The sequence below is a fragment of the Paenibacillus sp. FSL R7-0273 genome (assembly GCF_000758625.1).
Classification (GTDB): Bacteria; Bacillota; Bacilli; order Paenibacillales; family Paenibacillaceae; genus Paenibacillus_AQ.
This window is the reverse complement of sequence record NZ_CP009283.1, coordinates 4562430-4619639: the sequence shown is the minus strand read 5'-3', so window position 1 is coordinate 4619639 and position 57210 is coordinate 4562430. Positions and strand designations below refer to the sequence as shown.

Sequence of the window (57210 nt, the reverse complement as noted above, 5' to 3'; positions counted from 1 at the left end):
TCCATATTCACGTAATCTTCCCTTCCAGGCTGAAGTACTGGAGAATCTGAACCTGAACGGCCGCGGCTCAGACCGGGAGACCCGCCACCTGGAGCTGTCGCTTGCCGGCTCCGGCCTGACCTTTGAGCCGGGGGATTCTCTGGGGGTCTATCCGGAGAACCACCCGCAGCTGGTAGCGGATATTATCGCTGCAGCGGGCTGGAATGCCGATGAAACGGTGCCCTTGAATAAGAAGGGCGATGAAGGCACATTGCGCGAAGCGCTGCTGCGCCATTATGAGATTACTGTCCTGACCAAACCGCTGCTTGAACAGGCGGCGAAGCTGTCTGCAGCACCCGGCCTGCAGGCGCTGCTTGCTCCGGAGGCACAGCAGGAGCTGAAATCCTATATTCAGGGCCGCGATCTGCTGGATCTGATTAATGATTTCGGGCCTTGGAATGCAGCGGCCAGCAGCTTTGTAACGATTCTTCGCAAGCTGCCGGCCAGACTCTATTCCATCTCCAGCAGCTACAACGCCAATCCGGAAGAGGTTCACTTTACAGTCCGGGCTGTGCGCTATGAAACGCACGGGCGTGAGCGCTACGGCGTATGCTCGGTGCATTGTGCCGAACGTGTGCAGCCGGGCGACACCTTGCCGGTCTATATCCAGAGTAATCCGAACTTTAAGCTTCCGGTTAACCCGGATGTACCGGTCATTATGATCGGTCCGGGTACGGGTGTTGCCCCGTTCCGCTCCTTCCTTGAGGAACGCGGTGAGCAGGGTGCAGGCGGAAAGACATGGCTGTTCTACGGGGACCGTCATTTCGTAACCGACTTCCTCTACCAGACAGACTGGCAGCGGATGCTTAAGGAAGGCGTGCTGAACAAGCTGGACGTAGCCTTCTCCCGGGATACGGAGGAGAAGGTGTATGTGCAGCACCGCATTCTTGAGCACAGCAAGGAGCTGTACGCCTGGCTGCAGGAAGGTGCCCACGTCTATGTATGCGGCGACGAGAAGCATATGGCGCATGATGTTCATACAGCACTCGTAACCGTTATTCAAGAGGAGGCCGGCCTCAGCCCTGAGGCTGCAGCGGCTTATCTGGAGAATCTGCAGCAGGAACAGCGTTATCAGCGCGATGTATATTAAGGACAGCGGATGGCCCGGAAGGAGAAGATTATAGTGTCAAATAATGAATCAGCGGTGAAGCCGATCGGCGGACCGCCAAGTGATGTTGAACATATTAAGCTGGAAAGCAATTATCTGCGCGGCGCCCTCGAAGCGACGCTGCGCAATCCGGTAACAGGCGGTCTGCCTGAGGACGACAACCGGCTGCTCAAATTCCACGGCAGCTACATGCAGGATGACCGCGATTTGCGCAATGAGCGTGAACGCTCCAAGCTGGAGCCTGCCTTTCAGTTCATGCTGCGCGTAGTTGCTCCGGGGGGCGTAGCCTCGGCGGCGCAATGGCTTGTAATGGATGAGCTGGCCCACAAATACGGAAACGGTACTCTGCGTTTGACGACCAGACAGGCTTTTCAAATGCACGGCGTGCTTAAATGGAATCTCAAAAAAACGATCAGGACCATTAACGATACCCTAATGACCACATTGGCGGCCTGCGGTGACGTCAACCGCAACGTCATGAGCAGCCCGAACCCTTACCAGTCTGAGGTTCATTCCGAGGTCTATGACTGGGCCCGCAAAATCAGCGATCATCTTGCTCCGCGCACTCCGGCCTACCACGAAATCTGGCTGGACGGCGAGAAGGTTGTCGACAGCAAAGCGGATGTAGAGGTCGAACCGATCTACGGTCCGGTATATCTGCCCCGCAAATTCAAGATCGGTCTAGCGGTACCGCCATCCAATGACGTTGATGTATTCTCCCAGGATCTGGGCTTCATCGCTATCCTTGAAGACGGCAGGCTCGCCGGCTTTAATGTATCGGTTGGCGGCGGAATGGGGATGACTCACGGCGATACCAGCACGTATCCGCAGCTCGGACGGGTAATCGGCTTCGTCCGGCCGGATCAGATGATTGATCTCGCTGAGAAGACGGTGACCATCCAGCGGGACTACGGCAACCGTTCGGTCCGCAAGAACGCCCGGTTCAAATATACGATCGACCGCCACGGGCTGGAATGGTTCAAAGGCGAGCTGCAGAAGCGGCTGGGCTGGGAGCTTGAAGCAGCACGGGAATACCATTTTGACCACAACGGTGACCGGTACGGCTGGGTTAAAGGCTATGACGGTAAATGGAACCTGACTCTCTACATCCAGAGCGGACGCATTCAGGACGAGGAAGGGTATCAGCTGATGACCGGACTGCGTGAGATTGCCAAAATCCACACCGGTGATTTCCGGCTTACCCCGAACCAGAATCTGATTATCGGCGGTGTGAGCAGCGCAAAGAAGCGCAAAATCACTGAGCTTGCCAAGCAGTACGGCCTGACTGACGGTGCGCATCATTCTGCTCTGCGGCGCAGCGCCATGTCCTGTGTGGCCCTGCCGACCTGCGGTCTGGCGATGGCGGAGGCTGAGCGCTATCTTCCACAGCTGCTTGATAAGCTGGAGCCGATTATTGATAAGGCCGGCCTCAGGGACGAGGAGATCGTCATCCGGATGACCGGCTGCCCGAACGGGTGCGCCCGCCCGGCGCTCGGCGAGATTTCCTTCATCGGCAAATCTCCCGGTAAATACAACATGTATCTGGGCGCCGGGTTTAGCGGTGACCGGCTGAACAAGCTGTATAAAGAAAACATCGGTGAGCAGGAAATTGTGGAGACACTGGAGCCAATGCTGTACCGCTATGCCAGCGAACGGGTCAGCGGTGAGCATTTCGGGGATTTTGTCATCCGCAGCGGATATGTCTCTGCTGTAACCTCGGGCCTTAACTTCCACGCTTAACCTTATAAAGAACAGGAACCTGTTCTCCTCATCAGGAGAATCAGGTTCTTTTTGTGTCCTTTAACCCTGCCCGGAACGGAAAGCCAGCAAATCTGTATGGTTGTACTATAGCCATCTTCCAAAAGTCACATATAATATAGCAACACAATTGAAAGGGATGATAGCTATGCCAACCTTTGACAACGTCTTGGTTACCGGTAGCCAGACCATACAGCAGGACCTTCAGGTGAACGGAAATGAGACGATAGCCCAGCATCTGAATGTAAATGGCAGCCAGACAATTACGGGAGATCTGCAGGTTAACGGCAACCAGTCTATCGTTAATAGCCTTGTAACAGGCACAGATGTAGATGCCGGGGGCAGCCTCTGGGCAAACTACCGCGTAGGGGCAAGCAACCAGCCGGTGCTGCCCGCCGGAGGCGCAAGCCTGCAGCAGATCAGATTCTATGCAACAGGGGCAGTTTCCCAGCCCGGACTAATGTTAAAGGGCACGGATGGCCTTGATTATGTGCTGTTCATTGATGTCAGCAGCGGTACGCCCAGCCTTGCCATCCAGCTGGCCTAAGTCTTGATATTCCCGGCAGGAAAAGCTCCTGCCTGCTCCAGCGCCTTCCTGACCTCCTCCAGATAACGGAACTGATGCTTCTGGTCAGGCTCAAGAAAAGCCCCCTCGCCCCATTCGTTCCAGGCGTTGATAAACAGGAATTCGCTCTGATACAGATGTTTGGCCCGCTCGATCTGCTTGGCAAGATACCAGCCGAACTTACGCGGGGAGGCACCGATGGCGCTCTGGCCCCGTTCACCCAGACGCGGTGTATTATCCCAGTTGACGTAAGCTCCGGGAAAGATTTGTTCACCGTTTCTGTGATGGGAGCGGTTCAGGATCGACAGCCACGCCTGATCATAATCAAATACCAGATGCTCACGACCATCGATATTCATGTAGTGCCAGAGACGCTGTGTGTCACCATGGGCAAAGGTGTAATGGGGTTCGAACTCCACACTCGCATCGAACCCGTTCTGGCCGGGGATCTCGAAGCCGCCGAGTGTTCTTACAAAGTAGATGCCGTCCAGCCCGTTCTGAAGCGCCAGCTTGTTCCACAGCTTCAGCATCTCTTCACACCGGGGGATGATCCCCGGTCTGTAAAGGATGAACACCGGCTTATTGCCGATCCGGATATAGCGTTCATCCCGGAAAGCGTTCAGCAGCTCATAAAAGTGAATTTCCCAGTCCTCTTCATCACCATAATCCTGCCGGATCAGCAGCTCCTGATCGCCGCCGTCCCATTTGCGTGTCCAGGATTCATTGGCCCAGGACAGGCAGAACGGAAACTGCGGCTCGCCGGAGGTCAGGACCTGTCTGAAGGGACGCTCAAGCAGCGGCTTGCCCTTGAACCAGTAATGATAATAGCAGAACCCGTATATTCCGTAGGCACGTGCAACCTCTGCCTGCCAGTTTCGGGCAGCAGCATCGGTCAGATCATAATAGTACTGCTCAAAAGGCTCTTTGGGCTGCTGGTGGCCAGAATACAGCGGAACCGCCTTCCGGGTGTTGGTCCATTCCGTAAATCCTTCACCCCACCACTGGTCATTCTCGGGGATACGGTGAAATTGCGGCAATAAAAAAGCGATCAGCTTCAACAGATATACCTCCTGCTTCTTCTGCGGCGAAAGTTCCCGGCTGACGTTCAAGCTGCGGGAAGGGGGCTGATTCAGCGGTGGAAAACGGTATAAATCAGCTTGTCGGCCATCTGCAGAAAAGAGTAATCATAAGTGCTTTTCCATAATGCGCGGCTTGCCACCGCTCTTTTGGCATCTACATGACTGGTGTAATGGTGCAGCTTCTCCAGCAGCTCGTCGGCCGTATGAAAGGTGATGATGTCTTCACCCGGATTCATGTGCTGATAAATATTAGGATGTGCCTCGGCCAACTGGAACGCCCCGCAGGCGGCAATGTCGAGTGCCCTGCCAGGCGGACCGCCCCAATGGATAATCAGCTCGGCGCCATTATAATAATCCTGAAGCTCAGCACCCTCCGGCAGCACCTGAAGTCCGGGGTATTCCTCCCAGCCTGTGCCGGCAGCCGCTGTTTTTTTTATATTGAACACATGCTTGATTTTCTCCGCATATTCTTTGCCGGCAGCCCTGGCATCGCCAAGCAGCAACAGGTCTGATCTGTATTCTTCCTTTACCGGTCCCGGAGAGTAGAGACTGCGGTCGGCGGCAAAGGGAAGATAATACACTTGTTTGCAGCCGGAATGCTGGTAAAAGGGAATGTGTAGGGTATTTTGCGTAAATACATAATCGAACAATGCTGCCATTCGTGCTGTGGATTCACTTGTAAACGGGCCGTCGGCCAGCCAGATCGCTTTTTTCGAAGCCGCCTTGCGGATGACCTCGAGATCGCTATCAGAAAAAGGCTCCGCATTCCCTACGACCAGCAGCAGATCAGGATTAAGCTGGTTAAGCGCGGACGAAAAGCTCTGAAAAGCCTTGATGGCGACCAATTCCTTCACCAGCAGCCTGAACTGCTCGGCAATCATTTGTTCTGCCTGCCACAAGGACTCCCCAGTCATAGAGGATACCATGAGTATCCGGATTTGCTTATGTTCCATGATGCCTGATATCTGCGGAAGACTGCCAGGGACTTCAGGTTGCTGGTTGTTCATATCTTTGAGCGCGCGGACTACCGTTTTGGCGATGAGCATTCTGGTTTTGGGATGCAGCCGAACGGTTTTACTGGAGTTTTTAAGCCGGTGCCTGTTCTTCTTAATCATGCAATTCTAACAATCCCTCCTTACCTCCCTACACAGACTTATTTTATGAAAAAAAGGCAAGATTGCTACTAAGCGCAAAATGAATTTGGATTTTCGGCGGTTTTCTTACATAATATATAGAAGCAACAAAAATATTTATAAGAGCCATTATAGTGAGTAATGTGTTCTGTACAGAAGAGGCGAATCAGATGATTATAATGAAATCGATGGAAGAAATCGGAAAAATGCGGGCAGCCGGCAAAATATTGGCCGAATGCCACCGGCAGATTGCCGGAATTATACAGCCGGGTATCACAACCTGGGAGATTGACGAATTTGCCGAGAAATTTATTCTGTCCCAGGGGGCCACTCCGGAGCAAAAGGGCTACCACGGATATCCATACGCAACCTGCGCCTCGGTAAATGATGTCATCTGCCACGGCTTCCCTAAGAAGGAGCCGCTCAAAGAGGGAGATATTGTAACCATTGATATGGTGGTTAACCTGAACGGCTGGCTCGCAGACTCTGCCTGGTCCTACGGAGTAGGCAATATCAGCGAGCAGGCGCAGAAGCTGCTCGATATAACCAAAGAGTCCATGTTCAAAGGCATCGAGCAGGCCGTTGCCGGCAACCGCGTCGGGGATGTTGCCCATGCGATCCAGACCTACGCGGAGTCGAACGGCTTCTCGGTGGTGCGTGATTTCATCGGCCATGGCATCGGCTCGGAGATGCATGAAAAGCCGGATGTCCCTTCCTACGGTCCTGCAGGTAAAGGCCCGCGCCTGAAGGAGGGCATGGTGTTCACGATCGAGCCCATGCTGAATACAGGAAGCTACCGGACAAAGACTGACGCAGACGGTTGGACTGCCCGGACCATAGACGGCGGGCTGTCCGCTCAGTATGAGCATACGCTGGCGATTACGCCGGAAGGAACAATCCTCCTTACTCAGCTGTAAAATAAACCTCTATAAACCCGGCCGGTATCATGCTTGCATGATACCGGCCGGGTTTATTCTGTTTCATGCCATTTCTCCTTATTTGGCTAAATGTGTCGAAATTCACGGTAAACCTGACGCGGGAATGTATATAATGATATGAATTTAATGCCGAATGGAATAGAGGATCACTTCATGGCAACAGACAAGAATTGCAAGAATCAGCTGGAAGCGCCCAGCGCAGCCCAGTGTATGGATCATTACGGCTGTATTTACGAAAACAACCATCTGATTACCCTGATGATTGACCCCGCTGACGGCAGTATCGTGGATGCGAACCGTGCTGCCTGCCAATTTTACGGCTACCGGCTGCGTGATTTCCGCAAGCTCCTGATTTCAGATTTGAGTGCGGAGCCGGATGCCGGAACCTTTCTAGGCAGTGCCCTGCCCGGAGGGGTATACCGGGGAAATCAGGTATTCCTGGCCAGACACCGCCTGGCCTCCGGAAGGCTGACCGATGTAGAGATTCATACCGGAGCTATGAATATTCTTGGCCGCAGCTGTGTGTATACAGTCATCCATGATATCAGTGAACGGATGATCTCAGAGAAGCGGCTGCGGGAGAGTGAGGAGCGATACAGGGATTTGGTTGAGCTGTGTCCCGAGGCGATTCTGGTATACAGCGGCGGGACTATTCTGTTCGCCAACCAGCGGACTGAGAAGCTGTTCGGCCTGCCGAAGGCCGAGCTGCTCGGCAAAGGCATTGATGATTTCTTCATCGAAGAGCCGCTCAGCAGCTCGGAATACAACAAGCTAAAGGCAATGACGGGTATAAAGGACAGCTTCCGGATTGAACAGCGCTATATCCGGCGCAGCGACCGGCGGATCTATGATCTGGATATTTCCGGCGTGCCGATCAGCTACAATGATACCTCGGCGCTGCAGCTGGTGTGCCGCGATATTACGCAGAAGAAAAAGGAGCTGGAACGTGCGATCCGGCTTCAGGAGCAGCGTCACGCCGTCGGGTTTCCCCTGGAAGACAAGGCGGTTCTGGATAAGCTGTATATACCGGCGAATACGCTCAGCGGCGACTTTTTTATTTTTCACCGGATCAATGAAGCTGAAGTGCTCGGTATTATCGGGGATGTGGCGGGCAAAGGCATTTCTGCGGCACTGAGCATTTCCGCCCTGCGAGTTATGTTTATGGACAGTCTGCACAGCGGCCGGGAGCCGGAACGTATTCTGCAGGATCTGAACCGCAAGGCTATAGAGCACATGGGTGAGGATTATATCGCCGGCTGCTGCTTTCATCTTGATTTTGGCAAAGGTGTATTGAAAGCGGCCGGGGCAGGGATCAACGAGTTCATGTACGTGCCTTCCGGGGGAGACGGGATGAAGATCACTGTTAAGGGCACTCCGCTGGGGATGTTCAGCAGCAGTGAATTCGAACAGAAATCGCTGTGCTTTCAGACCGGAGACCGCTTCTGCTTTTATAGTGACGGTATGGAGCTGCTGTTTGACGGAAGCGAGCTCTGCCGGGAATATGGGTACTTGCACGGCAGGCTGACAGGCTCAGTGCTGCAGGATGACTGTACCTGGCTGAATCTGCTTATTACTTGAGCAAGGAAGTGAATTATGGATACTGTACATAAAGAAGTGAGGTTCTGGGGTCTTGGACACCACCTGAATATTATTGAAGGCATCATTGAGGAGCTTGCTCTGGAGCAGTACGCGTTTGATATCCGGCTAATTCTGATGGAGGCAGTCACGAATGCCTATTATCACGGTAATCTGAGTGACTGTACCAAGCCGATCACTATCCGCTATATGCTGGATGGAGACCTGCTTAACCTGCAAATTCAGGATGCCGGGAACGGCGGGCATGAGCTGGTCATCCCGGATAGAATCGGTGATGATGAGCTCCTGGAGGATGGCGGAAGAGGCCTGTATCTGATCCGCTGCTTCTCGGACAGCGCCGAGCTGATCCATAACACAATGTTTATTAACAAAAGCGTGTGCACGCATTGAAACGGCCGCTGTGTGAAGAGTGTCTGTTGTGACTGAAAAGGGGAGAATGTAGTGAAGTTAAGTATCAAAGTAAAAATGAGCATCCTGTTGTTCCTGATCATCAGTATCCCGCTGATTATTTCCGGGGTTGTTTCCTATAATCTGGCTTCAACTGCCCTGCAGACAACGATTGAAGAGGAGCTTAAAGGGACGACAAGCTCAGCCGCCAAGGCGGTTGGAACTGAGCTTACAGCTGCAGGGAATTTCCTGGATGTTGCCAGCCGTAATGATTCACTGGCTGCCTTTGCCGGTAATCCGTCAGGCCAGAATGCAAAACAGGCAGCTTTCTCCTATCTGTCAGGCATTCAGCAGGATAATGCTGTACTGATGGAATCGCTGGTCATTGCAGATGTGAACGGCAAGGTTCTGCTAACGAGCAGCTCACAGACACCGGAGCTGAGTGTGCAGGACCGGGAATATTTTAAGCAGGCACTGGCAGGCGAAAAGGCAGCCAGCGGAGTAATCGTATCCAAGGACAGCAACCAGAACATTGTGGCTGTAGCCCGGCCGCTGCGCCAGAACGGCAATATTACCGGTGTTCTGATCGGGACCGTGCTGTTTGACAAAATAGCCGCACCGGTCGCTGAGACGCGTATCGGGGAGAGCGGGTACGGCTATATGATTGACCGGACCGGCCTGATTGTCTATCATCCTGACACGGACAAGGTGCTTAAGGAGAATCTGGGGGACAACGGTAATAAGGAACTGAATGTGCTTGTGCAGCAGATGAAGGAAGGGGAGACCTCGCACGGCTTTTATACATATGAAGGCGTCTATAAATTTGTCTCCTTTGAGCCGGCGGGCAGCTGGGTGGTGGCTACGACGGCAAATTACGATGAGTATATGAAGCCGGCGTCCGAAATCCGTACAACAACACTGCTGGTAGTAGTATCCTTTATCGTGATCGCACTGCTGCTGGGGTACGCCTTCACCACCCGTAATATCATAACCCCGGTCAAGAAGCTGCAGGCAGCAATGTCGCTGGCAGGGAACGGTGATTTGACCGTACATACCGCTATACATACAAGAGATGAGCTGCAGGCACTCAGCGAATCGTTTAATGTCATGATCGACAAGCAGGAGGCCATTATCAGGAAGGTAAGGCACGGCTCAGAGACGCTGACCTCAATGTCTGAGGAAATGGCGGCATCCTCGGAGGAGATCAGTGCCTCAATTGAAGAGATCAGCTCCAGCACCCAGGAAATTGCTGCAGGGGCGGAGAACAATAACCATTCTGTTGTGAATGCCTCGCAGGTGCTTGTCCAGCTGTCCAGTCTGGTGCAGCTTGCCCAGAGCAAGGCCTCGGCAACAGCCCGGAATGCGGGTGATACGAACGAGGCAGCCCAGGCCGGGAGAACGCGTGTCAACAATACGGTTGAGGCTATGGATACGATCAGCAGCAGTACCCGGGAGACCGGAGAGCAGCTGCTTGCCGTAAGCGAACTGTCGGATAAGGTGTCTACAATTATTGGTACCATTAATGCCATTGCCGGACAGACGAACCTGCTTGCGCTGAATGCGGCGATTGAGGCTGCAAGAGCGGGAGAGCACGGGCGCGGCTTCAATGTGGTGGCAGGTGAAGTCAGAAAGCTGTCAGATGAAACACATCGTCAGGCGGAAGAGATCAGCGGACTGGTCTCCGATATGCTAGGCAGAATCAGCCAGGCTGTGGAGGCGATGAGCGGGGCTTCCGAAGCAGTGGACAGCGGTGTGCAGATCGTCAAGGAGACCGACCATGCCTTTATTCACATTATTGAATCCGTTGAACAGATAACAGAAAGCGTGCAGGAGATTCTCGAGATTACGAGAGATGAGGTAGCCACCTCAGACCAGATTATCAGGCTGATTGATTCCATGGGGACGATATCCGAAATGTCGGTCCAGAGCACGGAGAGCGTGTCCAGCGCAACAGAGGAGCAGGCAGCTACGGTTAATAATTTTGTATCCACAGCCGAAGAGATTAGTGCGATGGCCAATGAGCTGGAGTTCCTGGTAGAAAAATTCATTATAAGGGGTGAGTAGCTTGAAGGAAATTATAATTGAAATGCCGGTGATTTTCTCTGTGGATGAAGCAGGGGCTTTCCGTGAAATGCTCAGGGACTACATTAACAGCGGCGAGAATAGCTTTCTGCTGGATTTCAGCACCTGTACCTTCATTGACAGCACCGGTCTGGGCGTAATTGTCAGCTTGTACAAGAAATGCGTAGAGAACGGGGGCACGATCCGCTTGCGTTCCCTTCATCCGAATGTGCTGAAGATTTTTGAGCTGACCCGGCTGACGAATGTGTTTGAAATAGTGTAACAGCAGGCTCATAAGTGTGCAAAAAAAGAGGGGCAGCCCTGCAGAGCGCCGTTAAGCCGGCCTGCAGGGCTGCCCCTGTTTCATTTTTAGAATTAGTCCGTTATATTCCGGGTGTAATATTCAATAATATCCTTGCGGCGGATAATACCGAGAAAAACGCCGGTGCCATCAACAACCGGAACGAAGTTCTGGTCTGCAGCAAGCGTCAGCATATCCTCCATCTGGGCCTTGATGTAGACACTCTCATTATGCACATGCCGTTGAATGTCGCTGACCTTAACCTCATGCATGCTAGCGAAGCTGAGTCCTGCTGTATTCTTGAGCTTCCACAGCAGATCCCCTTCAGCCAGCGTTCCAACATATTTCCCCTCATGGTCTATAATCGGAATCGCCGAATAATAATGCTGCTCCAGTTGCTCCATAGCTTCGAGCATTGAAAGAGATGAAGTGATATAAGCGACCTGATCCTTGGGCAGCAGAAAAGCAGAGATTTCCATGGCTAGTCTCCTTTACAGTGGAATGAGTGCAGAGCTGTATTTTTATTAAACCACAGATCCCATTGTAAGCGCATTACTAAATCTGCAGCCGCTCGATGTATCAAAAAAAGGATATGTCACTCCGGACAGCGGTCTCCCCCTGCCATACATGGCATATCCTGATATTCGGATTTAATTAAGCAGGCTTATTTGCCTGCGGTTTCAGTGCCTTCTAGGCTAACCTGCCATTCAATACCGAATTTATCCTTCAGGCTCCCGTAACATTTACTCCAGAAGGTCTCCTGCAATTCCATAGTTACGCTTCCGCCCTCCTTCAGCTGATGGAACCAGGATTTCACATCCTCCTCGTTGCGTGTCACCAGCGCCAGGCTGATATTATTGCCTGCAGTAAACGGCATGCCGGGAAATACATCAGAGAACATCACATTGCTGCCGTCAACATCCAGGCGGGCATGCATAACGAGTGCTTTGGCTGCTTCCGGGAGCGGATAGTCCGGATTCGGCGGCGCTTCACCAAAGGTCATAATCTGCGGATTACTGTTTCCGAACACCTTGGCATAGAATTCTACAGCTTCACGGCAGTTTCCATTGAAATTCAAATACACATCAACTGACATTGGCTTCACTCCTTGTAAGTTCATTAGGCAGGCGCTATTTTTTCCACATTGTAGCATGGCCTCGTCCAAAGAAAAATATACTTTTGCAGCTTGCCTTACCAGAGGTGTAACATGAACATAAAGGGGGAGCTGTCAGTGAATGAACAGGAGCAATCCGTACTGCAGACACTTAATATCAACGATTAGTAAACGACCATGTTCCGGCCGGCAAAAGAGGAGAGTGAGAGCATGAACATTTACGGCTGCGATTTCAGCGGTGCCAAAAACCCGGAAGGCAAAATCTTCATTGCCTCCGGCCGGCTGACCGGTAACCGTTTTACGGTTGAACAGGTTTTCAGCTGTGAGGACAGACTTGATCTGTACTATTATATCAGGACAAGCAGAGCACCGTGGGGGATGGATTTTCCTTTTTCGATACCTGAGTATTATCTGGAGCAGCAGTATGCTTCATCCTGGGACACATTCATAGATGGGGCTTACAGCGACACCAGGGACCAGTTCAAGCAGCGGTTTGGCCAGCTTCATAGCGGCAAAAGCAGCCGGGATCTCCGCGTGACAGACATTGCCGTGGACGGCAAAAGTCCGGTATCCTCGACACCGATTGCAATGCACGCCATGGTCTACGGGGCACGCCGGCTGCTGCATAATCTGCAAGGGGATGCGGCGGTTTATCCGTTTCAGCCTTACCGGGAAGGCGTATCCCGGTTATACGAGATCTATCCCGGCCACGGCTGGAAAGCATTGAAGCTCAAAAGCAGCGCCCCTGGTGCTCTCCAGGGCATCACGTTCAGCTTCAAAACGCAGGTGGACAGCGAGTTTGAGATCACGATCAGCCCGGAAGCGGAGGCAGCAGCAGTGGATGTGCGCGGACAAGCCAGCCTTCATGCCAGAGATGCAGTAATGGCCTGTATCCAGATGGCGTACTGTCTCCGTACATATAGGCTGGAGAGCAGCGAACAGCACAAGCCCGGATTCGCCTCAGAAGAAGAATGGAAGAAGCGCATGCTTGAAGGTCTGGTTGTACGGATGCTCCCGTGACAAGCATGGAATTAAGCACCATTGATGATTGCATTCACCCAGGCATAGCAGCGCTCCAGCTGTTCCTCCGAAATAAGGTCAGAGCGGTGCTCGAACATGATTCTGACCTCAGGATTCTCTGTCCGGATGATCCGCAGATAAGCTTCAATTGGTGCCCAGCCCCCGGCCTCATCTAACTCGGGAAGCACCGGGTAGTGGCTGTTCTGAACACTGTCCAGTATCTGTACATTTGACAGGTGAATAAGATAGGCATACTTAGTATAGGTCTGAAGGACTGTCCGGGCGTCAAAGCGGCGGTCCAGCTTGTCCTGCAGAAACAGCCTCGCCGTGTCCTGGCACAGCCTGATGCCCGGGTATTTGAGCAGTAGCTGCTCAAGGAAATCATGCTCATAAGTAAGCCGGCTGATCGCATCGAACTCCAGCACCGGTATGAACTGATATTTACGGCCCTGTACATCAAGCCATTGAAACAGCTGCTCAGTGCGGATAATCAATTCATCGGGTGTAATATCATGCTCATAGATGTATTCACGGCGGTCCCCGAACCGCCAGCCGGTCCAGTCAACCCGTTCATCGAGAATTACCGGCTTGGGATAATGGAACAGTACATATTCAGGCTTGATTGCCGCAAGATAGTCCAGCTCCCCGGTGATATGCGCGAAAGCGTCAGCACGCACCTCATCGTCAGCGGACAGGACAAGCGGGTCCCGCAGCTTCGTGCTGTCTTTCCGGAACGGAAAATGCACACCAATTGCAAAGCCCCTGCTTTTGGCCGCATCTGCAAGGATTGCTCTATCCTCTTCGGAGGCAAACATACAAGCCTCAATGCCGTAGAACCCGCTGCGGAAATCCTTCCTGTATTTCTCTTTATCAAATCCGCCATACTGTCCGATCATGAATTGTCTCAAGAAAAAGCCTCCTGCGAAAGAAATAGTATGGAAGGAATTCGGCAAAACGGCCCCGTGTTCCTGCCCGTAAAAGACACTAGAAATAACTAGTGTCTTTTCGATTTGTATTGGGTAAAATTAACTCTGGAACAACATACCCAGTGTAAGGCAGAGCTCTTCTCCGCCTGCACTAATCATAAAGGAGTTGCATGGATGCTGGACATTGCTCAGCTTGCTTCCGGTGAAGAGCACGGAGTTCATAGTCTGATCCGGGAATCTTTTGATACCTACATCTCACCATACTATTCATCTGAGGGTATTAACGAGTTTTATAGAATTACGACACCTGAGGCAATCCGGGAACGCTTGAACAGCGGCCATATTATTTATTCAGCCAGCAACGGCGGTAAGCGCGCAGGCATAGTAGAAGTCAGGAATAACAATCACATTGTCCTGCTGTTCGTAAGTAGTGAAGCCAAGGGCACCGGAGTCGGCAAAAGCCTGCTGTATTATGTAACAGATAAGCTGGGACGGGAAGGAGTGCGGCGGCTTACTGTGAATTCATCACCCAACTCAGTCGGCTTCTATAAGTCCCAGGGCTTCCTTCCGCTTGCCGGTGAAGAAGAAGTGCACGGAATCAGGTTTGTAAAAATGCAACTTTTGTTCTAGGTCCCGGGGGAAATAAGAAGGAATAATCTGGGGTGGCAGCGAATAAATAGCGGGTCAACAAAATTCGACTTTTATACTACATAATCAGAGGGGTATTGTCGTGAAAAAAGGGCAGAAAACATTTTTTTTGATTGCAACATTTATTTTGATTTTTTTGCTGCCGCTGCTTGGCAGTCTGGCCAAGTGGAAGGGCCTGCCTCCCGGTTATGGTGATTTTCCTGCGCAGAAGGTGGAGGCGGATCCCGGATTCAGCCTGCTGTATTTCTCGCTTGCCTGCATCGTTGCACTGCTGATTACACTGGTGCTTGTATTTCCGCGTTGGTTCGGCTTCAAACCCTCTCCGCAGATTGCGCGGCCGAAGGGAGACAGAACCGGTTTTCCGGTGTGGTTCTGGTGGAGCCTTCCGGTGCTTGCGGTCAGCTGGATATTAATGTGGGCGCGGCTGGATCTGTTTGAGCCGGCCGAGAATTATACCTTTGTCCCGCTGTGGTGGTCCTTTATCCTGATTCTGGACGGGCTGGTCTATAAACGGACGGGCGGCAATTCGATCATATCCCGCAAGCCTCATTTAATGCAGCTGCTGGCGGTTGTGTCCTGCTTTAGCTGGTTCGCCTTTGAATATCTGAATTTTTTTGTAGTAGAGAACTGGTATTACCCCAATAAGGATGTCTTCTCCAACTTCGGGAACGTCTTCTGGTTTTCGCTTTCCTATACAACGGTGCTCCCGGCAATAGTCGAATGGTATCACCTGCTGGGTACCTTTAAGGGATTTAAGGAGCGATACAGCAACGGCCCTAAATTTAACGTATCAAGAACACTGTTAATTCTTTATTTTGTAATCGGGTTATTCCTGGCGTTCGGTATGGGTTATTATCCTTATCTGCTGTTCTGGGTGCTGTGGGTTGCTCTTGTGCCGATGCTGTCAGCTGCGATGGCCCTCTGCGGCTACTGGACTCCGTTCACTCCGGTCAAGAATGGTGACTGGTCGCGGATTATCCTCATTGCACTTGCCACCTTGTGCAACGGGTTCTTCTGGGAGTTCTGGAACTTCGGCAGTGAATGGTTCCATGATTCCATTCCTACCAATCCGAATTACTGGAAATATTCCGTCCCTTACCTGGACAAGCTTCATATTTTCTCCGAGATGCCGATTCTTGGCTATTACGGCTATCTTTTCTTTGGTGTGAACTGCTGGATTGTGTGGCTTATTGCTGCTTACGTATTTAAATTTGATGCTGATTTAGAATTGAACGGGAAGAATCGCTAAAGGTGGAGTGGGCATGATTGCGTTGGACAACTATCAGGTCCTGGAGACCATTTCAGATCAGTATGCGAAATCGGTTTACAGGTGCGGAGATCCTTTATCCGGTGATACGGTTATTTTAAAAGTATTAAAAGCGGAATTCACCAGTCCCGAGGCAGTGATGAGATTCAAGCAGGAGTACAGGCTGCTGAAGGAGCTTAGCGCACGGCTCGATGGCGTAATCAAACCCCTTAAGCTCGAGGAAAAGAACGGTTTTTATGTAATGGTGCTGGAGGATATCCACGGGCGCTCGCTCAAGGAGATTATGGAGACGGAGATTCCGGATACCGCAACACTTCTGAGGCTTGCCATTAAAATAGTAGATATTCTCGGTGCGGTGCATGAGCAGAATGTCATTCACAAGGATATTAAGCCCTCCAATATTATCTGGAACCGGGAGCAGGACGTGGTGCAGCTGATCGATTTTGATCTGGCTGTGAAGCTCCCGAAGGAGAAGCAGGAATTTCAGAACAGCGGGGTGCTTGAGGGCAGCATCCAGTATATATCGCCTGAGCAGACCGGCCGTATGAACCGCAATATCGATTACCGGAGTGATTTTTACTCGCTGGGTGTGGTGCTCTATGAGCTAATGACCGGAAGCAGGCCTTACAGTACGCAGGAGATGCTGGAGCAGATCTACTCCATTATTGCCAAGGAAGCAGTCCCTCCGCATCAGCTGACCGGCGGCAGAGTGTCATCCGAGCTTTCAGGCATCATAATGAAGCTGATGGAGAAGTCCTCCGAAGAGAGATACCGCAGCACCTACGGGATCAAAGCCGATCTGAAAAAGGTGCTTGCCGGAGAAGCGGGCTTTGTGGTTGGTGCGGAAGACCGGTATAATGTGTTCCGGATTCCGCAAAAAATATACGGCCGGGAAGCGGAGCTGGCCAGGCTAACAGAAGCCTTCCGGCAAAGTGTCAGCGGCCAGCCGCAGCTGATGCTGGTTACCGGTGAGGCCGGTGTCGGCAAAACAGCACTGGTGCATGAGCTGCACAAGTCCATCAGCGAGGAAAAGGGCTGGTTCGCCGAAGGGAAGTTTGACCAGTATAACCGCAACATTCCTTTCAGCGCTATCACTGAAGCCTTCCGCCGGCTGATCAGCCAGCTGCTTGATAATCCGGACAGTGAATTTAAGCAGCGGATTGCACACTCCCTGGCCTCAGGATTGGACGGGAACGGCAGCCTGATTGCAGGCCTGATCCCGGAGCTGGCTGACTGGATTGGCATACAGCCTGAGATGGAGCCGCTTAATCCAGCCGAGGAGACGAACCGGTTCTTTCTTACCTTTGCCAAATTTATTGAAGGCATCACCTTAAATGAACGTCCGCTGGTATTGTTCCTGGACGATGTACAGTGGGCAGATTATTCCAGCCTGCAGCTTGTGGAGCGTCTGCTGCTGGATCACCAGCTGCGCAGGCTGTTCATAGTCTGCTCGTACAGGGGGAACGAAATCCATGAAGGGCATCCGCTGTTAACCTCTGTTGCAAAGATCGAAAAAAGCCGGGAGGTAGGGGTGATTACCCTTCAGCCCCTGACTGTACTTGACGTGAATCAGCTTATATCAGATACACTATTCAGTCCGCGTGAGCGTGTGGATATGCTGGCGGAAGTGATTTACAAGCGGACGAAGGGCAATTCGTTTTTTGTCAGTGAACTGCTGAAGGAACTATACCGCAGCGGATATCTGTACTTTGATGAGCTGCAGGGGAGCTGGAGCTGGCAGCTGGAGCAGATTCTAAGCTTGCCGGTAAATGAGAATATTGTTGAGTTTCTGATGAGGAAGTTGATTAATCTGCCTCAGGAGGTCCGTAATATGCTGATGCTGGGTGCGGCTTCGGGCAGCATGTTCGATTTCAGCCTGCTGAAGCTGATCAGCGGAGAGCCGCGGGGCAGCATCGCCCGGGCTATTGCCTCTGCGGTTGATGAGGAGCTGATTATACCGTCAGATGCCAGCTATGCGATATTCTCGGGTTATCTGGACGAGAATTCTTCAGAGCCGGAGCCGGAGCTGGCTATTTCATTCCGTTTTGCCCACGACCGTATTCAACAGGCCTTTTATCAGATGATTGAGGAAAGTGAACGCCGGCAGCTTCATCTTAAAATCGGTAAAGCACTGCTTGATCATCTGCCTCAGGATAAGGCGGAAGAACGGATTGTGGATATTGCCGCCCATATGAACAAGGGGCTGGAATTTATCCGGACCCGGGCTGAAATCACTGAGGTAATCAGGCTTAACCTGCGGGCTGCCCGTAAAGCCAAGGCGGCCTTCGGTTATGATTCCGCCTATGCACTGCTCGAAGCGGTGCTGCCGCAGCTGCCTGATAATGCCTGGGAGGATGCGGAGCTTCCTGCTGCCGGGATTTACAGGCTGCTGGCCCAGTGCGGTTATCTTACACATCATATTGCTGAAGCGGATGCTGCCTGCGCTGTACTGCTGCAGCACACCTCCGGAAAAATGGACCGTGCCGGGATTTATGAGCTGCAGGCTGACCATTATATGTACCTGGGCATGATGAAGGAGGCAATCACCTCCGGAAGACAGGGGCTGCAGGAGATGGGCATACAGATCCCGCAGCGTGTCGGAATGGCCTCCGTACTGAAGGAGCTGGTGAAGATCAAGGCTGCGCTCCGGGGCAGGACAGCCGATGATATCTTCGCCTCCCGTGAGATGAAGGACCCGGAAATGCTGCTGATCATGAGGCTGCTGATTAATTTCATCCCGCCGGCTTTTATCTCAGGTGAGACTTCACTGTTTGGCCTGGCAGTGCTTAAAAAGGTTGGTTTAACGCTGAAGCACGGCAATTCACCTGAATCTGCTATTGCTTTTATCGGCTATTCCATGCTGCTGTCCGGATTCGGCGATGTGAAGGGCGCGTTTGAATTCGGCCGGCTGGGCATCCGGATTAATGACAAGTTCAATGACCTTCAGTGGCGGGGAGCCGCTCATGTATTGTACACCCTGTTCAGCCATGCCTGGACAGAGCCGTGGGACACTCTGCAGGACTGGTTCACAACCTCGATAGAAGCCAGCCTGCGGACTGGGGACCTGCTCTACCTGGCTCATTCCTGCTTCTACGTTAACCTGTGGAATCCGGAGATGGATCTGGCAGCTAACCTCCAGGAAAGCAACCGGATGATTGCCATGATCGAGAGCACCAAATATAAGGAATCGCTGGCAACCGCGCAGCTGGTCCGGCAATACTACCGCAATTTGCTCGGGGAAATGGGTGACAGCCGCTCGTTCAGCGATGATTCCTTTGACGAGGAAAGCATGCTGCAGGATTTGGAGCAGGCTAAATACAACTCCGGTATTGCGATTTATTATATCTACAAAATGAAGCTATTGTTCACCTATGAAAGCTACGGGGAAGCATTAGTCTATATCGACAAGGCCTATGATATTATCGGTGCGCTGTCCGGCTCTGCTTTTATGGAGGAATTTTCGCTCTACACCTTCTTGAATCTGGCCTACAGCTATCCCGGCCTGCGCGGTGCGGCCCGGAGCAAGGCAAGACGGAGGATGAAGAAGGAGCTCGGCAGAGTCCGCAAATGGGCGGGGCATGCTCCGGGCACCTTCAGGCAGCATGAAATGCTGATGAAGGCGGAATGGGCGCGGATCTCAGGACAGGATGATGAAGCCGGGAAGTATTATGACCTGGCAATTGAGGCCAGTGAGCAAGGCACCTTCGTCAGGTATAAGGCTCTGGCCAATGAGCTAGCTGCCAAATTTTATTATGCCAAGCAGTTTAATGAGTTTGCCGCCTATCTGCTCAGACAGTCCGTGTACTACTATTCTATATGGGGCGCCAAGGCCAAGATCCAGTTCCTGAAGGGGCAGTACCCGGACATTGTCCGTAAAATCAATACCAAGGAATTTTTGCATGGGCGGACTGTATCGGATTATACAGAAAGCATTGACCTCGATTCCATGATTCTGGCCTCCCAGGCCATTTCCAAGGAGATTGAGCTGGACAACCTGCTTGAGGCGCTGATGCAGATCGTCATCAAAAATGCCGGGGCACAGCGCGGCTGCATCCGGATGACCGGCAGCTCAGGGCTGCTGGTAGAAGGCGAATATCTGGCAGATGAGGATAACATTTCTGTCAGGGTACAGAGCCGCAGCAGCTTCAGCAGGCTGCCTGACTCCATCCTGCGGCAGGTTGAAGAGAGCGGAGAGACGCTGATCTATAATGACGCTTTTTCGGAGACCCAGTTCGTGAACGATCCTTATATCGTGGAGCACCGGCCAAAGTCAATGGTTTGTATGCCGCTTATCAACCAGAACAAGACAGTTGCTGTCATCTACCTGGAGAATAATCTGGTGACCGGCGTGTTTACGAAGGAACGGATGAAGATCATTAATCTGCTGTCGCGGGAAATGGTGTTCTCCCTGGAGAACGCCAGCCTGTACTCGGAGCTGGAGCGTTCGGAGGAAAAATACCGCGAGCTCGTTAACAACATGCAGGACGGCATTTTTATTACGCAGAACTTCATATGCAAATATGTTAATGAAGCACTGGCCGGAATGCTTGGCTATGAAGTGGAGGAAATGCTGGAACAGCCGTTTGGCAGCTTCCTCAGTCCGGAAGAGCGCGAGAAGGTCATGCATTATTACAGCCGGAGGGTGGAGGGCAAATCCGCGCCCTTTGAGTATGAGACCAGACTGCTGCATAAGGACCAGACCCATGAGATTATCGTTATTCACAAGGTCGCATTGATCAATTACATGGACAATCTGGCTATCCAGGGGACGGTAAAGGATATTACCCAGCGTAAGCAGGCAGAGGAAGAGCTGCTGCGGCACAAGGAGCATCTGGAGGAGCTGGTTGCAGAGCGGACCAAGGAGCTTGAGCTGAACAACGAGGAGCTCAACCGGTACATCGGGATGATTGAGCAGATTTCGAACACGGACGAGCTGACCGGCCTGTATAACCGCAGATTTTTCAATAAAGTGTTTGCAGAGGAAGTTGAGAAGGCGACGGTTTCGCAAAAATATCTGACCTACCTGATGATCGACATCGATTATTTCAAAAAATACAACGATACCTACGGCCATTACGAAGGCGATAACGTGCTCCGCAGAGCAGGCACTATGCTCCATGAGCTTGCGGAACGGGCTGACGGCTTCGCTATCCGGCTTGGCGGTGAAGAGTTTGGCATTATAGTTACCGGCTTCACTCCCGTACAGTCAAGGGAATATGCCGAGACCATCCGCCGGAGTATTACCGATCTGAAGATACCGCACGCAATGAGCCCGCAGTTCGGCATACTGACCGTTTCGATCGGCGTAGCCTGTGTCCAGGTCGGCGATACCGGGGAAGAGGATGTTTACAAGCTTGCTGATGATGCCCTGTACCAGTCCAAGGCCGCAGGGAGGAACCGGGTTACATTGTTCCAATAATGAATGCAGACCCTCCGGTGCTTTGATGACCGGAGGGTCTGCTGTGCTTCCGGTTCTGCCGGGGGCCGGTGAGTGAATGTGGAGGACCGGCTCAATTGGCCGGACGAGCGAAAGGAGGGGCACAAATGCCCTTGATCTCGCTCGAAACGAGCAAATGGACGAAATGAGAGGCAAAAGTGCCCTTGATTTCGCTCGAAATGGGCAAGTGGGCGAAATGAGAGGCAAAAGTGCCCTTGATTCCGGCCCAAACGGTGAGACCCCCTTATCCCGGAGTCCTCAGTATAAAACCGGTACTTGTCGTAGCTATGCTCTTTATTTCGCTTTTTTCCTCGGCCAGAAGAAGGCGGACCGGTCTTCTAGGCCCATGACCCACTCTGAAAATTCAACCGGTGGCATGTTGCGAAGGCTGGTGTGCATTCTCCGGTTGTTGTAGAAATCCATGTACCGGTCCACGGCTTCATAGGCCTCGTCGAACGTTTCGAATGCCTCTTTACGGAACAAATCCCGATCAATATTACTGTGGAACGATTCAATAAAAGCATTTAAATCCGGTGTTCGAGGCGGAATGCGTTCATGAGTCATTTCCCAGCTTTCACACATGTCACCAAACAGGTGGCTGACGAACTGTGGGCCGTTGTCGGTGCGGATCACCGGGCGTGCACTGTCCTGGGCGCAGTGCTGCTCCATGGCGCGTCCCAGCGTCTGGCAGGCGTGCTTGGCCTCACACGACGATCCGCGGTGGTAGCCGACGATGACACGGGTAAACACATCGATAATGCTCAGGACGAAGAAATGCCGGTCCCGGCCCGCCACGTACCCGTACTTAATGTCCATCTGCCAGAGCTGACCCGCTCCGGTAATAACCCGGTTCTCCGGCAGCTTCCGGGGATGCTTAAAGCGCTTGTGACGCTGGGGCTGCAGGATCTCCAGCGCCTGACACAGCCGGTAGCTTTTCTTGTGATTGAGCTTAAGGCTGTGCTGGTTCCATAAGCACTTGGCCAGGAGCTTGTACCCGTACACGTGCTCTTCTCCAGCGACCAGTTCCAGAAGCATTTCCTGGATCTGCCCGTCGCTAATCTTCTCTCCAGACTCGGTCAGGGAATAGCCGGGTACGGGTCTTCCGCGCCCCTGAGGTACGGCCTGGGCATCCTGTGACTTGCGTTTCTTACGGTCGTAATACGTAGACTCTGCTAGCCCCACGAGACGTAGTACCAACGCTGCTTTATTCCCCTGCTTAATGAACATATCGGCTACCTCGATTTTTTCGGATAAGCAGGGGTTGGCTTTTTTAGCAGTTCACGCAAAATCTCAATCTCTAGCTCCTTTTCACCGAGGATCTTCACAGCCTTCTCGTATTTCTGCTCGACATCCAGCAGGCGTTTCAGTTCCTCCACCTGATCTTGGGGATACGGATGATCTTGTTCCCCATGGGCTTCCCGGTAATCTCTCACCCACTGATTCACCGTCGATGGGGTCACTCCATACTTTCGGGCAACCACCGCTGCCTTAATGCCAGACAACACCTCTTGCGCGGCCTTCTCTCTTGTTCCTGTTAAGTGTCCCATACCGTTCATCCTCCTCCTGTATCTAGTCTACATTTTTGTGGGGGAGGACTCCAACTTCTTTAGGGGGCTGTGGAGCAAACGGCCGAATGGGCAAAATGAAGGGCATAAATGCCCTTGATTCCGGCCCAAACAGCCGAATGGGCAAAATAAAGGGCACAAATGCCCTTGATTCCGGCCCAAACAGCCGGACGAGCAAAATGAAGGGCATAAATGCCCTTGATTCCGGCTCAAACAGCCGAACGGGCAAAATGAAAGGCACAAATGCCCTTGTTTCCGGCCTAAACGGCCGAATGGACAAAATAAAGGGCGAAACTGCCCCACATCCCCAGTGGCCGGCGTTTAACCGACCGTGCACCGCAAAAAGACAGCCGCCCGTCAAATTCTGCGGGCGGCTGTTTTTTTAATACACATTAAACATTTCGGCAATATCATCATACTGCGTCGTCTGGGTCAGGGCCAGCGAGAGGAGGATACGCGCTTTTTGCGGGACCAGACTGTTGCAGGGAATTGAGTTGGCGGAAAGGTCGATATAGGTGTCCTTTAGGGTGATACCGCTGGAAATCCGCGAGCACCGGACAACCGGAATGTTGTTATCCTTCAGCTCGCCAACCTTATCGATCCACGGCTTGCTGTAGATGCCCCCGCCTGCTCCGGCAATGACGATTCCTTTGGAAATCGTGGAGAGGTAGTCAAGTATGCCGGGATCGGCATCCACATGGAAGTAGGCGACAGACACCTCAGGCAGCCCGCTGAGCGCAGAGACGTCGAACTGGGAGGCGGTCGTATGCTTTTTCAGGGAACGGGTATAGAAAAAAGCCTCACTGTCGCGCATATACCCCAGGCAGCCGAAATCCCGCTCATCAAAAGCATTGGCTTTAAAGGTATTTACCTTCTGCACATCCCGGCCGCTATAGATGCCTTCCGCGAACACGACCATTACCCCCTGACCGGTTGCCTCCGGATTAGCAGCGAGAGCCACCGACTGGAACAGATTCAGCGGACCGTCCGGGCTGATGGCTGTAGCAGGGCGCATGGAACCGGTGATAATGACCGGCTTGTCGGTTTTGATGACTAGGTTCAGAAAGTAGGAGGTTTCGTCGAGCGTGTCCGTTCCATGGGTGATGACAAAGCCATGAATATCCTCCCGCTGCGCTAACGTGTTAATAATGGAGGCTAGCGTCAGCCAGTGCTGGCTGGTAATATCGGCACTGCCCAGATTGCTCACCTGAATACCAATACAGTTAGCTACACGCTCCAGGTGGGGCACACTGTCCAGCAGATCCTGGATCGGCAGGGCGCCTGGCTCGTAATTTAAGGTTTTATGGGCTTCCCCACTGCCGGCGATGGTTCCTCCGGTTGCGAGAATGACCACATTTTTGAGATTCGGATTATAAAAAGGAGAGGCTGTAAAATTGACTTCCGGAGTTGGGATGATCATGAGTACGTTCCTTTCGGTCTAAACTATTATGTGAGAACGCTAACTTATAATCAGCAAGAAGTCAACAGGTTTTTAACAAAGGAAAAAATTCCCTATAGGCCGAATATATAGAAGGATGAAAAATACGGATAAACGGAGCAGAGGTGAAGAAATGATTGAGCTGGATTCCGGTAAGTATACTCTTGTCCGGCCGCTGCTGGACTTGGCAGAAATCAACACATTGTTTGCAAGGACAGTTCTGGAGCAAAAGATCACCGGCAAGGTCTATACGGATGACGCCGACAATCCGCGCGCTTATTATATAGCTCATCCCTACGGGATGTCGCTTGTGCTCGGAGATACCGGTAATGATGCTTTTATCCGCGCGGTTAGTGAATACATAACGAATCAGAATGGCAGCAGGCGCACGGCAGAATGGCTGCAGGCGGATCCGGCAGGAGAATGGACAGGTGTCGTCGATAGCATAATGGCCTCCCATAATAGTGCGGCAGGGCTTGATGCCGGTTTACAGGAGGAGGCTGGCTCAAGAGTGATTCAACGTAATACCAGAGTCAATTTTAGCCTGGACCGGACTGCATTTTCAGCTGCAAAAAAAGCTTCCGGCAGACAGCCGGCTCACCCCGTACCTATGACCGGAGAGCATTTTACGGCGCTGGACCAGGGAGTGGTTCCGCGGTTTTTTTGGCGGGATGCGGCACATTTTACGGCTGAAGGCGCAGGCTTCGTACTGCTGGAGAACGGTGAAATAGCCGCTGCCGCATTTTCTTCCTGCCTTTCTGGCGGCCAACTGGAGATTGGAATAGAGACTATGCCGGCTCACCGGGGAAAAGGCTGCGCTTTTGCAGCCAGTCTGGCGCTGATTGAGTACTGCCTGGACCGCGGACTGGAATCGGTCTGGGCCTGCCGGCTGGAGAATACCGGTTCCTACCGTCTTGCGCAAAAGCTGGGCTTCCGCCCGGTGCGGACACTTCCCTATTATCGCCTTGCATACGAAACTTAGCGCTTTAGGGAAGAAAGCTAATCAGCAGGCAGGGGGAAACGGAATGTTCAGGAGAATGGTGATATTAAATATGCTGCTATTGTTGTTTCTTCTAACTGCCTGCAGCCCGTGGAAAGGCGGCGAGAATACAACAAGGCCCCGGGTTACCATTCTGGCAAAAGGCTTTGAAATTCCAGCGGCGGTTAATCCGGCAGAGGATGGAGAATCTGGCCGGGAACACCGCAAGGAGCAATACCGTGTCCTTATTGAGCAGACGAAAGAAGCGGAAATCCCTTATGTCCAGCTTGGCGAGACTGTTGAGATTCTTCTGGGTGAGGAGCTCAGTGCTGATTATGTGCTGACCGATGTAATTCTGCTGCCGGACGGCGGCTACAAATACAAAATGCCGGATAACGGGCCAGAGACGGTTGTGATCCGCGAAGGATCAGGGGCCTTTGAGCTTGGTATCAATCCGGCGGCATTTTTGAGCTCGAACACGGCTGATTATGAGCCTGGTGCTACTATCCGCGGTTTTTGCCTGAAGGGTCTAAGCGGAGGTGAGCAGCAGGAAATCTTTTTTGTCCTCCGGACAGATGCCGGCAGTGTGGGACCAAGCCTGTAATACACAGTGGATGTTCATATTATGTAAGGAGAGGGGCGCCAATAGGCGCTCTTTTTGTTGATAAATACCAGGATAATGATTATCATTATCACTGATAAGAGTATTGCCTTTTGATATGGAGGGATTCCAATGGAGCGGGTACAACCGCTGGATATAAGCGCTACAATGACAGGCGAACGAATCGGACTGGAAGGGATACGGGCATATATGGCCGGCCATTTTCATGAGCCTCTGTCGGTTGACCAGCTGGCCGGGATGGCCGGCTTCAGGCCGAAATATTTCAGTGCACTGTTCAAAAAAACATACGGGCAAAGTGTAATGGATTATTTAACCGGTCTGCGGCTCAGCAGAGCGAAGCAATATTTGCAGGAATCCGGTTATCTGCTGCGGGAAATTGCCCAGCTGGTCGGGTACAGCGATGAGTTCTACTTCAGCCGCAAATTTAAAAAAGAAGTCGGAATGCCGCCATCCGCCTTCGTCCGCCGGCAGAAGCAGCGGATTGCCGCCTGCTCTGCTGCGGCTACCGGACAGCTGCTGGCACTGGGCATCATCCCTGCGGCAGCACCGCTCGATGCGAAATGGACCCATTATTATTATAATAAGTACTATTCGCTCATTGAGACGCATCTCAGAGTTGATCTGCTCGACCGGGAGATAGAATACGACAAGCTGCTCCGGTCTCGGCCGGATGCGGTTATCGGACATGCCAGGATGGCTGAGGAATGGCGGGAGTCTCTGCTGCGAAATGCCCAGACCGTATTTATACCCCGGGAGCAGGGCCGCTGGGATGAACAGCTGCAGGAGCTGGCGGATTTTCTGGACAGGAAGCCGCAGTGCAGGCAGTGGCTTGAGCTCTACGAGCGGAAGGCCGGGCTGATTAGAGAGCGGGTTTCAGCGGCCGTGGGGGAGGACAAAGTGACCGTGCTGCGGCTCAGCGGTGACCAGCTGTATGCTTATTGTAACCGCGGGATTCAGGATGTGCTGTATGGGCAGCTTGGCTTATGTCCGGCATATGTTCATTCATCATCACTCTATAATGAACCTGTCTCATTCAGTGAGCTTCAGGAGCTGGACCCGCAGCGGCTGCTGCTGTTAATCTGTCCGGATTCCCCGACCCGGATGAGCTGGCTGTCCCTGCAGCATAATGAGAGCTGGTGCACGCTCCAGGCTGTACGCAACAGGCATGTCTATCTGCTGCCCTCCGATCCGTGGTTTGAATATTCTGCAGTGGCTATAGACCGGATGCTGGAGGAGACGCTGCTGATGTTTACCGGAAATTGTCCAAAGCCTCAGGAGGACAAAGTCCATGGTTACCCGGATTCATATCCATTATAATCTCCATTAATGAGAACGATTATCATTAGGGGGAGATCCATTATGCAAGACAAGCTTATTTCAGCCGGCACAATAAGAAAGGCACTGCTTCCGGCTTCACTCAGCCTGCTGCTTGCGGCAGCGCTGCTAAGCGGCTGCAGTCAGGATGCAGCAAACGAAGGAGCGGACAATGCAGCCTCTGCAGCTGCCGCCGCAAGCGCACAGCCTTCCGCTGAAGCTGCTGCTGAGCCGACTGCTGCAGCACCGGCTGAAGCCGCTTATCCGCTTACTGTCACAGATGAACTGGGCCATGAGCTGACGCTGGAAGCGGCGCCGCAGCGGATTTTTGCCCCGTATCTGGAGGATTCCCTGGCCGTGCTGGGCGTAAAGCCTGTGGCCCAGTGGGCGAACAACGGGCAGGGCCAGGCCTATCTGCAGGACAAGCTTGCCGGAGTGCCGCTGCTCGACTTTAACAGCGGACTGCCCTCACCGGAGGTCATCATGGATCTGCAGCCGGATCTGATTGTGCTGCACAACGCCAATTATGCGGAGAACGGGGTATACGAGCAGTACTCTAAGATCGCCCCGGTCTATGTATTCAAACAGGCAGCTGGTGATCTCGACAGCTCAGTAACCATCCTCGGTGAGCTGATCGGGAAGCAAGAGGCAGCAGCGGAGGGGTTGGCAGCCTATCATCAGAAGGTTGAAGCTGCCAAAGCGGAGCTTGCCCCGCTTCTGGACGGCAAAAAGGCGTTAATCATCCGCTTCAATGCAAGAGGCATGTTCCTGATGGGCAGTGTGTACGGCGGATTCGTGCTGGCAGACCAGCTGGGCATTGCCAAAAGCGAGCTGGTCGCAGCCGAGAACAGCCTGGAGCTGTCACTGGAGCTGCTGCCGCAGATCGATGCTGACTACATCTTCCTGGCTAATGACACAGCCAACAGCGGAGAGACCTTCTACAATGAGCTGACCGGAAGCACTCTCTGGAAAAGCATCCCTGCCGTTCAGGCCGGACAGGTATTCAATGTAGATGACCGCTACTGGCTTGGCGGAGGCGTGGTCGCTTACAGCAATGTTATCGACGATGTGCTGGAGCTCATCGCGCCATGAGCAGTGTTAAGGAACGATCCTATCCGCATCAAGGCTGCGAGGAAATTGTAATGACCGCCGGTCCGCATAAGCTGGAATACCGGCTCCTGCTGGCACATCCCGCCGGTGAAGCTCCGCCCGGGGGATACCCGGTAATCTATGCCCTGGACGGTCACGCTGTTTTCCACACCCTGGCTGAAGCCGCCCGGCTGCAGACACGTAAGCCGCACGGCTTCGACCCGGTGCTGATTGTTGCGGTCGGCTATCCGTCCGGCGAGCCGTTTGATATGACCCGCCGCTGCTTTGATTTCACAATGCCGGTGCAGCCAGATACGCTGCCGCAGCGTCCCGATGGCACGGACTGGCCGGAGCACGGCGGTGCCGACAGCTTTCTTGAGCTGCTGGAGGAGGAGATTATGCCGGTGATTACCGGACAGTTTCCGGTGGACCGCAGCCGTCAGGCTGTGTTCGGACATTCGCTCGGCGGGCTGCTCGTTCTCCATGCCCTGTTTACCAGACCGGCGCTGTTCACACACTATGCAGCCGGCAGCCCTTCCTCCTGGTGGGGGGATTATAAGGTTCTGAAGGAGCTGGATGCCTTTGCTGCCGGGTATCCTTCGCTGGAGCTGCAGCGCCGGCTGCTGATTACGATCGGTGCTGAAGAGCTTGAGCATATGGTCGAGGATGCAGAGAAAGTATATGACCTGCTGAAGCCGCTTGACGGACAAGGGCTATCGGCCTCTCTGGTGAAGTTTGCCGGTGAGAGCCATGTCAGCGTTCTGCCGGCAGCACTCAGCCGTCTGCTGAAGTTCGCGCTGGAGAAGCAGCAGGGTTCAAGCTGAAGTGAGCTGGACAGCTCTGACTGCAGCTAAACCAAACCACAAAAAACCTCTCTTACTCAAATGGAGCCTCTGTTGCCGCCATTTGAGTGTAAGAGAGGTTTTTAGCTTTCTTTTAAATCAATCAGCCGTTCAAACGCTTATGGTTCTCATGGGCAATGCTGATAAGTGCAGTGTAGAGCGGCTGTACGTTGAACTTTTTGGCGAATTCAAATTTATAGGCAGCGGTCTGCAAATTGTTAGATTTATGATAAGGGGAGGTAATATAGTGAAGGATGATCTCGCAGTCGTCAAATCCGGTGCCGCCGGTCTCCATGGTTACTTCATAAATAGAGCTGAGATGAATGGACGCGACCCGTGTTTTCTTGCCGGTGACCCCCTGATGATCAATTAGAATCAGACGCTCATCTGTAATAATGAATGCATCGCGGACCAGCTTAAAGCCAGTGCGGATCTGCTCGTCAGGCATCAGATAAACTCCGTACTGGTTCATCAGCTCCGGAATCGTTACCTCTGAGTAGTTGCCTAGTAAACCGCCAAATAAATTAGCCATTATATTCCCTCCTGAGTGTCCGCGGTAAGCGGATATGCAATTGCTCATTGCTCTGTTAATATTCTCCAAACTGCGGGCTATCCCTGCACCGAAATATGGTAAACTTATTTCAATAATGATAGGGGTGAAATGCATATGGCGGATGAACATGATGAGCTGGCCGAGAAAAGACGCAAAAACCTGAAACTCATTCAATTCAGCAAAGAGGATAATGGATTAATTGAATCTGACAAGCCCAAAGAGACCTTTGCCGATGTCGGGGGCCTTGAGGATGTCAAAAAGAAAATCCGGATGAACTTCATCCTGCCGCTGCAGCAGCCGGAGCTGTTTGCCGCATACGGCAAGGAGGCAGGCGGCAGCCTGCTGCTGTACGGTCCTCCCGGCTGCGGCAAAACCTTCCTGGCGCGTGCGGTTGCGGGGGAGATTGAAGCCAATTTCATGCATATTGAGCTGCAGGCGATTCTGGCGATGTACGTAGGGCAGAGCGAAAATAACCTGCACAATATCTTCGCCAAGGCACGGGAGAATAAGCCCTGTGTCATCTTCATCGATGAGCTGGACGCCATGGGCGGCAGCCGGCATCAGATGCGCCAGCATCATGACCGGATGCTGGTCAATCAGCTGCTGCTGGAGCTGGACGGACTGCAGGCTGAGAATGATCAGGTGTTTGTAATCGGGGCGACCAATACCCCCTGGTATCTGGATTCTGCACTCCGCCGTCCCGGGCGCTTTAACCATCTGGTATTTGTTCCGCCGCCGGAGGAGGCGGAGCGGGAGACGATCCTCGGCCTGAAGCTGGCCGGCAAGCCGCAGGAGCCGTTTAATCTGTCCAAGCTTGCCGGAGAGACCAGATTTTTCTCCGGAGCCGACCTGGAGCAGGTAGTGAGCGACGCTGTTGAGTCTGCCATGGAGCGCACCTTTGAAACTGGGGAGATTCAGCCGATTACAGGCAGTGACCTGCGGCAGGCTGCTAAGGACCGCAAAGCGACTACGCTGGAATGGTTCGCCACTGCGCGGAACTACGCCACCTTCAGCGATGTGAACCGGGACTACCAGGTAGTTCTGGATTATGCCAAAAAGCACGGAATTAAATAGCACAGGCGGGACAGGAGGTCCTGAATATGGAGTATGAATCGAGCGGCTACGGATTGGCAGCTGTACATGAGCTTATGGAAATGAAGCGGTACAAGGAGGCTCTGGTTGAAGCGGAGCAGGTGTTGCGTGAGGACCCCGAGGATCCGGACGTATTTGCTATTATCGCTCATATCTATATTCTGCAGGAAAATTACGAAAAAGCGCAGCACTGGACAGGCGAAGCCCTGCGCCGTGATCCCGAGCAGCAGCTGGCCTGGTTTGTTCAGATCTGCATCTATTACGACACACAGAACTATAAAGCGCTGAACGAGGTTTTGCCGGAAGCGATGCGAGTAGATCCCTATGAGCCACATTACTATTTTATCAAGGCTAATCTGCTGAACAAACGGGCTAAATATAAGGAAGCGAGGGAGCAGCTGCTTCAGGCGCTGGAGCTGAGCCCGGAGAATGCTGTCTATCTGGCCACATTAAGCTATACAGAGGCGCTGCTGGGCAACATGGCTGAGTCGGTCAGCCTGGACCGGCAGGCGGTTCAGACCGGCGTAGAGAACGAATACGTTCTGCTCTATCTGGGCTGGGCGGCGGGCCACCGCGGGGATTATAAGCTGAAAGAGACATATATGAGAAATGCGGTCAGGCTCGATCCGGATGATAAGCAGCTGCGGGATGAGTTCCTGGAGTCACTGCAGCAGACCCATAAGCTGCTGGCTGTTTTTTTGTGGCCGACGAAATACTTCCGCAGACTGAAGCGCTGGCAGATTCTGACGCTTTGGATTGTTGCCTGGATTGTTTTTAGACCGCTGGTGCTGGTATTCCTGATTCTTTATTTCACGGCCAATATGGTGACTAAAGGAATCGTTCATGTGCAGGTGTACGGGTGGCAGAGAGCGAGGAAGTAATGATATAAGTACAGTGTAATGAGTGTTCCTGCGGCCGGATCAAAGGCTGAAGAACACTCTTTTTTATTTTAAATAGAGTATACATCGGCTGGTCTTGGTTAAAAATAGGAGAAATTACGAAGAAGGGAGTGGCGAATTTGGATATTACAATGGGATCGGATGAGGTCATCAGCCGGATCAAGCAGCTCCAGACGGGCGGAGGCAGCATCAACAAGAAGCAGGTTAAACAGCATGATCCGGAATTAATGCGGAGTGCCCTGTACTATTTTCCAAGCTGGGAGCATGCTGTAAAGAACGCGGGACTGCTGTAAATAGCGGATTCATGCAAAGAGCCGGGACTGCAGGACTATGAGGTCTGCAATCTGCGGCTCTTTGTGCTTATATTCACGTATTGTTAATCCGGGTTATTATTATGATCCTTGCAGATGGTCTGCCCTTGGATGGCCTTCATATTCAGCTGCAGCTCATTCATATAGTGATTGACCTTTAGCTGAAGATTACGGAGAATTTCAATCTGCATTTCATTTATCCGGTCTTCCGCGCAAAAAGCTGAGCAGGATAGCTGTCCGGCGCTATACGACTTTGTCTCATCCACTACAGTATTGAGCTTCTCTTTATAAATCCGCTTAACCGGACCATCCTCAGCCTTGATCTCATAATAACGGTTGGTCTCAAGCAGAAGCTTCCAATGGCTTACTGTGACGTCAAATGCGTCCTTTTCTACGGCTGCGGAGACTTTCACAATTTTTATATGACTTTTCATAGTGACTGCTCCTCCTGCGAACCCATTTACTTTATGGGTTTATTTCGCTTAAAACCTTAAGGAATTATATCATGTGAAGGGAGCTTTTCCCACTGGAATTTATGGTTAAATAGTTCATTAGGACTAAATATAAAGTTCCTGGTTTTCACAAAACCTGCATGCAACTTTTAGCTGCCCCAGGCGTCCAATATATTGAATGAATTAGAAAAATAAGGAAGGTGTGATATTTATGAAAAAAGGCTGGCTGCTGCTGCCTCTGCTTCTCCTGCTCCTGAGCTTTCCAGAGGTAACCTCTGCAGCTTCAACCGCTTATTTCAATGTGATCTGGAGTAATGGAGGTCAATCTACAAATCCTGCACTTCTAAAGGAAGGGACTGTCTATGCACGCGCCGGTCTGCTGGAGTCGGCCGGCCTGCAGGCTTCAAAGAGCAGCTCGCGCAGCGGCACCGTATATACTTATAACGGCTGGCAGAAATCGGTGACGGTTACTACAGGAAGTATAACGGCGAAGCTGGATGGTCAGACCGTCAGCCTTGGCGGTAAGCCTTTTATGCATAAGGACGAGCTGTATGTTCCGGCCCGATTTATTGTGCAGGCGTTAGGCGGGGAATCGGTAAGCTGGAATGCCAAGAGCAGTGTGTATACCGCGAAGAATATTCAAGCCTTTTCAAGCAGCAGTGCCGTTTATGGCGGGGTTACCTACACGGTTGATAAACAGACAGGAAAACTGTATACGCAAGGTCCGGCCGGAAAGCCCCGGCTAATTGCCAATCTGGGCTCTGAGCTGTACGACATGATCAGCTTTGATTTCCGCAAAACAGCTAAAGGCCTAATCTATCTTACGATTACAGATGTCTATGGTGAGCCGCATATCAACAACAAATGGTACACACTAATCATTAAGGACGGTATGGTAATCCGGCAGGCAAGTGTGGGCTATTGGATCCGTTACGGGGACAATGTGAAGCTGTACGGTGATAATCTCATTTTGACGGATGGGAAGAGTTTGAGAGTGATTGAGGACGGGACCGGGAAGGTAAAGGAGACACTTGATCTGGTCAAGCTTGGCGGGATCGAGGATAAGTATCTGGTCGAAGGGATGGATGAGGATTTCCTGCTGATCCGTCCTAATCAGAAGGGCCTGCTTATGCTGATTGACCGCAAGACCGGAAGCCAAACCCTGCTATATAAAGAGTTGCTTGATCCGGACCAGCAAGTGTATGCCGAAACGAATGACATCCCTTTTTACGGGGATCAGCTGCAGTTCACGGAGCGTAAAGGAAATGTGCTGCAGTTCAAGAATCTGGCGGTGCAGGACGGACGGATTTATGAATATGACTTGTTAAAGACCCGGCCTTAGGCCGGGTTTTTGACAACTGGGGAGGCAAGCGGATGACTGTGACATTGTATCATTATTACGAGAGGGCACTTGGGCCCTTTAAAAACCTGTCAGATCTGCCAGCCGTCCAGGCGGAGGAGGTGCTTGGTGCAATCAGGCGGAACAAGGAGGTCATGGCTTCACGCAGGCCGGACGGATACCTGGAAAGAAGAAGGGAGCTCGAGCAGCTGGCCCGGAGCCTGTTTATTGAAAAGGGCGGAAAGCCTGTCCGGGCAGCTCCGCATTATATGGTCATCGGTGAGTGTGAGTGGCTGAAATCCTGGTATGCCGAGGGAGCGGCCGTGTATATGCCTATTTCGGGTTTTGACACAGATACGCTGTCCTTTTCCTATGGAGATTTGTTTCCGACCTTCAGCCCCAAAGTACGTGACGGCAAGGAATATCGCGGAAAAGTGTATACCTACAGGGAGATTATATGGCTAATGGAGAAATACGGCCTGCCGCAGGTCTGGAACAAGGACGGTGCATACGGTCCTGAGAGATACATAGAGGTACAGGTCTGGGATGAGGGTCCGCTGAATATGTTAATGAAAGAGTGACAGGAGAAAAGAAGGACGGCTAGAAAAATGTGGAATATTAAACAGTCATGTATTACAATTAATCCGTTATTGCCCAGACAGGCATAAATAGACAGATTAAAGGAGAAGTATCATGACAAAGAGCGGTAAAAAGGATCACCCGATTATTTTTTCGCTGCTGCTGGGTATTCTGCTGACCTTTCTGGTTTCAGCAGCCTCAGCCGCCGCAAGCATTATGGAGTTAAGCGATAACGGGATGATTATTGCGCAAGGAGCAGCTTTTGCAGTGATGGCTGTGATAGTAGCGGTATATATGACGAGGGGAGGACGAACATTTTCCCGGTACGGGTTCAGGCCGGTTACAGCGGCAGAGTCAAAGGATGCGCTTTATTACATACCGCTGCTGATTATCGCCCTGGTTCAGCCTATCATTGGCGGCTTTAATGTGCAGCTGACTGCAGCTGAAGTTCTGATGTTCGTGGTGTTTACCCTGTTTGTCGGGTTTTCAGAGGAGACAGTTTTCAGAGGCATCATCCGGGATAAGCTGAATTTTAAGGGCCCTGTTTTTTATATCGTTTTTTCCTCAGTTTTCTTTGGTATCTTACATATGTCGAATGCGTTAAACGGAAAAGATCCTTTAAGTGTTGCGCTTCAGGTAATTAATGCCTTTCTGATCGGCTTAATTTTGGCTCTGCTGATTGAGACGACGGAGAATATTATTCCGCTGATCCTGTTTCATTTTGCTTTTGATATACTTGCATTCATGACCCAGGAGAATCCGGATAAAGAGCTGCTTGCTATCAGTATTCTAAATGTGCTGTATTTGCTGTATGGCATTTATCTTGTCTATAACCTGCGCCGCCGCAACAAGCTGAGTGCTGCACGGGAGAACCGGATAAGCGCATAGGCCGGGCAGCGGCTAAAAGCTCCCACTAATGTTAAAGCCGTTTGGTTGTACGAAGTACAATTGGACGGCTTTACAATTGTAAAAGTGTAAAATCCACGTAAAACCGCAAAAAATTAAGTAATTGTTAGGCTAACGGTGCCCATTCTCAAAGAACTGGGAATTTCCAGGGAATACGACAAAATACGAAAAATTATGAAAGTTTAATTTTTATCGGATATGCGCTACTATAGTGACATCACCAACAAGTAACTGCTAGATAACCGCTAAGCGGCTATCGTATAAGCTTACTTATGGTGAGTAATGAAGGAAGGAGAGATTCCCAAAGAAACCATGAACCAGGAACAAGCTATTCAGGCAAGACACATCTTGCAACCGAAGGAGCGTGATTCCGTTGAAGCAGGTTAGCGAAGCGTACAATTACGGTTGACACAGTAGGGAAAACGTCAGTGAAAACGTTTTTCGTGTAATCGTGTACGTGGGGAACTCATCCCATATGCAGGACATGGGGCAATACTCCTCTTCAGGAGCGAACGGGAAATACCGAATTTGAATGAACAATTACCATGTCAGGGATATGGATTGTGGCTGGAGGAAATGATTGAATTGAATAATGGATTGAACACATGAATCCCCGATACCTAGGTTGATAAGGTAGTCGGGGATTTATGCGTTTAGCTGCAGTTTATATTTAGTGAAGCTTACATATACGACTTAGAGCAGCGGTGCAATGGATTCCCTGAACATATCTACAGGCGGCTTCTGCTTACCGCGATGATCCTGCGTTAAGACTACAACAGTCTCAAGCTCAGGTATTACATATACAAACTGGCCTCCGTATCCCCGGGCGTAATAATAGCGGAATGCCGCATCCGGGGATTCCTGATGGAGACGCGCATAGCTGTCTGTCCACCAATGCCAGGCATAGCCGCCGCGGCGCGGACTATCCGCCTGAATGACGGTTTGCGTAGAACGGCTAAGCAGCCCGGGAGTAATCAGCTGCCGCTGCTCCCATTCTCCCTGCTGCAGAAAGAGCTGGCCGAAGTTCAGCAAATGTGCCGGACGCAGCCGGAGTCCGAACCCCCCGGTATGGATGCCCTGCGGGTCCTGCTCCCATTCATATTGTTCAATGCCCAGCGGGCCGAACAGCTCTTCCTCAGCAAACCGGGCAACCGGCATGCCGGTACCCTGAACCAGAATTGCCGCAAGCAGCTGGGATACCCCGGAATTGTATTCCATATGCTCACCGGGATTATGGGACAGCCTCTGCTCCAGCACAAAATCAATCCAGTTTTCCGAGCGCGTCATGCGTGGAAAGGAGTTCTGGCCGCCAAACTCTGTCCAGTTAAAGCCTGCCGTCATGCTGAGCAGCTGCTCCAGCGTAATTTCAGCCTTGCGCGGATCACGGTCCTGGCGAATCCGGGGATAAAATTCAGCCAGCAATGTATTTGGATCCGGCAGCAGACCTTTTTCCATCGCAATGCAGAACAGCGCCGACAGAACACTTTTGGTACAGGAGTTGATTTTGGCGAGTTCACCGGCTGTGCTGGTTTCTCTATAATGCTCAAAGGCCAGACGGCCTTGACGGTTAATCAGGCAGCTGCGTAATGGATAGGGGGCGACCGCTGCGGTCAGTTGGGATGGTTCCATGGATAAGTTCCTTTCTTAGGCCGGGAATAACATTATGTCTAATATTATGTACTACATATCTGTTCCAGTGTACCAGCCTTAGTGCAGAAAAGCGAAATTCCGGGATGCTGTTAGGGCTTGCTGCTGAACAAATCGGTTGCAGATTGCAGTTCCAGCCGTAATAGACACAAATTTGTGAAAAAGTTCACGTGATAATTTTCAAATTTTAATATATAATATGGTTATTAAAGAGAAATCAAACTAAATAAAAATTGGGGGATTTGAGATGAAATTTGTAAAAACGTTGCTGGTTGCCGGTGTTGCTGCTGCATTACTGTCGGGTTGCGGTTCGAATAATGACAATGCCGGAAATGAAGCGGCTGCCACTGCAACTGCTGCTGCACAGACTGATGCCGTATCCACTGCTTCCATCGTGAAAGAACAGGATCCATTCCTGAAAGCTGTCAGTGCAGAAGGTAACTGGATCGTTGCAATCCTGAATGACCTTACTGTAGATCAGGATGTTGTAGTAGCTGGTGAGTTCCATGATAAAGGCGCTGCCGAGAATGCACTCTACCGTAAGCTTGCCCTGTATGCACAGGATGCTGATCATAATGTAACGGCTACTTACACACTGACTGCACCGAAAGTAACTGTACAAAGCGAGAACTTCAGAGTTCAAGGCGGTACAATCAAAGGTGACGTATATGTAGAAGCTAACGGCTTCAACCTGTACAAGGATGCTACCATTGACGGTAACCTGTACTTCGCAAGTGCTGACGTACAAGCAACTGCAGTGATGGAAGGCAAAGTGACTGGAACAACTGAAGTTAAGTAATACCGTTACACTGCGGATGATCGGATAGATACAGCCTGTAGACTTAATCTCTGATGAGGAGGTGGGTTTGCAGGCTTTCTTTATGTTTACATAGAAATATATGGAAGTTGTTTGTTGCGCGCTGAGAGAAGGAGGAGCTGATATGAAAAAGTGGACTCCGCTGCTGGTATTCTGTCTGCTTGCCATTGGGATTATGAGCTACAGCAAGCTGAAAGTAAGCGAGATAGCCAGTATCCGGCTGGAGTGTGCGGATTTTTGTGAGGACGGTCAGATACCCGCGGGGCTTTTTGCTGACAAGACCTTTACAGAGCCGAAGGAAATCAAGGTGTTCGTAACGGCTATCAATAAGGCGAAACGGATGAAAGGAGAATTGGATTACGGTGTGATGTTCAGAATGTATGCAGCTTATAAAAACGGCGGAGAAAAGGTCTACACCCTAAACATTGCTGATTCAAAAAAGGAAGGGATACGGGGTCTGCTGGTAGACTCTAAAGATAGCGGAAAAGGCTACTCGATTCCTTCTAAAAATCATGAGGAGCTGCGGAAGCTTATTTATGGGGAGACTACAGAAATGTTACATTGAGCAAGCTTACAGGAGAAAAGGGGCTGCGGCGGCGTTGCTTAATCTGCTGGAAAAAGAGTTAAGCCGCCGCAGCGTGGTTAGCGTGAGGATTCTGACAGGCCGTAATAATCATCTAGCTCTGCGAACCTATGAAAAGAACGGTTATTTGAGAGACAATGAAGCTGTATTTACCAAGAAGCTACGGTGATCCGAGCCTCAATGGACAGCTTCGGCGACCGGTTCCTTAAATTGCAGCCGGTACAGCTCCGCATATACTCCGTTGCTGGACAGCAGACTGTCATGTGTGCCTTCCTCGGCAACAACACCCTTATCCAGCACGATGATTCTGGTGGCGTTGCGTACAGTGGACAGCCGGTGGGCGATGACCAGCGTGGTCCGGTTCTGCATCAGCCGGTCAAGGGACTGCTGGACAAGCTGCTCCGACTCATTATCCAGGGCCGAGGTGGCTTCATCCAGCAGCAGAAGCGGTGCATTCCGCAGAAAAGCCCGGGCAATGGCGATACGCTGGCGCTGTCCTCCCGATAAGCCTGTTCCGTGTTCACCGATCAGGGTGTCATAGCCTGCGGGCAGCTTCTGAATAAAGTCATCTGCTCCTGCAAGTCTGGCCGCTTCCCGGATCTCTTCATCACTGGCCGTATCGCTGCTGAACGCAATATTGTCCTTAATTGATCCGGAGAACAGGTAAGGGGACTGCGGCACATAAGTGATCATGCTGCGCAGTTCCGCAAGCCCGCCGGCTGCAGACTGGCCGTAAACGGAAATATGTCCGGCATCGGGCCTGAGCAACCCGCAGCACATCCGCATAAGGGTTGTTTTGCCGGAGCCGCTTGGACCGACCAGCGCAACCGTCTCACCATGCCTGATATACAGATTCAAATCCCTGAACAGCGGCGCCTGATCATCCGGTCCTGCGGAGTGGCTGTAGCACGCATTAGAAATAGTTAATGCAGCGGATTCATCCGGACAAGTCTCTGACGGGTGGCTCAGTTGCCCGTGCGGAATGTCATCCTCAGTCGGTGCATCAAGAACAGAGAATACACGGTCTGCTGCGCCAAGCGACTGCTGAACACCCCCCCAGGTCTGCGACATATGGACAAACGGCCACTGGACACGCCCCATCAGAATGATGAATGCAAGCACTTCCCCGGCGGAGGTTCCGCCCTTTATAGCTGAGTAAGCAATGAAGCCTGCACAGATGACCATTACCAGATTGTTGATAAAAGCGGCGCTGCTCCATAACAGTGTCGTTAAGAGCGCACGCTGCAGCACCAGACGGTTCAGCCTTGTACGCTCAGCTGCATATTTGTCCTTCAGCATCATTTCCAGCGAAAAAGCCCGGACGATCTTTACACCCTGGAGGGTCTCCTGCAGAATGCCGCGCAGCTGAGCTTCCGCCTCATAAATCCGGGTTGACAGCTGCCGCAATTTGCGGTCAAAGAAGCGGCTGGAGAAAAAGACGACCGGCCCTGAGCCAAGCGCGAGTAGAGCGAGCCACACATCCATGGAAGCCAGGTAGAGAAAAGAAACAAAGCAGAGCAGAAGATTGTAGCTCAAATCATAGATAATGCTGCTGACAGTGCCCATCGCGGCTTCCGCATCCTTGGTGTTGCGTGAGGTAAGGTCGCCGGAATGCATGGACTGTATCTGGCGGAACGGCAGGCGGTGTGTCTTGTTAAACAGCGCTGCCCTCAGATCCCAGGCCATCCTGCTCTGAACGACAAACCGGTAATAATGCTGAAGCATCAGACAAAGAATGATCACGACACAGACAACGGCGACAATAACGCTTAGCCGGAGAAGTGAATCCATATCTGCGCTGTTAATGGTGTCAATGAACAGCTGCTGGATGGCTGCTAAACCGATGTCCATCACCAGTCTGGCAGCAAGCAGCAGGGTAGCCAGCAGCAGGCCTAGCCGGTAAGGCGAGGCATAAGGCAGCAGCCGGCTCAGAACGGTGCGAAGCGGTAACTTTCCGGCTTCTCTGGTCGTCATATCAGATTCTCCTCCGGCACAAGCGGATGATCCGTCCGGTGGACGGACTGCACCATATTGTAATATTTGCCCTCCATTGCCATTAGCTCCGGATGGGTTCCTTCCTCGACAACCGAGCCTGCCTCCATAAAATAGATGGTGTCGGCATTACGGATCGTTGACAGCCTGTGGGCAATCACTACAGTTGTCCGGCCCTGCATCAGCTTCTGCAGCGCCTGCTGGACAACCTCTTCACTGTGGCTGTCAAGCGCGGCCGTCGGTTCATCCAGCAGCAGCAGCTCCGGCCCGCGGACAAAGGCCCTGGCAATGGATAGCCGCTGCCGCTCCCCGCCGGACAGGGTAATCCCCCGTTCACCGATGGCAGTCTCATACTGCAGCGGAGTACTCATAATGAACTCATGAATACCTGCGTCCCGAGCAGCTTGTATAACCTCCTCTTTGGCAGCTCCGGATCTGCCCCAGGCAATATTCTCATATAGGGTGCCTGAGAAAAGATAAGGCTCCTGTGATACGTAAGCAAGGCTGCTGCGCCAGACCTGCGGCGAAAGGGTTCCTAACGGCTGTGACCCGCAGCAGATGGTGCCGTTGTCAGGCTCGTATTCTGCCAGAAGCAGGCGGAGCAGCGTGCTTTTTCCGCTTCCGCTTGGTCCGGCTAAAGCGGTCACTTTGCCCGGCTCAATAACCAGCTGCACCTGCTGCAGGACCATGTTGCCGCTGTAGCTGAAGCTAACGTTGTTAAAGGAGATAGGCAGTCCCTTGAGACCTGCTGTTACATTGTCCTGCTGCTGCCCGGACCTCTGCTTCTGTATGTCTTGTTCCTGCCCGGCCTGTTCATTTTGCAGCTCAAACAGTTCAAAGATACGGCTGCCCTGGGCCAGGGAGGTTTGAAGCTGTGTCCAGAGATTGGAGAGTCTGGAGACCGGATTTGTTATCTGCTCGAAGCTGATCAGAAATGCCGCCACCGCCCCTACATCAAGCCGTCCGCCAATTACGAGGTATCCCCCATAAGTGAGCAGATACAGCAGACCGCCTAAGATAACGGTAAAGTTCATATTATAGCCTACCGCTTCTGCACGGGTGAGCGGAACATGGAACTTGAAATAGTGCTGTACCCGCTCCATGAATTGCTGCTGCAGCCTTGAAGCCAAAGAGAAGGCGCGGACGACTTCTGCACCTTGTACAGAATCCTGAATCAGCACCTGCTGGGCGGCTTCCACTTCCTGTCTTTTCCGGTACAGGCTGCGGATTCGTGAGGTGAAGGGCAGCATCACCAGCGGCAGCAGGGCGCAGATCAACAGTGTGCCTATGGTTAGCGTGAAATGAAGAGACATCAGATAGGTAAGCAGAAAGAGGATCTGCAGCAGGCTGCTGAACAGCTCGACCGTTTTCAGGTTAATGCCTTGCTGCGCCGCAGGAGCGGAATCGTGAATGCGGCTGATGAGATCGGCGGAGTGGTAGCCGTCCAGATCCTTCATCTTTACCCTCAGCAGTTTGTCCAGCAGGGTCAGCTGCAGACGGGTTGTCGATTTATACTCAAGCACTGCGGCCAAATAGCTTTTTAGAAAATTAAAGACAACATCGACTAGTACAATAGCTAAAGCGAATATAGCGCTGGAAGCGAGGCTGGATACGTTATGCTCTGTAGCTGCATTTATAATCCGCCGCAGTGCCTCAGCGATGCCGACAGTGGTCAGCGAAATTACGGCTGCGGTCAGACAGAGTGCGATGTACCAGCCGATATATGGCTTGCCAAGCTTCACCAGGCGGATGAACGTGCCGGAAGCTGCTGATCTCTTCAATGGAGACCCTCCCTGTTATCAGATATAACCCCTATTGCAGAATGCTGCCTGAATTTGCTCTAATCCAACATAACTTTTGCAGTCAGGGCCAGCAGCTCCTTTAACCGCTCTGTATTCAGATGATAATATAAGCGGTGCTCCTCCCGTTTCACACTGATCAGATCGAGGAAGAACAGGAAGTTGGAATGATAGTTCACGGCTGCCGGTGTAATGCCGAGCGCGGAGGCGATCTCCTGGCCGTAATGCGGGCGCTCCTTCAGCAGCAGCACAAAATCGAGCCGCCTTTTATCCGAAAAGGCCTTCAGGAACAGCTCTGTCTGTTCACGGTCCGCAGCCGGGCCGAATACCCGCTCATTATGGATACCGAAGATAACCCAGCCTACATTGCCAGTCTCTGTAGTGAAGTTCAAGAAATGATTCCCGACCTGTGACGCCTGGCTCACATGAAAGGCAGTGGGGACGGCTGTGAAAATGTCAGGCTCATTTTTGTGGATTTCCCGGATGAATTGCTCAGGCTTGGCAGTGAATACTGCCTCGTAATGGGCGGAGGCCTGCTCAGAACGCTCCTGCAGCTGCTTTTTCCAGTGGATAAATACCTCCTTGTAAAACTGGCGGAGAAGCTGCATATACCGCTGCTTGCATTCTTCCGGGTGGGCCAGGCATTCCAGCAGCGGTTCCTGCGTTTGAAGGACCTCCTGATGCGGAGGAGTATCCCTGACTAATGCGGCCAGCAGGCTGAGATTGCCTTTTAATCCTTCCCAATCCCTTCCCTGCAGCAGCTCCTCCAGCTTATCGTGATAAACCCCGAATACCATCTCTGTGAGCATCCATCCCGCCGGTACGGCCTCTAGTGATCTAATCCAGTCTTCCGCTGTCTGCGGCTCAGGATTGCTGCAAATGGATACATAGAAACCAAAGTCCAGCGTCTTATGGAGAAAATTATGGCCAAAGAAAAATTGCAGCTCGCGAAAAGTGTGCGGTGACAGCCGGGCCTTGGTATCCTCGTAGAAGGAATCAGCTATGGAGTCAATTTCAATCTTGTAATCCTGAGCCATGGCATACATCTGTTCTCCGCAAGCCGTCATCCCCATCGCAACGATTAATTCCAAAGCCTCGTTATAGGTGAAGCGGATATTATTCCTGAGTTGCTCGTTAAGTGCAGGTTTCATCTGGACCACCTTATAAATTAAAATAAAAATTGAATGTTTGATATAACTCCACAATATTAAGTTATCACTTAATGTTAAAATAACCCATACCTGAAAAAGCGCATAGGATAAAAATCACTCCGTTTTTTTTTACAAAGCGGTTTCTTTGCCGGAGAGTGTTTTGGGTTTATGTTCTGAGATAGCGGAGCCCGTTAAAGTAAGTGCAGTGCCCAGTACAATAGCCCAGGAGAGCTTTTCCTGCAAAAACAGCACAGCTGCCGCCACGGTGATTACCGGTACCAGATAAATGTATACACTTGTTCTGACCGCTCCAAGGATACCGACTGCCCGGTTCCATGTTACAAAGCACAGGGCGGAAGCGCCCAGACCGAGGAACAGCAGGTTCCCCAGATTGGCGGGATCCCGGAACCGGTCCAGACCGAAGCGGAAATCGGACAGCAGCAGAGCCGGCAGCATACCCAGCAGGCCATAGAAGAACACTCTGCGTGTAACACCGATGGTATTGTGCTGCAATGCGCTGATTTTACGCATTAGTACAGAGTACACAGCCCAGACGACGGGAGCCAGCAGAGCCAGCAGGTCACCGAGCGGATTCAGCTGCAGCGTGAGGCTTCCGTTCAGCAGGATACAGCCAATGCCGCTAAGGGCAATGAGGAAGCCTGTTATGAAGGCTGGGGTAAGCCGTTCGTCCGGTAAAGCAAAATGGGCAATCACAGCGGTGAGGAACGGGGCGATGGACACAATGACACCGGCGTTGGACGCGGACGTATAGAGCAGGGCAATATTTTCGATCAGAAAATACAGGGTCACACCGCAGAGCCCGGCCGCAATAAATAGTCCCTCTTCCTTGAAGGAGCCCGTCCGGATCCGCCGCGGATAAAGCAGGAACAGAACGGCATAGCCCAGAATAAAGCGGAAGAACAGAATTTCCAGCGGTGTAAAATCAGCCAGCAGCAGCTTGGTCGAAATAAAGGTGGTCCCCCAAGTAAGAATCGTAATAAAAGCCAGCAGATGCCCGGTGGTGGCGCTACGTTTAGCGCTCATGAGGAGGTCACCTCAAGTGCCGCCTTTTCCGCCGGCCGGGTAAAGACCCGCAGATATTGCTTAGGCGTTAAGCCGATCAGTTTCTTGAAGAAGTTGCTGAAATGGCTCTGGTCACTGAATCCGGTCCGCAGGGCAACCTCCATCGGCAGGGTCCCCTGCTCCAGCAGACGTTTGGCCTGATTGATACGAATCGTCTCCAGGTAACGGTAGGGGGAGATCCCGGTTTGCTTAGTGAACATCCGCAGCAGCTGATACTTGCTAAGTCCCGTCAATTCCGTCAGCTGACCCAGCGTAATGGTGTCTGTGTAGTGCTCCTCTATGTACCGGCAGACCCTTTTGATTTCTGCAGTAACCTCCCCGGGAGGATCGGTTGTACCGGCTTCTTCCGTATATTCCTGCAGGAGCTGCTCCAGCAGAAACAGCAGCAGCTCCTCCTTCTGAAAATCTGCCTGCTCCTCTAACAGCATCTGGTGCAGATCATGCAGCGGTACGGCCAGCTCACTCTGGAACAATACAGCTTGTGTAAAGCGCGGCAATCCGCTTTTCCCCGTAATCTCCTGCACAAACTGGCGCATGATTTCCGGCTGAACGTTAATACAGCGGTAATCCAGCGTCCGCCCGTCCACCTGTTCACAGGAGTGCGGGTCCTGCGGGTTGAAGATAATGACGTCTCCGCTGTTCAGAATGTATTCCTCATTGCCGCACTGCAGCAGTCTCTTGCCCTGTTCGATAAAACCAATGACATAATAGTCATGAAAATGATTAGGGAACTTCTGCATAATCCCCTCAAACCGGCAGGCTTCCAGCTTCAAATCCTGATCAAAAACGACGGTCCGTACCTCGCGGGACAACAGCTTCACCCTCTTTTTTTGTAGTGTAAGGCCATTATAATACAGGAGCCGGCCTCAGTTCTTGGATGATATTGCGGGTCCGTGAAAGGGTAACGACCGTTTTTTACCAGTTTATAGTATAATGTTTGGAGCAGGAAGGTCTGGAGACAGTGACGGGCAGTCCGAAGGGCCGATGATACGGCAGGAGGAGATGTATATGAAAGATCCAATAGTATGCAACGCCAAAGCGCCTGCAGAAAAAATGTATCTGGCAGCGATAAGTGTAAATGTAATGCTGTGGATTTACATTTTTACTCAAGCGGATTTTCTCCATATTTTTATAACATCGGCGATTCTTGGGCTTTTTATTGTTGTGGAGATTATTTTGATATACCGCGCTTTTGCAGCCAGAAAATCCTTTGACATTATTTATAATCAGGATAGCCTTATCATTAACAACAGGACGATTGCATCAGACCATATCAAGACTGTTTTTGTGAGAGGTTATTTTACGCCTGTTATCGGCATCAGACCTAAGGGGAACGTGCTGGTTCCCTATAAAAATTGCTTCCGTTTTGAAAATGTCAATGACATTAAGACGCTGACGGAGTGGGCGGAGCAGAGGCAAATTAAAGTTGCCCATAAGAATTTTCAGCGCTGGCTGTAAGTGTAGTTAATAAGACAAAACCCTGAAACGGAGTACCCTATATGTTCAAAATCATGCTGATCGAAGACGATGTTACCCTTTTTACCGAAATCAAGGAGCGTTTATCCCAGTGGTCGTATGAAGTGTACGGTGTCACCGATTTTGCCAAGGTGCTGCAGGAATTCACGGCGGTTCAGCCGGAGCTGGTCATTATTGACATTCAGCTGCCGCTGTTCGACGGTTTTCACTGGTGCCGGATGATCCGGGCGCATTCCAATGTGCCGATTATTTTCCTGTCCTCGCGTGACCACCCGAGCGATATGGTGATGTCGATGCAGCTGGGGGCCGATGATTTTATGCAGAAGCCGTTCCATTTCGATGTGCTGATCGCCAAAATCCAGGCAACGCTCCGGCGGGTGTATAACTACAGCACCGAACGGACAGAGCTGAGAACATGGCGCGGTGCGACGATTGAATATGTGAAAAATACCGTAACCAACAGCCAGGGTGCAGCCCTGCTGACCAAAAACGAAATGTTCATCCTCAAAATTCTGGTTGAGCACAAGGACCGGATTGTAGACCGTGAGGAGCTAATTAAGAATCTGTGGGACAATGAGCATTTTGTGAGTGACAATACCTTGACCGTGAATGTGAACCGGCTGCGCAAAAAGCTGGAGCCGCTCGGGCTCGACGCTTACATTGAAACCAGGGTCGGACAGGGCTACATGGCAACTGAAGAGGCGGCATTATGATTACCAAATACATAGCTGAAAAAAGAAGCTGGCTCTGCCTGCTGGCCGGAATGCAGCTGCTGATCCTATTCGTGGCTTTTGTAGATGCGTCGATCCCTTTCCTGCCGTTGCTCTATATCGTGCTGCTGAATGTGCTGCTCTGCACGCTGTTTGTGTTCTTCCGGTATCAGAAGGAAACCCGGTTCTACAGGACGCTGGAGGCCTGGGATCAGGTGTATGATCTGGAGGCGTTCCGGGAGGCGGACAGTCCGTTTGAGCAAATTGTGCAGGATGCGGTAACCCTCCAGACGGAACGCTACCGGCGGGAATCTGCGGTGAACTTCCGGCTGCTGGAGGAGGAAAAGGACGATCTGCTGGCCTGGATTCATGAGGTGAAGACACCGCTCACAGCGATGCAGCTGATGATCGAACGCATTCCGGATGAAACGCTGCAGACCCAGATGATGTACGAATGGCTGCGGATTCACCATCTGCTCGACCAGCAGCTGCACCAGAAGCGGATTCCGTTCATGCGTAACGATCTTTTCATTGAGCATACAGCGCTTGAGCCCATTCTGAACAAAGAAATCCGGGGGCTTAGAACGTGGTGTATCCCCAAGGGCATCGGGTTCGATGTTGAGCTTGAGGCTGAAACGGTGCTGACGGACGGCAAGTGGCTGGGCTTCATGCTCCGGCAGCTGCTGACCAACGCCGTGAAGTACAGTGAAGCTTCGGATATTGTAGTGCAGAGCCGCGGACAGGACGGGCATGTGGTGCTGATCATTAAGGATGAAGGCAAGGGAATTACTCCAAAGGACCTGCCGCGTATTTTTGATAAAGGATTTACCTCAGTGCTCGGCCGTCAGGAGGGCGCGGCCACCGGCATGGGCCTATACCTGACCAGGCAGGTGGCAGAGCCGCTGCTGATCAGCCTTAGCGTGGAGTCGGAGCCTGAAAAGGGTACAGTCTTTACGCTGACCTTTCCGCGGGAGAATGATTTTGTGAAGACGGGCGGATCAGCCTGAACGGAGCCCGCATTCACGGATTTCGTTCAGCTCCACCGCCGACATTAAGCCGCATAGATACAAGTTAAGATATTCCTCAGACACACTCTGGTTAAAAATCAGCAGATCGTCAGTATTGATGGTCACCGAAACACCGGCATCATACAGCTTTCTGACTGGATGGCTGGCATAATCTTTGGTCCGTCCGAGCATTACATTGCTGGTTGGGCATACGTTCAGCCGAATGCGCTGATCAGCCAGGCACTGCATTATCTGCGGTGAGGCTGCGGCGGCGATGCCGTGATGCACCTCCTGGAGCTCCAGCTCCACGACTGCTTCCAGCACATCATCGGCAGTGCCGAATTCGCCGGTATGCGCTTTGAGCATCAGTCCCGCCGATTTGGCTTTGCGGTAGATGGAGCGGAAATTCCGGATTGCCTGCGCCAGTTCGGGGCCGCAAATATCAATGGAGCGGAACCATTGACGGGAGAAAATTTCATCCAGATGCCCGTGAATGGCATCCGTATTGCCGGCTCTGTCCAAGGCAAGCTCAGGCAGGAACGCAGTCTCTGGGGCATAACGCTGACGCAGGCTGTCCATAATGCGGATAAAGGACTCTATGCCGCCGAGCGAGCCGATCTCATCTATACCGAAGCTGAGTGCAAGCAGCTCAATTCCGTCATCTGCGGCCTGGACGAAGGCTGCTTCGATTCGTTTCAGGTATCCCTCCATTCCGGGGCAATGGCTCTTCACGCTGCGCACGAACCATTCCTGCATTTCACCGAGTGAGGCAAAAGTTCCCGAATGTGGCTGAATGGTGATGTTAGCCCAGGCTTCTATGTACTTTAAATTCCCGCCTCTTCCGGCGTGATTGTGGAGATCGCTTTTGGGAATCCGGCGCAGCTCAGCAAGTGAACGGTTCTCCAGGGCAGCGATAAACGGCTGTTTCATAGCATCCTCCCGTCAGAGCAGTATGGTTGTCCTGAATATAGCATATCCGGCGTGAATTGTATGTTACTTCCATTTCGCTGATAACGGGCGTGTGACAATAATGTCACATGCCCGTTCATATTGTTAGGTGAAACGCAGGAACGTAAGCCCCGGCCCCGGTATGATTGAGGTACAGAAAAGGAGTGGTTGCGAAGTGGTCATTTTACAAGCCAATAAAATTTACAAAACCTACGGAAATAAATTCAACAAGCAGGAAGTATTGAAGGGGATCGACCTGCAGGTGGATAAAGGCGAGTTCGTCGGCATAATGGGCGCGTCCGGTTCAGGCAAAACAACCCTGCTGAATGTGCTGTCCTCCATCGACCGGGTCAGCCAGGGGACAATAGAAATTGAAGGCAAGGAATTCACCGGAATGAAGGAGAAGCAGCTGGCGGAGTTCCGCAAGCATCATCTGGGGTTTATTTTTCAGGAGTATAACCTGCTTGATACCTTAACCGTCAAGGAAAATGTGCTGCTGCCGCTCTCAATCACCGGAATCTCCAAGAAGGAGGCGCATCAGCGGTTTGCACAGGTAGCGGGGGAGCTGGGCATTGCCGAGCTGCAGAACAAATATCCGTCGGAGATTTCCGGCGGGCAGAAGCAGCGGACTTCAGCAGCTCGGGCGTTCGTGCATGAGCCGAGTATTATTTTTGCCGATGAGCCGACTGGGGCGCTGGATTCCAAATCCGCCTCTGACCTGCTGAACAAGCTGTCGGACATGAACCGGGGACGCCAGGCGACCATTGTGATGGTTACGCATGATCCGGTGGCGGCGAGCTATTGCAGCCGGGTCGTTTTTATCCGCGACGGGCAAATTTACACCCAGCTGAACAAGGGGGATGAACCGCGGCAGTCCTTCTTCAACGATATTATCAAAACCCAGGGCGTATTGGGCGGTGTCCAGTCATGAACCTGAATTATATTGTTTACCGCAATCTCAAAAAGAACATCAAAAACTATTACCTGTACGTCTTCGCGCTTATTTTCAGTGTGGCCCTGTATTTCTCCTTCGTTACCCTGCAGTTTGATCCATCTATGGACGAGGTTGCCGGTTCGGTAAAAGGCGGCGCAGCCATCGGAACCTCTTCGATCCTGCTGGTTGCCATCGTTGCGATCTTCCTGCTGTATGCGAATACGATCTTTATTAGACGGCGCAGCCGGGAGATCGGATTATTTCAGCTGATCGGACTCACCAAAGGTAAAATCTTCAGACTGCTGAGCGCCGAGAACCTGATGCTCTATTTTGGATCAATGGTTGCCGGGATTGCCGCCGGATTTGCCATGTCGCGCCTGATTCTGATGATCCTGTTCAAAATCCTGGAGATCGACGCGATGGCCGAGCTGCGGTTCTCGTCAGAGGCGCTGGTGCGGACTTTAATTGTTTTTGCGGCAATTTATGTGCTGATTATGCTGATGAACTATACGTTTATCAAAGGGCAAAGCATTCTGTCCCTGTTCAAAGTAAATGCAACCACGCAGACACGTATCCGCAAAATGCCGCTGTGGGAGATTGTTCTCGGACTGCTCGGTTTAGCTTTTGTCGGAGCAGGCTATTACATTTCAACCCAGCTGTTCAGCGGCAAATATACAGACATTTCTGAGCTGATGACGGCGATGATTACGATCCTTGCCCTGGTCATTATCGGGACGTATCTGTTCTATAAAGGGTCAGTCAGCTTCCTGTTCAATGCCATCCGCAAGAGCAGGCAGGGCTACCTGTCGATCAATGAGGTGCTCTCGCTATCCTCGATCATGTTCCGGATGAAATCAAATGCGCTGCTGCTGACAATCATCACGACTGTATCCGCGCTTGCAATTGGCCTGCTGTCGCTCAGCTATATCTCTTATTACTCTGCGGAGGCTACAGCAAAGGAAAGCTCCCCGCATCATTTCGGATTTACAGAGGCAGCTGTGAAGGATAAGTTTGTCCAGGCGCTTGAGACGGAGCATATTAAGTACAGAGAAATTATGATGCATCCCCGCTGGATGGAGGTTGATGCAACCGGCATTATGAAGTCCTCAGCCTTTACAGCCCGATCGGATAGATTGCTGCAAACCGTTGTTATCAGCGACAGTGATCTCGAGGATGTGGATTTGAAGCCGGGTGAAACGAGGCTTGTCGGCTATGGCGGTGCCCTGGAAAAATTCATGTCTCTCAGCGGCAGCGGAGAAGTAAGCTTCATAACTTCTGCAGGTGCGGTTAAACAACAGTACGTAGGGAGCTCTAGTACACGGGTACTGCCATTCTACTTCGGCGGAGGCGGCGGGATTTTCGTTGTTGATGAGACAGTATTCAATGAACTGGTTCTGGGAATCGACCCTGAGCAGCTGCAGCAGGGAAGAACAGAATATTACGGTATTGAGCTGGACGACCGTTCACAGCTAGAGGAGGCCAATGAAATTTTCATGGAGCAGAAGCCGGAGTATCCGAGCTTTTCTCAATATGAATATGAGTTGAACCAGCGTAACAATATGGGCCTGATCATGTTCATAGTCGGCTTTCTCGGCCTAACCTTCCTGATAACCTCCGGGTGTATTTTGTACTTCAAGCAAATGGATGAAGGCGAGGAGGAAAAGGGAGGATACACCATTCTGCGCAAGCTTGGTTTTACCCAGGGAGATCTTCTGCGCGGCATACAGTTCAAGCAGCTGTTCAACTTCGGTATCCCGCTTATAATCGGATTGTGCCACAGCTATTTTGCAGTCAAATCCGGCTGGTTCTTCTTCGGTACGGAAATGCTGACGCCGATGATTCTGGTGATGCTGCTGTACACGGTGCTATACTCGATCTTTGGCTTCCTGTCTGTGCTGTATTACAAGCGTGTGATCAAGGATTCACTGTAACCGGTTCTGATGAAAGAGGCAGCTCAGCCCGCTCCCGGCGGATGCTGGGCTGTCTTTTTGTGCCGGGTATAGCAGAAATATCGTTGACAGGTTCCCGGATATTACATATCTTTACGAGATACGCCGGCGATACAGAATCTTCGATCGGTGTATAAGCAAGCCGTACATAGGAGGTACATCATATTATGATTGAGGAAATCATTCAACTGGGCCAAATGGGGCTCAACGTAATGCATTCAATAGAAAAGGGCAGGGAAACGGTGCTGTTCCTCCACTTCAGCGGCGGTAATCTGCACATGTGGAACGGTGTGCTCCCGCAGTTTGCTGAGCGGTACAGCATTATCGCGCCGGACCTGCGCGGACACGGCAAATCAGATAAGCCGCAGACCGGCTATCATATAGATGATATGGCACAGGATCTGTATCTGCTGCTCCGGGAGCTGCAGGTGGAACGTTGTCATGTTGTCGGCAGCTCAATGGGAGCGGAGGTCGGCCTAAGCCTGGCTGCCGCACATCCGGAGCTGGTTCAGTCGCTGATTCTCGAAGGGGCACTCTGTAATGAGTTCGGTGAGCACGGTTTATTTAACGGGTCACCTGAGGAGATTGAACAGAAGAAAGAGATCATGCGGGCTGAGCTGGCAGAAATGCAGGAACCTGTATTTACGAGCAGGGAGGAGTATGTCGCTGAAGAGCGTGCCGGGCTGGAAAGTGAAGGACTGTGGAATGCGTATTTCCAGCCGTTCTATGAGAACAGTCTGCAGCAGCTGGAAGACGGGAGGTATACCTACAGCTACCCGAACAGTGTACGCACAGAGTATATTCAGAAATTCTGGGATTCAAAGTTTGAGGATTACTACCGGCAGGTTCAATGTCCGGTGCTGTTTATGCCGAGTGAAGCGGAGCGGGCGAATGAGCGGGTCTGCAGCAGCCTGAAGCACTTTGCCGGTCTGGTAAAGCAGGCAGAGGTTGCACAGATCTCCGGTTCCATGCATGCCTATGTCTGGCTGCTGCAGCCGGCGGAGGCGGGACAAACTCTACTACAGTTTATCAGCGGGCATTCTGTTTTAGCGTAAAGGGACAGGTACGACTGCGGGAATGGTGGCCGGACAGAAACCGGGATTAGATCGGCACAGCTGTCCGGCATACGCCGGCTCAAGCTTGGCAAGCTCGGCAAAGTAGCTGCTGATGATATGATTCAGCCCGACTGCCCCAAGCTGGAAGGTGAGGGTGACAAGCTCGGGAACATGGCTGTAATAATATCTTTTGTCCCGCTTGGGCAGCTTGTAGACGGTAGGCGGAACAAAGGTTACAGCGTCAAAAGTATTGGCGATACGGTAGCTGGTACGGATATAGGAGCTGAATGCTTTTTTGAAGGCAGGGTCCCCGACTCTGGGTGAACCATAGGTGTACAATTCCGGTGAAGTGAATGCGGTATTGGCAGCTGTATCTACTGCACACAGGGTGGCAAGAGCTGCACCGAGACTATGTCCGGTGATGGTTAAGGATTTGGAGGATGGCAGGGTGGAGAGTACCGAAATGAGCTCGTTTCTGGCGGTGGCGTAGATGTCGGTGAATCCCCGGTGGGTCAGGCAGTCCTGCTTGATATATTTGAAGCTGCGCTGCGAGGCAATCAGATCGGATATCCAGTCGGCCTGCTGGCTGGTGCCGCGGAAGGCAACGATAATCTCATCCGGAGATTCCAGGATAAAGCCGAACCGTTCGCGCCTGCCGCCGAAGGCTTTGGCGTAGATGGTATGTCTAAGCGTATAATTCTGCGGTACTACAAATAAGCCGTCCGGATTATTAAACTGTACATACGTCTGACTGCAAACAGCTGCCAGAAAAATGGCCCGCCGCTCAAACCCGCTATTGTTCCTCACCCGCATCCCGCCCTTCCTATTACCACTATGTATGACGGAATGGGCGGATTGGTGCCTGTAGTATTAAGAACGATCAGTAAAAAAATAATTATTTACCGATCGTTCCCGATATGTTAAACTGGCATCAGATAAGGGAAAAGGTAGTTTGAATTAAATTTTTTTGAACAATTTAGAATGATCGTTCCCGTATTGAAATGCTCTAATCTGCAGGCGATTCTTAAACATCATTTACAAATACAAAGGAGTGTTAACGATGGGAAAGCTGGATGGTAAGGTAGCTTTAATCACTGGAGGAAATAGCGGTATTGGCCTGGCTGCTGCCAGATTATTCGTTAAGGAAGGGGCAAAGGTTGTGATTACGGGACGTAATGCGGGCACACTGGATACGGCGGTTGCGGAATTGGGCAATGCGTCTGCTCTGGCGGTTCAAGCAGATGCGACAGACCCTGAGAGCTCGGCAAAGGCTGTAGCTGCGGCTATTGAAGCATTCGGCAGACTGGATATCGTCTATGCAAATGCAGGCATTAGCGGATCAACACCGCTTGGCGGCACAGAGCTGTCTGTTTTTGAAGAGGTGCTGAGAGTGAATGTGACAGGTGTCTTCTTCACTGTTCAGGCTGCACTGCCATATCTGCAAAAGGGCGCTTCGGTCATCCTCACCGGGTCCGTATTGGCAAATGCAGGCAGACCGGGCGGCTCGGCTTATGCTGCAAGCAAAGGAGCCGTTAGCAGCATGACTAAGGTGCTGGCCGCCGAGCTGTCACCTAAGGGAATCCGGGTTAACAATGTTGTTCCGGGCGCAACCCGTACGCCAATCTGGGGCCAGTCTACACCGGAAGGCTGGGCGCAGCTGGAAGCAGGCATGGCAATGTCGATTCCGCTTAACCGGCTTGGAGAACCGGAGGAGATTGCGAAGGTTGCCTTGTTCCTGGCTTCTGACGACTCCTCCTTCATTCAAGGTGCAGACATCAGCGCTGACGGCGGTGCCGGAGCGGCTCCGCTGGGTGCACCCATATACCGTCAAGGTTAAAGATTAGCATACACTTTGCTTTGTAAAGTATGAGCCTGCAGGCAGTCCGCTTAGGACAGCCGCAGGCTTATTTCGTTATTACTGTCATTGCTCAGCTTGGCTCACGGTCTGCAGGCAGCGGAAGCTTCCAGTACCTGCTGCCGTCCCCGGTCCGTCCCAGCAGCCTGTTATCCACCAGCTCTCTTCTCAGGAAGCAGTGATCATTGAAGGTATGATTCTCTTTAATGAGCTCGTTAATCTCAGCTTCGGTGTACTCTACACCCTCTGCAAAATTCGTACTCAGATGTTCCAATACGATTCTCTGATTGGAGCGCTTCGCTGGCCAGCTGCGCAGCTTGCGGTCCTTATCCAGAAAATGATTCAGTTTACTGTTCATAGCTAATCCTCCAAGGATGTTATTTCAATACAATCTAATTATACATATATCTAATTACATCTCAATCTAAAGTTAAATCCGCTCCTAAAAAGACAATTGTTCAACAATCTTCGTTATTTACCCCTGCGCTGTATTTATTCCTATGGGATAATGGTTCCAAATGATCAGATAGGATGGCTGCAAAAGAATTCGTACCGTCCTACATGCCATGGAGGATGAATGGGTTATGCTAACTACCAGCAAAAAAATGATTACAGCGCTGACGCTGCTGCTTACCCTTACGGGATGTTTTTATTCGGGGCCCGGGGAGGATGTTCAGGTCAACAGCGAGCCAGCTATAGCTTCTGCCGAGGATAGCCGGGACTACGGTCTGTCCTCACTCGTTATTGAGCTACCTGAAGGATGGGAGCTGGATAAAGGGGATAAGCTGAATTACCTGATGGTAAATGAACGGGGAGAAGCAGCGGGAAGGATCTCTTCAAGTCCATACGAAGCCAATTATGAATTCAATCATACGCTGCCTAATCACAGCTCGGTTATTGACGATGAAACGATTCAGCTTCCGGCCGGAGCGTGCCGGCTAATAACCCTTGATGCCGATAACGGTCCCGCTGCGTCTGGCAAAACAGGAACACATAATACCTATTACGGCGTTGTTTCGGTTCAGGATAAAGTGATCTATATTCTCGATTTTACGAACCTGGATAAAGACCCGAAGAGCAAGCAGCAGTTTATTGATATTTTGAACACCATTTCCATTAAGGAACCCGATGCCTGAGCAATGCAAAACGGATAACAGCTGAATAACCGTCAATTCCGTGCACCAACTGTCGGGCCGGACCGGATTCATTTTGTTACTCTAACGTTAAGGAAAGGAGGCAGGCGCATGAATCTGCTGGAAGATATGAATAAAGCGCTAAGCTATATTGAGGAGCAGCTGGCGGGCGAAATCAATTACAGGGAAGCGGCGAGGCTGGCCATGTGCTCGGAGTATCATTTTAAACGGATGTTTTCCTTTTTGGCAGGGATTCCGCTCTCTGAATATGTGCGCCGCAGAAGGCTTACTTTAGCCGCATTTGATCTGCAGCACAGCCCGCTCCGCATCATTGATATTGCCGTAACCTACGGGTACAGCTCGCCGGATGCATTCACCAAGGCGTTTCAGCTGTTCCACGGCGTGACTCCTTCAGAAGCCAGATTAAATGGACAGCCGCTGAAGGCCTTTCCCCGGATGACGTTCCAATTAACGGTCAGAGGAGGAAATGAAATGAATTACCGGATGGAAGAAAAGGAAGCGTTTCGTATAGCTGGCCTGCACCGGAGGGTGCCGATTGTGTTTGAAGGGGTGAACCCGGAGATTGCCGCCATGTGGCAGAGTCTGAATATGGAGCTGATCAGCGAGCTCAAGGCCCTCTCCAATACGGCTCCGCGCGGGATGCTCAGTGCCTCGGTTAACTTTTCTGAAGAGCGGATGGAGGAAAAGGGGGAGCTGGACCACTACATCGGGGTGGCCACAACACTGGAATGTCCGGAGACCTTCGCACAGCTGGAGGTACCTGCGGGTACTTGGGCGGTTTTTGAAGCGGTGGGCCCATTTCCGGAGACTCTCCAGAATGTATGGGGCAGAATTTACTCTGAATGGTTTCCCTCTTCGCATTATGAGCTGGCAGAGGGTCCGGAGATCCTGTGGAATGAGAGTAAGGATACATCCTCGCCGGAGTACAGAAGTGAAATCTGGATTCCTGTGCAAAAGAAAAACGAAGAGTAACAGGCAAAAGCTCCTGCGGGTAACCATTGTTCCCGGGGAGCTTTTGATTATTTTAGCTAAGCTGTGACATATACTCATAGGCGGTGATGCCGAACATGCTTTTGAAATGGCGGTTCAGGTGGGTAAGGTCAAAGAAGCCGTATTCTGCCACTGCCGCATAAATATCCTTGGTGCGTTCGATGGAGCGTCTGGCATGCTCGATTTTACAATTCAGAAAAAACTGATAGGGGGAGATGCCGGCATGCTGCTTGAAACCGCGGATGAACTGGAACTTCGACATGCCGAACGCAAGGCAAAGCTCATCCAGCTTGAGCACATCGCCAAGACTGCCCAGCATCATTTCTTTTGCCTGACCGATAAACCGGTTATCCGTTCCCGATCTGCTCGCGGCTGTATCGTCAGCTGTCCGGGCAAGGCGTTCAATCAACGACAGCAGCAGCTCGGCGGATAATGCATCCTCCCGGCCGGACTGGACCGCACCGGAAAGGTCACAAATCTGCCGGGCCAGCCCGCGGTCATACACGATCGGAGCATCAAAGCGCAGCTCCCTGCCGCCAAGCGCCTCCGATACGAGCTCCGGCCGGAGATAGAGCATAATATAGTCAATGCCGTTCCGGTCATAGGAGCTGCCGTCATGATACTGCTCCCGGCTAAACAGCATGACGCCGCCCCGGTGTGAGGACTGGAAGCTGCCGCTGAGCTGATACTGCTGGATGCCGCG

Annotated in this window: 55 protein-coding genes (2 of these 55 running past the window's edge); 35 read left to right on the top strand and 20 right to left on the bottom strand. The window is 51.8% G+C overall.

Translation table 11 applies throughout. The annotated features are described in order from the left end of the window. The 3 genes from R70723_RS19855 to R70723_RS19845 form a co-directional block, all read left to right on the top strand. On the top strand, nt 1–1129 hold the 3' portion of the coding sequence (locus R70723_RS19855; RefSeq protein WP_039879035.1) for an assimilatory sulfite reductase (NADPH) flavoprotein subunit. The gene continues 725 nt to the left of window position 1, outside the view; only the last 1129 of its 1854 coding nucleotides appear in the window; its start codon lies off the left edge, out of view; the stop codon is at nt 1127–1129. A gap of 33 nt (nt 1130–1162) precedes the next feature. After that, the gene (cysI, locus tag R70723_RS19850) at nt 1163–2887 is read left to right on the top strand and encodes an assimilatory sulfite reductase (NADPH) hemoprotein subunit (RefSeq protein WP_047171170.1); all 1725 of its coding nucleotides are present in this window, start codon (nt 1163–1165) and stop codon (nt 2885–2887) included. A gap of 166 nt (nt 2888–3053) precedes the next feature. Further along, on the top strand, nt 3054–3452 hold the full coding sequence (locus R70723_RS19845) for a hypothetical protein (RefSeq protein WP_039874661.1): 399 nt from the start codon (nt 3054–3056) through the stop codon (nt 3450–3452). On the opposite strand, the gene R70723_RS19840 is transcribed toward R70723_RS19845, so the two are convergent. Next, on the bottom strand, nt 3449–4528 hold the full coding sequence (locus R70723_RS19840) for a glycosyltransferase WbsX family protein (RefSeq protein WP_039874659.1): 1080 nt from the start codon (nt 4526–4528) through the stop codon (nt 3449–3451). The two genes, R70723_RS19845 and R70723_RS19840, sit on opposite strands and share 4 nt — an antisense overlap. 71 nt (nt 4529–4599) lie before the next feature. Further along, entirely contained in the window at nt 4600–5664 is a 1065-nt protein-coding gene (locus tag R70723_RS19835) for a glycosyltransferase family protein (protein ID WP_039874657.1), read from the bottom strand. 188 nt (nt 5665–5852) lie between these two features. Between R70723_RS19835 and map the strand changes: the two genes are divergently transcribed. The 5 genes from map to R70723_RS19810 all read left to right on the top strand — a co-directional run bounded on the left by map (nt 5853) and on the right by R70723_RS19810 (nt 10947). Then, nucleotides 5853–6599, top strand: coding sequence for a type I methionyl aminopeptidase (map, locus tag R70723_RS19830; RefSeq protein WP_039874656.1), 747 nt, complete (start codon nt 5853–5855; stop codon nt 6597–6599). Nucleotides 6600–6773: 174 nt separating this feature from the next. Then, complete coding sequence (locus R70723_RS19825) at nt 6774–8198, top strand: PAS domain S-box protein (protein ID WP_039874655.1); 1425 nt, start codon at nt 6774–6776, stop codon at nt 8196–8198. Nucleotides 8199–8213: 15 nt separating this feature from the next. Continuing rightward, the gene (locus R70723_RS19820; RefSeq protein ID WP_039874652.1) at nt 8214–8606 is read left to right on the top strand and encodes an ATP-binding protein; all 393 of its coding nucleotides are present in this window, start codon (nt 8214–8216) and stop codon (nt 8604–8606) included. Between the two features lie 51 nt (nt 8607–8657). After that, entirely contained in the window at nt 8658–10667 is a 2010-nt protein-coding gene (locus R70723_RS19815; RefSeq protein ID WP_039874648.1) for a methyl-accepting chemotaxis protein, read from the top strand. Nucleotide 10668: 1 nt separating this feature from the next. Then, nucleotides 10669–10947 carry an STAS domain-containing protein gene (locus tag R70723_RS19810; protein WP_197071785.1) on the top strand — a complete coding sequence of 93 codons (279 nt, stop codon included), beginning with the start codon at nt 10669–10671 and terminating at the stop codon, nt 10945–10947. Nucleotides 10948–11039: 92 nt separating this feature from the next. Here the strand turns inward: R70723_RS19810 and R70723_RS19805 are convergent, their stop codons facing one another. Both R70723_RS19805 and R70723_RS19800 read right to left on the bottom strand, forming a co-directional pair. Next, the gene (locus tag R70723_RS19805) at nt 11040–11444 is read right to left on the bottom strand and encodes a CBS domain-containing protein (RefSeq protein ID WP_039874645.1); all 405 of its coding nucleotides are present in this window, start codon (nt 11442–11444) and stop codon (nt 11040–11042) included. Between the two features lie 185 nt (nt 11445–11629). After that, nucleotides 11630–12061, bottom strand: a complete 432-nt coding sequence (locus R70723_RS19800) for a VOC family protein (protein ID WP_039874642.1) — start codon at nt 12059–12061, stop codon at nt 11630–11632. 228 nt (nt 12062–12289) lie between these two features. Between R70723_RS19800 and R70723_RS19795 the strand changes: the two genes are divergently transcribed. Then, a complete protein-coding gene (locus R70723_RS19795) occupies nt 12290–13099 on the top strand; it encodes a hypothetical protein (RefSeq protein WP_039874639.1) in 810 nt (269 codons plus the stop codon). Nucleotides 13100–13110: 11 nt separating this feature from the next. On the opposite strand, the gene R70723_RS19790 is transcribed toward R70723_RS19795, so the two are convergent. After that, the gene (locus R70723_RS19790) at nt 13111–14007 is read right to left on the bottom strand and encodes a hypothetical protein (protein ID WP_039874636.1); all 897 of its coding nucleotides are present in this window, start codon (nt 14005–14007) and stop codon (nt 13111–13113) included. Nucleotides 14008–14199: 192 nt separating this feature from the next. On the opposite strand from R70723_RS19790, the gene R70723_RS32205 reads away from it, so the two are divergent. The 3 genes from R70723_RS32205 to R70723_RS19775 all read left to right on the top strand — a co-directional run bounded on the left by R70723_RS32205 (nt 14200) and on the right by R70723_RS19775 (nt 21359). Further along, nucleotides 14200–14655: a GNAT family N-acetyltransferase gene (locus R70723_RS32205; protein ID WP_052421394.1), complete on the top strand. Its 456-nt coding sequence runs from the start codon at nt 14200–14202 to the stop codon at nt 14653–14655. Between the two features lie 100 nt (nt 14656–14755). Continuing rightward, on the top strand, nt 14756–15922 hold the full coding sequence (locus R70723_RS19780) for a small-conductance mechanosensitive channel (RefSeq protein ID WP_052421393.1): 1167 nt from the start codon (nt 14756–14758) through the stop codon (nt 15920–15922). 13 nt (nt 15923–15935) lie between these two features. Next, nucleotides 15936–21359 carry a diguanylate cyclase gene (locus tag R70723_RS19775; RefSeq protein WP_039874633.1) on the top strand — a complete coding sequence of 1808 codons (5424 nt, stop codon included), beginning with the start codon at nt 15936–15938 and terminating at the stop codon, nt 21357–21359. Between the two features lie 312 nt (nt 21360–21671). Here R70723_RS19775 and R70723_RS19770 read toward each other — a convergent pair whose 3' ends face one another. The 3 genes from R70723_RS19770 to R70723_RS19755 form a co-directional block, all read right to left on the bottom strand. Next, entirely contained in the window at nt 21672–22604 is a 933-nt protein-coding gene (locus tag R70723_RS19770; protein WP_052421140.1) for an IS3 family transposase, read from the bottom strand. Nucleotides 22605–22609: 5 nt separating this feature from the next. Next, nucleotides 22610–22924, bottom strand: a complete 315-nt coding sequence (locus R70723_RS19765) for a helix-turn-helix domain-containing protein (protein WP_052421141.1) — start codon at nt 22922–22924, stop codon at nt 22610–22612. 400 nt (nt 22925–23324) lie between these two features. Then, complete coding sequence (locus R70723_RS19755) at nt 23325–24362, bottom strand: asparaginase (protein ID WP_047171169.1); 1038 nt, start codon at nt 24360–24362, stop codon at nt 23325–23327. 151 nt (nt 24363–24513) lie between these two features. On the opposite strand from R70723_RS19755, the gene R70723_RS19750 reads away from it, so the two are divergent. The 5 genes from R70723_RS19750 to R70723_RS19730 all read left to right on the top strand — a co-directional run bounded on the left by R70723_RS19750 (nt 24514) and on the right by R70723_RS19730 (nt 29208). Beyond that, on the top strand, nt 24514–25362 hold the full coding sequence (locus R70723_RS19750) for a GNAT family N-acetyltransferase (protein WP_047171475.1): 849 nt from the start codon (nt 24514–24516) through the stop codon (nt 25360–25362). Between the two features lie 43 nt (nt 25363–25405). Further along, nucleotides 25406–25963 (top strand): hypothetical protein, encoded by a 558-nt coding sequence (locus R70723_RS19745; protein ID WP_039874631.1) that lies wholly within the window; start codon nt 25406–25408, stop codon nt 25961–25963. 129 nt (nt 25964–26092) lie between these two features. Then, nucleotides 26093–27298 carry a helix-turn-helix domain-containing protein gene (locus tag R70723_RS19740; RefSeq protein WP_047171168.1) on the top strand — a complete coding sequence of 402 codons (1206 nt, stop codon included), beginning with the start codon at nt 26093–26095 and terminating at the stop codon, nt 27296–27298. Between the two features lie 42 nt (nt 27299–27340). Beyond that, complete coding sequence (locus R70723_RS19735) at nt 27341–28387, top strand: ABC transporter substrate-binding protein (RefSeq protein ID WP_047171167.1); 1047 nt, start codon at nt 27341–27343, stop codon at nt 28385–28387. Then, on the top strand, nt 28384–29208 hold the full coding sequence (locus tag R70723_RS19730) for an alpha/beta hydrolase (RefSeq protein WP_039874629.1): 825 nt from the start codon (nt 28384–28386) through the stop codon (nt 29206–29208). Before R70723_RS19735 ends, R70723_RS19730 begins: the two co-directional genes overlap by 4 nt. A gap of 121 nt (nt 29209–29329) precedes the next feature. On the opposite strand, the gene R70723_RS19725 is transcribed toward R70723_RS19730, so the two are convergent. Beyond that, nucleotides 29330–29758, bottom strand: coding sequence for a PH domain-containing protein (locus R70723_RS19725; protein ID WP_039874628.1), 429 nt, complete (start codon nt 29756–29758; stop codon nt 29330–29332). A 135-nt stretch (nt 29759–29893) separates the two neighbouring features. Here R70723_RS19725 and R70723_RS19720 point away from each other — a divergent pair, with 135 nt between their 5' ends. The 3 genes from R70723_RS19720 to R70723_RS33500 all read left to right on the top strand — a co-directional run bounded on the left by R70723_RS19720 (nt 29894) and on the right by R70723_RS33500 (nt 32063). Further along, the gene (locus R70723_RS19720; protein ID WP_039874625.1) at nt 29894–30853 is read left to right on the top strand and encodes an ATP-binding protein; all 960 of its coding nucleotides are present in this window, start codon (nt 29894–29896) and stop codon (nt 30851–30853) included. A 26-nt stretch (nt 30854–30879) separates the two neighbouring features. Then, nucleotides 30880–31752: a tetratricopeptide repeat protein gene (locus tag R70723_RS19715; protein WP_039874624.1), complete on the top strand. Its 873-nt coding sequence runs from the start codon at nt 30880–30882 to the stop codon at nt 31750–31752. A 128-nt stretch (nt 31753–31880) separates the two neighbouring features. Then, the gene (locus R70723_RS33500) at nt 31881–32063 is read left to right on the top strand and encodes a hypothetical protein (protein ID WP_305954251.1); all 183 of its coding nucleotides are present in this window, start codon (nt 31881–31883) and stop codon (nt 32061–32063) included. An 83-nt stretch (nt 32064–32146) separates the two neighbouring features. Here R70723_RS33500 and R70723_RS19710 read toward each other — a convergent pair whose 3' ends face one another. Further along, a complete protein-coding gene (locus tag R70723_RS19710; protein WP_039874622.1) occupies nt 32147–32515 on the bottom strand; it encodes a hypothetical protein in 369 nt (122 codons plus the stop codon). Between the two features lie 229 nt (nt 32516–32744). Between R70723_RS19710 and R70723_RS19705 the strand changes: the two genes are divergently transcribed. The 3 genes from R70723_RS19705 (at nt 32745) to R70723_RS19695 (ending at nt 35339) form a co-directional block, all read left to right on the top strand. After that, on the top strand, nt 32745–33875 hold the full coding sequence (locus tag R70723_RS19705) for a stalk domain-containing protein (RefSeq protein WP_039874621.1): 1131 nt from the start codon (nt 32745–32747) through the stop codon (nt 33873–33875). Nucleotides 33876–33907: 32 nt separating this feature from the next. Continuing rightward, nucleotides 33908–34453 carry a hypothetical protein gene (locus R70723_RS19700; RefSeq protein ID WP_179088018.1) on the top strand — a complete coding sequence of 182 codons (546 nt, stop codon included), beginning with the start codon at nt 33908–33910 and terminating at the stop codon, nt 34451–34453. Nucleotides 34454–34565: 112 nt separating this feature from the next. Then, the gene (locus R70723_RS19695) at nt 34566–35339 is read left to right on the top strand and encodes a CPBP family intramembrane glutamic endopeptidase (protein ID WP_039874620.1); all 774 of its coding nucleotides are present in this window, start codon (nt 34566–34568) and stop codon (nt 35337–35339) included. Nucleotides 35340–36050: 711 nt separating this feature from the next. On the opposite strand, the gene R70723_RS19690 is transcribed toward R70723_RS19695, so the two are convergent. Continuing rightward, nucleotides 36051–36986 carry a serine hydrolase domain-containing protein gene (locus R70723_RS19690; protein WP_039874617.1) on the bottom strand — a complete coding sequence of 312 codons (936 nt, stop codon included), beginning with the start codon at nt 36984–36986 and terminating at the stop codon, nt 36051–36053. Nucleotides 36987–37251: 265 nt separating this feature from the next. Here R70723_RS19690 and R70723_RS19685 point away from each other — a divergent pair, with 265 nt between their 5' ends. From R70723_RS19685 to R70723_RS34410, 3 genes are all read left to right on the top strand, one after another. Next, nucleotides 37252–37803, top strand: coding sequence for a polymer-forming cytoskeletal protein (locus R70723_RS19685; protein WP_039874614.1), 552 nt, complete (start codon nt 37252–37254; stop codon nt 37801–37803). A 142-nt stretch (nt 37804–37945) separates the two neighbouring features. Continuing rightward, nucleotides 37946–38386: a YhfM domain-containing protein gene (locus R70723_RS19680; protein WP_039874612.1), complete on the top strand. Its 441-nt coding sequence runs from the start codon at nt 37946–37948 to the stop codon at nt 38384–38386. Beyond that, nucleotides 38334–38573, top strand: a complete 240-nt coding sequence (locus tag R70723_RS34410) for a GNAT family N-acetyltransferase (RefSeq protein ID WP_081957435.1) — start codon at nt 38334–38336, stop codon at nt 38571–38573. The genes R70723_RS19680 and R70723_RS34410 overlap by 53 nt, the downstream gene beginning before the upstream one ends. Nucleotides 38574–38581: 8 nt before the next feature. Here the strand turns inward: R70723_RS34410 and R70723_RS19670 are convergent, their stop codons facing one another. From R70723_RS19670 to R70723_RS19650, 5 genes are all read right to left on the bottom strand, one after another. Beyond that, on the bottom strand, nt 38582–40378 hold the full coding sequence (locus tag R70723_RS19670) for an ABC transporter ATP-binding protein (RefSeq protein WP_039874606.1): 1797 nt from the start codon (nt 40376–40378) through the stop codon (nt 38582–38584). Further along, nucleotides 40375–42177 carry an ABC transporter ATP-binding protein gene (locus tag R70723_RS32200; RefSeq protein WP_052421391.1) on the bottom strand — a complete coding sequence of 601 codons (1803 nt, stop codon included), beginning with the start codon at nt 42175–42177 and terminating at the stop codon, nt 40375–40377. The genes R70723_RS19670 and R70723_RS32200 overlap by 4 nt, the downstream gene beginning before the upstream one ends. 59 nt (nt 42178–42236) lie before the next feature. After that, nucleotides 42237–43346 (bottom strand): ArsR/SmtB family transcription factor, encoded by a 1110-nt coding sequence (locus tag R70723_RS19660; protein WP_039874603.1) that lies wholly within the window; start codon nt 43344–43346, stop codon nt 42237–42239. Between the two features lie 129 nt (nt 43347–43475). Further along, on the bottom strand, nt 43476–44390 hold the full coding sequence (locus R70723_RS19655; RefSeq protein ID WP_039874600.1) for a DMT family transporter: 915 nt from the start codon (nt 44388–44390) through the stop codon (nt 43476–43478). Beyond that, on the bottom strand, nt 44387–45241 hold the full coding sequence (locus R70723_RS19650; protein WP_039874596.1) for an AraC family ligand binding domain-containing protein: 855 nt from the start codon (nt 45239–45241) through the stop codon (nt 44387–44389). The genes R70723_RS19655 and R70723_RS19650 overlap by 4 nt, the downstream gene beginning before the upstream one ends. A 196-nt stretch (nt 45242–45437) precedes the next feature. Here R70723_RS19650 and R70723_RS32195 point away from each other — a divergent pair, with 196 nt between their 5' ends. The 3 genes from R70723_RS32195 to R70723_RS19635 are packed head-to-tail and all read left to right on the top strand — an operon-like array spanning nt 45438 to nt 47622. After that, nucleotides 45438–45887, top strand: a complete 450-nt coding sequence (locus R70723_RS32195) for a hypothetical protein (protein WP_052421390.1) — start codon at nt 45438–45440, stop codon at nt 45885–45887. A gap of 41 nt (nt 45888–45928) precedes the next feature. Continuing rightward, on the top strand, nt 45929–46618 hold the full coding sequence (locus R70723_RS19640) for a response regulator transcription factor (RefSeq protein ID WP_039874593.1): 690 nt from the start codon (nt 45929–45931) through the stop codon (nt 46616–46618). Next, on the top strand, nt 46615–47622 hold the full coding sequence (locus R70723_RS19635; protein WP_039874589.1) for a sensor histidine kinase: 1008 nt from the start codon (nt 46615–46617) through the stop codon (nt 47620–47622). The genes R70723_RS19640 and R70723_RS19635 overlap by 4 nt, the downstream gene beginning before the upstream one ends. Here the strand turns inward: R70723_RS19635 and R70723_RS19630 are convergent. Next, entirely contained in the window at nt 47614–48552 is a 939-nt protein-coding gene (locus R70723_RS19630) for an amidohydrolase family protein (protein WP_039874587.1), read from the bottom strand. The two genes, R70723_RS19635 and R70723_RS19630, sit on opposite strands and share 9 nt — an antisense overlap. 193 nt (nt 48553–48745) lie before the next feature. Between R70723_RS19630 and R70723_RS19625 the strand changes: the two genes are divergently transcribed. The 3 genes from R70723_RS19625 to R70723_RS32190 all read left to right on the top strand — a co-directional run bounded on the left by R70723_RS19625 (nt 48746) and on the right by R70723_RS32190 (nt 52508). Then, on the top strand, nt 48746–49501 hold the full coding sequence (locus R70723_RS19625; RefSeq protein ID WP_039874586.1) for an ABC transporter ATP-binding protein: 756 nt from the start codon (nt 48746–48748) through the stop codon (nt 49499–49501). Then, nucleotides 49498–51435, top strand: a complete 1938-nt coding sequence (locus R70723_RS19620; protein ID WP_039874583.1) for an FtsX-like permease family protein — start codon at nt 49498–49500, stop codon at nt 51433–51435. Before R70723_RS19625 ends, R70723_RS19620 begins: the two co-directional genes overlap by 4 nt. Before the next feature lie 185 nt (nt 51436–51620). After that, complete coding sequence (locus R70723_RS32190) at nt 51621–52508, top strand: alpha/beta fold hydrolase (RefSeq protein WP_052421389.1); 888 nt, start codon at nt 51621–51623, stop codon at nt 52506–52508. Here R70723_RS32190 and R70723_RS19610 read toward each other — a convergent pair. After that, on the bottom strand, nt 52500–53315 hold the full coding sequence (locus tag R70723_RS19610) for a lipase family protein (protein WP_372238228.1): 816 nt from the start codon (nt 53313–53315) through the stop codon (nt 52500–52502). The two genes, R70723_RS32190 and R70723_RS19610, sit on opposite strands and share 9 nt — an antisense overlap. Nucleotides 53316–53568: 253 nt before the next feature. On the opposite strand from R70723_RS19610, the gene R70723_RS19605 reads away from it, so the two are divergent. After that, nucleotides 53569–54345, top strand: a complete 777-nt coding sequence (locus tag R70723_RS19605) for an SDR family NAD(P)-dependent oxidoreductase (protein ID WP_039874579.1) — start codon at nt 53569–53571, stop codon at nt 54343–54345. Nucleotides 54346–54436: 91 nt separating this feature from the next. On the opposite strand, the gene R70723_RS19600 is transcribed toward R70723_RS19605, so the two are convergent. After that, nucleotides 54437–54721 carry a DUF2087 domain-containing protein gene (locus R70723_RS19600; RefSeq protein WP_039874575.1) on the bottom strand — a complete coding sequence of 95 codons (285 nt, stop codon included), beginning with the start codon at nt 54719–54721 and terminating at the stop codon, nt 54437–54439. 226 nt (nt 54722–54947) lie between these two features. On the opposite strand from R70723_RS19600, the gene R70723_RS19595 reads away from it, so the two are divergent. Next, nucleotides 54948–55499: a hypothetical protein gene (locus R70723_RS19595; protein ID WP_156123831.1), complete on the top strand. Its 552-nt coding sequence runs from the start codon at nt 54948–54950 to the stop codon at nt 55497–55499. 108 nt (nt 55500–55607) lie between these two features. Next, nucleotides 55608–56489 carry an AraC family transcriptional regulator gene (locus tag R70723_RS19590; RefSeq protein ID WP_039874569.1) on the top strand — a complete coding sequence of 294 codons (882 nt, stop codon included), beginning with the start codon at nt 55608–55610 and terminating at the stop codon, nt 56487–56489. Between the two features lie 52 nt (nt 56490–56541). Here the strand turns inward: R70723_RS19590 and R70723_RS19585 are convergent, their stop codons facing one another. Continuing rightward, on the bottom strand, nt 56542–57210 hold the 3' portion of the coding sequence (locus R70723_RS19585) for a helix-turn-helix transcriptional regulator (protein WP_039874566.1). Its footprint extends 114 nt past the window's final position; only the last 669 of its 783 coding nucleotides appear in the window; its start codon lies beyond the right edge, outside the window; it ends in the stop codon at nt 56542–56544.

What these genes read in the sequence shown, in the direction of transcription:
- R70723_RS19720 (WP_039874625.1), top strand. Translation starts at nt 29,894, where the DNA reads ATGGCGGATGAACATGATGAGCTGGCCGAGAAAAGACGCAAAAACCTG.
- R70723_RS19745 (WP_039874631.1), top strand. Translation starts at nt 25,406, where the DNA reads ATGTTCAGGAGAATGGTGATATTAAATATGCTGCTATTGTTGTTTCTT.
- R70723_RS19660 (WP_039874603.1), bottom strand. Translation starts at nt 43,346, where the DNA reads ATGAAACCTGCACTTAACGAGCAACTCAGGAATAATATCCGCTTCACC.
- R70723_RS19735 (WP_047171167.1), top strand. Translation starts at nt 27,341, where the DNA reads ATGCAAGACAAGCTTATTTCAGCCGGCACAATAAGAAAGGCACTGCTT.
- map (WP_039874656.1), top strand. Translation starts at nt 5,853, where the DNA reads ATGATTATAATGAAATCGATGGAAGAAATCGGAAAAATGCGGGCAGCC.
- R70723_RS19590 (WP_039874569.1), top strand. Translation starts at nt 55,608, where the DNA reads ATGAATCTGCTGGAAGATATGAATAAAGCGCTAAGCTATATTGAGGAG.
- R70723_RS19680 (WP_039874612.1), top strand. Translation starts at nt 37,946, where the DNA reads ATGAAAAAGTGGACTCCGCTGCTGGTATTCTGTCTGCTTGCCATTGGG.
- R70723_RS19640 (WP_039874593.1), top strand. Translation starts at nt 45,929, where the DNA reads ATGTTCAAAATCATGCTGATCGAAGACGATGTTACCCTTTTTACCGAA.
- R70723_RS19670 (WP_039874606.1), bottom strand. Translation starts at nt 40,378, where the DNA reads ATGACGACCAGAGAAGCCGGAAAGTTACCGCTTCGCACCGTTCTGAGC.
- R70723_RS19755 (WP_047171169.1), bottom strand. Translation starts at nt 24,362, where the DNA reads ATGATCATCCCAACTCCGGAAGTCAATTTTACAGCCTCTCCTTTTTAT.
- R70723_RS19630 (WP_039874587.1), bottom strand. Translation starts at nt 48,552, where the DNA reads ATGAAACAGCCGTTTATCGCTGCCCTGGAGAACCGTTCACTTGCTGAG.
- R70723_RS19595 (WP_156123831.1), top strand. Translation starts at nt 54,948, where the DNA reads ATGCTAACTACCAGCAAAAAAATGATTACAGCGCTGACGCTGCTGCTT.
- R70723_RS19605 (WP_039874579.1), top strand. Translation starts at nt 53,569, where the DNA reads ATGGGAAAGCTGGATGGTAAGGTAGCTTTAATCACTGGAGGAAATAGC.
- R70723_RS32195 (WP_052421390.1), top strand. Translation starts at nt 45,438, where the DNA reads ATGAAAGATCCAATAGTATGCAACGCCAAAGCGCCTGCAGAAAAAATG.
- R70723_RS19700 (WP_179088018.1), top strand. Translation starts at nt 33,908, where the DNA reads ATGACTGTGACATTGTATCATTATTACGAGAGGGCACTTGGGCCCTTT.
- R70723_RS19705 (WP_039874621.1), top strand. Translation starts at nt 32,745, where the DNA reads ATGAAAAAAGGCTGGCTGCTGCTGCCTCTGCTTCTCCTGCTCCTGAGC.
- R70723_RS19750 (WP_047171475.1), top strand. Translation starts at nt 24,514, where the DNA reads ATGATTGAGCTGGATTCCGGTAAGTATACTCTTGTCCGGCCGCTGCTG.
- R70723_RS19690 (WP_039874617.1), bottom strand. Translation starts at nt 36,986, where the DNA reads ATGGAACCATCCCAACTGACCGCAGCGGTCGCCCCCTATCCATTACGC.
- R70723_RS34410 (WP_081957435.1), top strand. Translation starts at nt 38,334, where the DNA reads ATGAGGAGCTGCGGAAGCTTATTTATGGGGAGACTACAGAAATGTTAC.
- R70723_RS19725 (WP_039874628.1), bottom strand. Translation starts at nt 29,758, where the DNA reads ATGGCTAATTTATTTGGCGGTTTACTAGGCAACTACTCAGAGGTAACG.
- R70723_RS19795 (WP_039874639.1), top strand. Translation starts at nt 12,290, where the DNA reads ATGAACATTTACGGCTGCGATTTCAGCGGTGCCAAAAACCCGGAAGGC.
- R70723_RS19715 (WP_039874624.1), top strand. Translation starts at nt 30,880, where the DNA reads ATGGAGTATGAATCGAGCGGCTACGGATTGGCAGCTGTACATGAGCTT.
- R70723_RS19655 (WP_039874600.1), bottom strand. Translation starts at nt 44,390, where the DNA reads ATGAGCGCTAAACGTAGCGCCACCACCGGGCATCTGCTGGCTTTTATT.
- R70723_RS19770 (WP_052421140.1), bottom strand. Translation starts at nt 22,604, where the DNA reads ATGTTCATTAAGCAGGGGAATAAAGCAGCGTTGGTACTACGTCTCGTG.
- R70723_RS19845 (WP_039874661.1), top strand. Translation starts at nt 3,054, where the DNA reads ATGCCAACCTTTGACAACGTCTTGGTTACCGGTAGCCAGACCATACAG.
- R70723_RS19695 (WP_039874620.1), top strand. Translation starts at nt 34,566, where the DNA reads ATGACAAAGAGCGGTAAAAAGGATCACCCGATTATTTTTTCGCTGCTG.
- R70723_RS19800 (WP_039874642.1), bottom strand. Translation starts at nt 12,061, where the DNA reads ATGTCAGTTGATGTGTATTTGAATTTCAATGGAAACTGCCGTGAAGCT.
- R70723_RS19710 (WP_039874622.1), bottom strand. Translation starts at nt 32,515, where the DNA reads ATGAAAAGTCATATAAAAATTGTGAAAGTCTCCGCAGCCGTAGAAAAG.
- R70723_RS19775 (WP_039874633.1), top strand. Translation starts at nt 15,936, where the DNA reads ATGATTGCGTTGGACAACTATCAGGTCCTGGAGACCATTTCAGATCAG.
- R70723_RS19825 (WP_039874655.1), top strand. Translation starts at nt 6,774, where the DNA reads ATGGCAACAGACAAGAATTGCAAGAATCAGCTGGAAGCGCCCAGCGCA.
- R70723_RS32190 (WP_052421389.1), top strand. Translation starts at nt 51,621, where the DNA reads ATGATTGAGGAAATCATTCAACTGGGCCAAATGGGGCTCAACGTAATG.
- R70723_RS19620 (WP_039874583.1), top strand. Translation starts at nt 49,498, where the DNA reads ATGAACCTGAATTATATTGTTTACCGCAATCTCAAAAAGAACATCAAA.
- R70723_RS32205 (WP_052421394.1), top strand. Translation starts at nt 14,200, where the DNA reads ATGCTGGACATTGCTCAGCTTGCTTCCGGTGAAGAGCACGGAGTTCAT.
- R70723_RS19835 (WP_039874657.1), bottom strand. Translation starts at nt 5,664, where the DNA reads ATGATTAAGAAGAACAGGCACCGGCTTAAAAACTCCAGTAAAACCGTT.
- R70723_RS19820 (WP_039874652.1), top strand. Translation starts at nt 8,214, where the DNA reads ATGGATACTGTACATAAAGAAGTGAGGTTCTGGGGTCTTGGACACCAC.
- R70723_RS19805 (WP_039874645.1), bottom strand. Translation starts at nt 11,444, where the DNA reads ATGGAAATCTCTGCTTTTCTGCTGCCCAAGGATCAGGTCGCTTATATC.
- R70723_RS19730 (WP_039874629.1), top strand. Translation starts at nt 28,384, where the DNA reads ATGAGCAGTGTTAAGGAACGATCCTATCCGCATCAAGGCTGCGAGGAA.
- R70723_RS19635 (WP_039874589.1), top strand. Translation starts at nt 46,615, where the DNA reads ATGATTACCAAATACATAGCTGAAAAAAGAAGCTGGCTCTGCCTGCTG.
- R70723_RS19685 (WP_039874614.1), top strand. Translation starts at nt 37,252, where the DNA reads ATGAAATTTGTAAAAACGTTGCTGGTTGCCGGTGTTGCTGCTGCATTA.
- R70723_RS19765 (WP_052421141.1), bottom strand. Translation starts at nt 22,924, where the DNA reads ATGGGACACTTAACAGGAACAAGAGAGAAGGCCGCGCAAGAGGTGTTG.
- R70723_RS19600 (WP_039874575.1), bottom strand. Translation starts at nt 54,721, where the DNA reads ATGAACAGTAAACTGAATCATTTTCTGGATAAGGACCGCAAGCTGCGC.
- R70723_RS19740 (WP_047171168.1), top strand. Translation starts at nt 26,093, where the DNA reads ATGGAGCGGGTACAACCGCTGGATATAAGCGCTACAATGACAGGCGAA.